This is a genomic window from Nonomuraea sp. LPB2021202275-12-8 (assembly GCF_037044575.1).
Lineage (GTDB): Bacteria > Actinomycetota > Actinomycetes > Streptosporangiales > Streptosporangiaceae > Nonomuraea.
Map to the genome: position 1 here is coordinate 286,260 of NZ_JBAHWD010000003.1, position 56,535 is coordinate 342,794.

The window sequence follows — 56,535 nt, forward strand, 5'->3', positions numbered from 1 at the left end:
CGCCGGCCGCGGCCCAGCAGCCATCCCACGGCCGCGCCGGTCAGCGCCACGCCGGCGCCCATGCCGAACGCGGCGAGCATCACCCACGGGCGCGTCTCGGTGTGACGCTTCGGCGGACGCTCGTAGACGGCGGGGCCGGCCGTGGCGGGGACCGTCACGGCCGGGCCGCCTGCCGGCCGGCCAGGCTCCTCGCCGGCGACGGGTGCGACGGCCCCGGCCTCGGCCTCGGGCGCCTGGAGATGTTCCTCGACCGCCGCGAAGAACTCTCCGGCCGTCTTTCTGGCCACCGACCCGAGCATGCGCTGCCCCACCCCGCCGATCATGCCGCCGATCACCGCGTCGGCGTCGTAGTCCACCCGGGTGCCGCCGTCGGTCTCGCTCAGCCGTACCTGCACGGTGGCGTTCACCGTCCCCGGCGCGCCCTGGCCCCGCGCCCTGAGCACGAAGCTCTCCGGCGCCGACGGCTCGGCCAGCGCCACCTCCCCCTGGTAGACGCCCTTCAAGGACGCGACCCCGGCGTTGACGGTCATCCGGTAGGTGTCCGGCCCGCACTCCTCAAGGCGCTCGCAGCCGGGGATGGTGCGTACCAGCACCGCCGGATCCTGCAGCGCGGCCCATACGCGGTCTCTTTCGACGCCGATCACGGCACTGCCTGCGACTTTCACACCGACCACTCTAGGAAACGATCTCGCTCCCGGATAAGGGCAACACCTGCCCAACGTGCGGGCTCCGATTCCGTGCCCGCGATCAAGGGCTGGCAGGATGGGGCGGCATCGTATCGGGGGCGACGGGAGCATCGAGGGTGAGCGGGGCGAGGTCGGCCGGGAGATCAGCGCGAGCGACCGCGTCCTTCCGCGCTGTCACGGCGTTGGTGGCGGGGCTGGCCACCGCCTGCTCCGCGAGCCCACCGTCGCAGGTCACGGCCACCGCGCCCGCCGCGACGGCGACCCCCGCGCCCGCCTCCGAGCCCACCTCCGAGCCCACCCCGCAGGGACCGCCTGGTGCGATGCCGCGCGAGGGCGAGGTGCGCAGGGTGCGCGCCTCGGGCGGCCTGCCGCCGGTGATCAGCTCGATCCCCACCGGCCGCAAGGTGGTCTTCCTCACCATCGACGACGGCTGGGAGCAGGACCCGGGCTTCGTCCGGCAGATCCGTGACGAGCGCATCCCGATCACGGCGTTCGCGATGCGGGACGCGGTGGAAGCCAAGGGCATCCCGGACCAGGCGGGCGGGCAGGGGCGCTACATAGGCGCCGGCAAGTGGGGATATTTCCGGTCACTCAGGGACGCGGGCGTACCGATCGAGAACCACACCCTCACCCACCCCGACCTCCGCCTGCTCGGTCACGCCGCTCAGCGGCGGGAGATCTGCGGCGCTTCCAGGCTCATCGCCCAGCGGACCGGCGCCCGGCCCACCCTCTTCAGACCGCCGTTCGGCTCGTACAACACCGACACCCTCCGCGCGGCCAAGAGCTGCGGCCTGACCTCGGTGCTGCTCTGGACGGCCACCGTCCAGCCCGGCGGCAAGATCGCCTACCAGGTGCCGGACAAGAAGCTGCGCCCGGGCGACATCCTGCTCCTGCACTTCCGCCCCAACCTGGCCAGAGACTTCCGCATCCTGGTCGACAAGATCAAGCGCCGGGGCTTCGAGCTGGGCAACCTCCAGGCATACCTGGAAGCCGCGACCACCCCCGCGCAGTAGGCCGCGGAGAGCCCGGTCCGCCGCGGGGCGTAGGCGCCGGTCAGCCGTGCGGGTGACGCGCCGGAGGGCCCGCGAGCGGCATCGTTGAGTGACCGATGGAGGCCTGTGTGACCAAGGTCGCATCGCATTACTCTACAAGCTGTAGTACTACTTCAAGTAGACGTACTACAGCCTGTAGAGCTCAAAGTCCGGTGAGGGGAAATGGACGCACTTGATCTTGCAAGGTGGCAGTTCGGGGTGACCACCGTCTATCACTTCCTGTTCGTGCCGCTGACGATCGGCCTGGGCGTCTTCGTGGCCGGACTGCAGACCGCCTGGCACCGCACCGGGAAGGAGCACTACCTGCGGCTGACGAAGTTCTTCGGCAAGCTCTTCCTGATCAACTTCGCGATGGGCGTGGTCACCGGCATCGTGCAGGAGTTCCAGTTCGGGATGAACTGGTCTGAATACTCCACGTTCGTGGGTGACGTCTTCGGTGCGCCGCTGGCCCTGGAGGCGCTGCTGGCGTTCTTCATGGAGTCCACGTTCCTCGGGTTGTGGATCTTCGGCTGGGACCGCCTGCCGAAAAGGGTGCACCTGGCGTGCATCTGGGCCGCGGCGATCGGCTCCAACATCTCCGCGTACTTCATCCTGGCGGCCAACGCGTGGATGAAGCACCCCGTCGGCTACGAGGTCGTCGACGGCAAGGCCCGGATGACCGACCTGTGGGCGGTGCTCACCAACTCGACCGCCCTGGCCCAGGTGCCGCACGTGGTCGGCGCGGCGTTCGTGGTGGCGGGCGGGTTCATCCTGGCGGTGTGCGGCTACTGGCTGCTGCGGACGCGCGCGGACATGTGGCGCGGCGCCGCGCGGGCGGCGCTGGTCATGACGGCGATCGCGGGGGCGGTCGTCGCCGGCACGGGCGACACGTCGGCCAAGCTGATGTACGAGCAGCAGCCGATGAAGCTGGCCGCGGCCGAAGGACTCGAACGCGACACCGCGGGCGCGGCGTTCACCGTGGCGCCGGGCATCGAGATCCCCAAGGTGCTCAGCTTCCTGTCCACCAACGACTTCGACGCCACCGTGCAGGGCACCGAGGATCTGCAGGCGCGGTTCGAGGAGCGGTTCGGCCCCGGCGACTACCGGCCTGACCAGACGGTCGTGTTCTGGTCGTTCCGGGTCATGATCTACTTCGGGATGGCCACGGTCGGCCTGTCGGTGCTCGGCCTGTGGCTGACCCGGCGCAGGCGGCCGATGCCCGGCTGGATGGCGCGGCTGCTGGTGCTGGCACTGCCGCTGCCGCTGCTCGCGGTGACCGCCGGCTGGCTGCTGAGCGAGGTGGGCCGCCAGCCGTGGACGGTGGCGGGCGAGTTGCTGACCGCCTCCAGCGTCTCCCCCGGCGTGAGCCTGGCCGAGGTCGCCATCTCGCTGACCGTCTTCACCCTGCTGTACGGCGCGCTCGCGGTGGCGGAGGCCGTACTGCTGACCAGGCATGTCCGCAAGGGCCCCGAGGAGTCCGAGCCCGTCCCCGCGGCCGAGAAGCTCGAGCCGTCGCTCATGTATTGAGGTGCAGACAGTGATCGACCTGTGGTTCGTCATCATCGCCTTCCTCTGGACCGGCTATTTCGTCCTGGAGGGCTTCGACTTCGGCGTGGGGCTGCTGGCGCCGTTCGTCAGCGCGAACGGCGAGGAGCAGCGGCAGAGCCTGCAGACGATCGGCCCGGTCTGGGACGGCAACGAGGTCTGGCTGATCACCGCCGTCGGCGCCATGTTCGCCGCCTTCCCCGCCTGGTACGCCGGCATGTTCAGCGGCTTCTACCTGCCCGTCGTGCTGGTCCTGGTGGGCCTGATCGTGCGCGGCGTCAGCCTGGAGTGGCGCGGGAAGGTGGCCAACCCGGTCTGGTGCGACCTGGGGATCGTGATCGGCAGCGCGCTGCCGGCGTTCGTCTGGGGCACGGTCTTCGCCGACCTGCTGTACGGGAGCGCCGGGGCGGCCCTGCTCGGCGGGGCGTTCACGCTCGCCGTGTGCCTGCTGCACGGCGCGGTGTTCCTGGCGCTGCGGACCGAGGGACCGGTCCGGCGGCGCGCCCGGACCGCCGCGCTGGCCGCGAGCGTCGTGGTGCTCCCGGTGGCCGTGGTAGCACTGTCCAGCATGGGCTCGCTGCCGGCGCTGGTCGCCATGGCGGCGCTGGCGGCGGCCACGGCGCTGGTCTGGCGGCGCAGGGAGGGCTGGGCGTTCACCGCCATGGCCACGGCCATCGCGCTGGTCTCCGCGGCGGTCTTCATCGAGCTCAGGGGCGCCCCGCTGCCCGGCCTGACGCTGGCCGAGGCGGCCTCGGGCCCCTACACGCTGACGATGCTGAGCTGGATCGGGCTGATCGCGCTGCCGTTCGTGCTCGGCTATCAGGGCTGGACGTACTGGGTGTTCAGGAAGCGGGTGACGCTCGTCTCCTGAATGCCATCTCCTACGATCCGCGTGACCGCAGTCGTAATCCTGGGAAAACCAACTGTGAGCGTTACGCCGCGGGAGGTGCTCCTTGACCATCGAGATGGTCACATCGGACAGGAGAAAGCTCGCAGTCGAACAGAGGGGGAATCCGGACGGCTCGCCCATCTTACTGCTGCACGGCACTCCGGGCAGCAGGTTTGGACCGTCTCCCAGAGCCGGGGTTCTGTATCGGTTGGGCATCCGGTTGATAAGCTACGATCGCCCAGGATACGGCTACTCGGATCGGATGCCCGGCCGCTCCGTGTCAGATGTGGCATCGGACGTGGAAGCTATTGCGAAGGCGCTCTGCCTCGACAGGCTCGCTGTAGTCGGGCGCTCAGGAGGGGCACCGCACGCGCTTGCCTGTGCGGCGCTACTCCCACACCTGATTACTAGGGCCGCCGCTCTGGTAGGGCTCGCCCCGCCAGAGGCGGAGGGGTTGCGGTGGTTCGACGGTATGCACGAGTCGAATGTTGTGGAGTACAGCGTGGCACGAGCGGGCCAGACTGCCGTGGCGGCCCGGCTGGCTGTGGCCGCCGAACAGATCCGTGCCGATCCGTTCAGCAAGGTCCTCCGGCTCTACCAGCAGGTACCCGAGTCAGACCGCAGGGTGGTGGCCGACGACGGCATCCGACGGATGCTGGTACGCAACTTCGCCGAGGGCCTGCGCCACTCCGCGGATGGTTGGGTGGACGATGTGCTCGCGCTCAATAACGCGTGGGGATTCGACCCCGCCATCATCTCCGTACCGACCCTCCTCTGGCACGGTGAGGACGACGTGTTCTCCCCTGTCGGCCACACAAACTGGCTCGGCAGCCGCATTCCCGGGGCGCTTGTTCGGATTCAGCGAGACGCTGCGCACTTCGGCGCATTGGACGTGCTGCCGGAGGTGCTGCTGTGGCTCAGGTCGGCTGAGGCTCCAGATCTCGATTGAGCCGCTCCCACTCGCGCACAGCCGTGACGCTAGGGTGGCTCTCCCCCAGCACGATGCACAGCGCCGCCAAGGCTTCCCCATGCAATCGTTCGGCCTCGACCTGGTCGCCAGCATCACGTAAGGTGATCGCCATGTTGGCCTGGCATGCCACGGTGTCGGGGTGGCCGGGACGGAAGCACTGACGCAGCCCGTCGAGTGCATGCCGCTCGAGTGATGCTGCCCGTTCGATGTCACCCAGATGGCCAGCACAGTTGGCCAGGTTCACCGTGCACGCCAAGGTGAAGGGATGGGTCTCGCCGAGCCGGTGGCGGAATGCGGTGAGTACCTGCCCGCCCTCTCTGTAGGCCAGGTCCACGTCGCCGACAGCCCGGCGGAGGACCATCAAATTGTTCCCAGCCACTAGCGTGTAGGGGTGGTCGGCCCCGAGCAACTCCGTGTACTCCTCGACCACTTTTGCTGTCATGTCGCGGGCGCTCTCCTTGTGGCCTATAACGGACATGCAGGCGGCCACCTCCAGGGCGGCGGCCTTTGTCTCTGGGGCGGAGGGGTGCAGCCGCTGATAACGCTGGTAGGTGTCCTGCACCAGGGCCAGCGCCTCTTTGTATTGACCGATCTTGCGCAACGAGACGGCCAGGCTCTTGGCGGCCCGCAAGGTGTGGAGGTAGTTCTCTCCCAGAACATCCCGGTACAGCGCCAGCGCTCCCTTGAGTAACTCGATCGACGAATGGTACTCACCCGCCTCCCGCATGTCGCGGGCCAGATTCTGCGTGGTGTTGAGGGTGTCTGGGTGCGACGGTCCCATCACGGAGCTGGCTTGCATCCGCCGGCGAGTCTCCTGGTCCAGTTCCATGGCGCTGTAGCAGTCACCAACCAGGCGGTAGGAGACGGCCAGGTTGTTGGCGGCGGTGAGCGAACGAGGGTAGTCCTCGCCGTAGGTGTCCTTCCATCGGTCGTAGGTCTCCCTGTCCATCCGCAGCGCCTCGTCGAACCGGCCGAGGGCACGTAGATCGGCTGCCAATGAACCAGAGGTCAGCATCGTGTAGTAGTGACTGTCCCCGTACAGGTCTAGCTGAGCCTCGCGCACCGCCTCATCCAGTTCACGGGCCTGCTCGAAGCGCCCTAAGGAGCGCAACACGTTGGCGATCTGGAACTGCAGGTGCAGCCGCTGCCCATCCGTGGGGCCAAACTCCACTGCCCAGATCTCAGCCAGTTCCTGACCACGAGCTAGCGCGTTCTCGAAGTCGCCGCGCTTGTACAGGTAGCGCACGTACTCCGTGAGTAGCAGGCGCACCTGGTCCTCGGTGCACGTAATAGCACCGGACGGGCTCAGATGAGGCCAAATGAGCTCATACCTGGGCCAGTTCTCTGGGTCATCCACTTCTCCTTGCCGCGGCCGGGCTCCGACCAGGATGCCGTGCACTTCGTGCCCTGCCTTGAGCGCCTCCTCCACTGGCATGCGCGAGCGGATGACCTTCTGTACCAGGCGGTGCACTTGGATGGTGTTGTTGCCCTGGTCCACCTTGGCCAGCGCGTATCTGCCGATATCCCTGATGATCCGGCCCAGCACGAGCTTGTCACGTAGAGAGCTGTCGAACGCCCTCAACAGTTCCAGCATCTCATCGCTGTAAATCAGCGACTGGGAGATCGACTCGGGCGCGAAGAACGCGCAGAGTTGGAGCAGACGCCCGGCAGCGGGGGAACGCACGTTGAGCTGATTGAAGGAAATCTCCCAAGTAGCCGCTACCGAGTGCGGATAGTCGTCAGGCGGATTGAGGTCGAGCGTGCTGAGAGTCTGTGTCTCCAGCTCTATCACGTACATCGGGGCCGGCATGCGGGTCTCTTGCAGCCAGGCGGCCGCCTGCTCGATCGCCAGGGGCAGGTAACCCAGAGCGTCCGCGATGCGCAAGGCGTCAGCAGGATCCAGGCTGCGCACCCGTCGCCGCAGGTGCTCAACGCTTTCCTCGCGGCTGAACACGTCGATCTCCAGCGTGACCGCCACGCTGGACCACGCCTGACTGCGAGAGGTGATCAGCACGTGGCCCGTGCCACCAGGCAGAAACGGACGCAACATGTCGGCGTCATCCGAGTTGTCGAAGACGAGCAGCCAGCGAGTGTACGGCTCACCGCGCCGCAATGCCTCGAGCGCCGCCTTGGCGCCATCCGCGATGCTGTCACCAAACCGAATGCCCAGTCGCACGGCCAGCGCAGCGAGTGAGCGGTTGATCTCGCCTGCGTCGTCGCTGGGTACCCACCACACCAGGTCGTAGTCCGCCTTGAACCGGTGCGTGTATTCGAGGGCGATCTGTGTCTTGCCGACTCCGCCCAGGCCGAACAGAGCCTGCGGTCGGACGCCCGTGTGGTCGCCGTCGACCAGCCGGTCGCGCAGAAGCTCAAGGAGGGTGCTCCGGCCGGTGAACGCGGCATTCCTGGTCGGCACGCTCCAGACATCCGGCGCGTTCAGGGGAAACCTTGACGCCGGCGACACTGCTGGCACGTCGTAACCGGACACCTGGTCCGGCTTGCCCACCGCACGTAATAGGGTTTCGGCTGCCTGCTCGGCGCCCAGAGAAGTCAGGTCGATCGCCGGAGCCTCGGTAAAGGGGACCGCCCCCCGGTACTCGCTGACTAGAAACGGAACCACTGGCCGGACGCCGAAGGCATCCGTGCCGACGAGCGGATGTGGGACCTGAGTGGAACGGGCGACGCGGGCGTACGCACCGGACAAGAGCAGAAGGACACGGCTTTCTCCCTCAGGGAGACTCATACCGGCGACTTGGGGAACCACCCTGAAGCCAGCGCGGGTGAGGAGCCCGGACACCCAATCCGCCCACATCCGATCCTCGGGCACGTAGCTGAGCAGGATGTCGACCTGCTGCGCAGGCTGTTTCCTGGTGTATACCTCCAAGAACCTGGAACGCAGGCCCTCGTCCATGCCCGGGAAGGAGGTCACCCGGCCCTTAGTGATCGCCCCTGTGAGCCGCTCGAACGCCGCGAGCAGAGATGTAGGTGACCCTGGTAGATCACCGAAGACCGCCAGCGTCTCCTCGAATGCGTAAAATCGTTTGTACGGGATTTCCACCATGCCCCAGTACTGGCTCGTCTCCTCCGAGCTCATGCCTTTGGGCAGATTTTCGAACTTGCTGCGTGCGAGTGCACGGCCCGCGTCGAGTTTCTCTTTCTCACCGTCGTCGATTCTAGTCGGGACGGGGAGGATGCGGATATTGCGGTCGGCGTACCGTTCGTCGATGTAACGGGCGACCTTGGCCGCTCCTTCGATGCTCTGGTCAGCCATCGTGAAGCAATCCACGAGGACGTCGGGCATCTGCATCGTACAGATGTCGGCGATGTCACTCAGCCCAGTCCGGCTGTCGATCAGGGTGTAGTCGTACTTGGCCTTCATGTCGGCGCGTAAAGCGTCCAGGAAGGACCCTCCGCCGACCCGGCCATAGAAGTTGTCCCAGTCGAAAGTGGTGACGATCGAAGAGTAATCGCGATTCTGCTGGCCCGCGGAAAGGAAGTACAGCACACCCTCACCGGGGAAATCCCACTCGATCGGCACGGCGTGTGGCGAAACGCGGGCGTAGTCGCGGTACCAATCGTCACTCTCGTGTTCGCGCGTGGCAGCCCATGAGTAGTTGCTGACAATGTCAATGACACCTTGGCTCGACCCGACCAGACGGCTGTCGAGGAACGGATGAAAGTACTTGTACAGGCCGGGCGACTCCAAGTCCCAGTCGACTACCAGCACACGCAGGCCGCTGCTCGCGAGCAGCCACGCCGTGTTGGCCAGAGCCATCGTCCGGCCCGCGCCACCCTTGTAGGAGTAGAACGTGATGACCTGGCCCTCGTACTCACTGTCCGTCATGGATCCTCCATCAACCTCGGCTTACGCCCTGTCTGCCCGCTCGGGGGGAACGTTCTGACTGTCCTGAAGAAGTGGCCAGCTGCCCTGGCGACGGTTTCGGGAAAGGCAAGACGGAACGCCTCCATTGACGCGACGTCCCAGGACTCCGGGCTGCCGTACTTGGTCGGCAGCGCCTCACGCAAGCCGTCCTTGAGTCTCTCCTTGGCGTGCTCAGTCTGCAGGTCCGCGCTGTTCCAAGGAACGATGACGCTGATCCACTGGCGGCCGCGCTGGTCGAGGCGGAGGAGTTCCTCTCGTCGACGAGCGTGCGCCGTCTCCCAGGCGTCCAAGAGCATCACGGCCGGCCCTTCCGGCTGCTCGGTGCCGAGCAGCTGCTCCGAGTGCTGCTCGAAGCTGACGATCTCGGCCTGGTATCCCTGCGCCTCCGCCAATTCGCGGGCGCATTCCGCAAGCGGCTTGGTATTGCCCGGGACACGGAAGGGATTCCACTCAGCGGGCACATGTCCGTAGTAATACGAGTCACGACCTCCGGGAAGCGTCTCGGTGACGGAGGCAACGACAGTCACCTTGAGAGGGTGCCGCATCCCATAGTCGTCGAAGACGCTGGCGAGACTGTCATACGGCAGCGGATCGCATGGGGCGACGTTTGTGGCCGCGGCGACTGACACGATGCGCTTGGCGAGATCGAAGGTCGCCTGCCGAAGGTGGCTCCGGAGCCCGGGTAACTCAGTGAATCCGTAGAAGCCGTCACGCAGGTAGCGCTCGTTCATATTCTTCAGCGAGTACTGGATCGGTTTGGCCACGGTGGGCAACTCGTCGGGAGGAACGGGATGCCAGACCAGGGGAACGATCGCCTGAGGTTCCCTGCCTTCGCTGTCGCGCTGCATGTGGACACGATGCAGGAAGGCCGCCCATTCTTTTCCGCACTCCTCACTGCTGAAATACCGGGGAGAATACACCGGCACGAATATCTGGCACGTGGCCAAGGCCTCCGCGAGCTGGTCCGTCCAGCGGTCCCCCGAATCCAGTTTCTGGTCCATGAAACCGGCCTCCACATCGGTGCAGCTGGTCATGTGAAGGATGTGCTTGCAGAGGTTTCGGAACAGCTTGAAGATCGGTTCGTTCAGGTTGACGTCTGGGTTGAAGCGCTGCTGAGGCAGCCGCGCGTAGCTCAGGAAGAAGTATGGACCCCTACGGCCGACTGACATCTGCCCCCCTTCGCTGTGGTACTTACTACACCTTTCTCCATTGCGCGTACCAGAGGGTGGCAAAATCAACCGCACTCCGCATAGAGATCATTCGGCATCGAGCCTGGCCAACCCGACCGATAGCGACATTTTGGGATATTTCATAATCCGCGCCGAGTCGGACCATATCACCGGAATCGAGGTCAACATCCTCGTATTCCCACCATTGCCGCCCGTGGCCGAAATCAACCACGCAGCGGTAGCGACGGCGAGGAGGGCTGGCACAGTAGCGGTATTCGGCTAGATGCAAGGCGGTGCACCGATCGTAACCAACCCCGAGGAGCAGGATGTCGGCGTTCACTTCGTACAGCTTGGCCAGTGGAGAGCTTTCGCCCAGGTGACATTGGGGATCGTGTCCATCCATGAGTCGAGCCGCGAGCGGTCCCACAGCGGCGAACGACGTCTGCGGATGAGCACTCCGAACCGCTTCTGGCAAGGTACGCACAGTCTCAGCGAGACATCCCATCCCCTGGGAAGGTGACGTCGCGGGGTCGAAAGCAGGCATCTGCTCTCTGTAGCCGAGAATTTCAGCCGGAGTCATACCGTCGATGGCCTGGTGATAGAGCGGAGAGGTGTCGGAGTTGCCCGCTGTACCCGCGGGTACCACCAGCGTGCCCCTAGGCCCCAGTAGCTCGCGTAGCTCAGCCACTACGGCGGCGGCCGCACAACCTAACGCCAACTGCCGCATGGACGCGTGTACCAGCAACACCTGACCTGTTCGCACCCCCAGTGCGCGCAGTTCGTCCGCGAGTCGGCTCACGTGAGGTCTGTTTCGGTGAGCATCGGGCCGACACCCTCACGCATACGAGCCACGAACCGGTAGCCGAGTGGCGTGAGCGAGCCGGACTCTGCAAGCACCTCGATCGCCCGCGCGGTGTGGCGCCCCCAGCGCAGGAACCGCTCACCGTCCGGCTCGTATACACGCCAGAAGTCTGTGACCGCCAAGTGGGCGTATGTACCTTGCAGCAGGCCTTCGAGAGGGCGCGGATCATCACGCCACGGCGCCGGGAAGAGCCGCTGGTCGCTCTCGTCGTATAGATCGAACAGATCCAGCACGCCACCCAGCTTGACGTGCTGGAACTCGTGCATCAGCAGCAGGGCCAATGTCGCGGGGTCATCCGGCAAGGCCGCGGCCACCGCCCCGAAGGCCTGTCTGGCGGTCGAACTGGCCTCACGTCCCGAGGGTGCCGGAGCAAGGACCGTCACCGTAGACAGGCCGGCACGGATGCCTTCGGCATATCGGGGATACTCGCGCTCAATTAGCCGCCATGCGGCGTCAAACGCCGTCTGCCAAACAACGGCTTGCACGTCGGACAAGGGGGGAGCCGCAGGCCATTGATGACAATCGCGGTACGGGTCTGAGTCTTCTAGCAAGATCTCAAAACCGCCCGATTGCATGGTGCGGGCCGGGCGGGGGACCACCTCGCGCCCGTTGATAAGCACACCGTCTGGGGCCGCGGTCAGCGTGGCCGTGTCACCTTGAACCGGCCCAAACGTTGCCACGGTCGGTAGGTAGACCGCGCCACCATGTACGTGGACTTCCAACTCGACCTCGACCCGGGCGCGCACCGCAGCGGCAGCGGCGATGTTCGCCAGGTAGCGGGCCGGCGCCTCCCCCCGCACGCAAAGCACGGCCCAGACGCGGATGTAAGGATGGGCAAGCACCCGGCGTGTCGCCTCCGGCGCGCGAGACTCCAGCCCGACGAGCACGTCCCAGCCCGCTCGGGCGTCTTCTTGATTGCGCACACTGGTCATCAGGACACGCTGCACGCTTCGCTGGGACGCAGCGAGCCATTGGACATCGCGGTCGCGGCCCAGCCCACGTGCAAGTTCGTCAAGGGTGCGTTCAGGAAGGACATGCCGATGCACCTTGATCGTTCCCTGGACCTCGGTGATTAGCTTGTACAGGTCTGCACAATAAACACTAGGGTTGGCGAACCCCGTCCCACTCCGGTACCGATGCGGGTAGAGACCGCCTCCGCAGCTCTTGACTACGGCGCACTCCCGACAGGTCTGACTAAGCCCGGCCAAGCCTGTCTGGCGCGTGATCACCCCAGGGTGCCGAGCAACCGCGTCCAAATTATGGCGGAAAACATCCATTCCGGTCTCAGGGGCGCCCTCATAGGCGACCTTCAGCGAGTCCACCTGCTCATACGCGCCGTCGGTTTCGATGACCACCAGTGTGCTGGGCTCCAGTCCGATCGCTTCGGTCAGGCTGGACAATCCCAATGTTGTGCGGATGATCGACTCGAAGATGCGGATGCCCACTGGCCGCCCGTCCGCCTCCCAACAGCGAAAGATTGACAGGAGCCAGTCGGCATATGCCGTCGGCTGACTTTCCAGGCGCTCGGGCGGGGAATCCCAAGTCGCGTGTGGGAGCAAGAAATCAATGCGCGGCGGGTCGAGTGGCAGAAGTGCACGGTAGACGGCCACGGGATCATTATCCAGGTCAATGGTGCACAAGATGCCGCCGTAGAGCTCCGGTCTACGCCGCAGCAACTGCACCGCCCGAACGACCTGATCGTAGCTGCTACGCCCATCGGCGTACCTCCTGTGGAGATCATTCGCCTGCCGGTCACCGTCGAGCGACACGCCCACGCTCACGTCATGCTCGACGAACAGATCACAAAACCGCTGATCCAAGAGGATGCCATTGGTGTGAATCCGAATGTCCAGCGCGGAAATCGGCGCGAGAGTGGACCGCAGGATGCTTAGAATCCGACCAAGCCGCGCAGGGCCGGCAAGTAGCGGCTCGCCGCCGTGCAACACGAGGTGAACCTTCTCCAAGGCGTGCGACCGAGCATGCTCGGCGATGCGACCGGCCGCTTGACGGACGGTCGCGTCAGAGATCACCCTTGGGCGCGCCCTCCATGTCTGATCGGCCTTTTTGTACACGTAACAGTGGTCACAAGCGAGATCACAGCGACTGTGGACTTTGATAACAAATTGAGAAAAAGGGGCGATTTTATCACTCATGGCCCGCCCTGTCCGTTTTAGATGGACGAGCTGAAGGCAGCAACAGGCACTCGACGACTCTTCCCGGATTCGGGCATGATACGGCTCAGAGCGAGAGCCAACTCGCCTGCACCGACAGCCTCCATCTCAGAAAGCGGCAGATCAGCGAAATCCGCTAGGTCCGAGATGAAACCATCTCGCAACTGGCCGGTCGTCGCCATGATTCCCCATCCTTCTTGGTGTAAAATGAGAGCTAAGGGGACAGCCAGCCGCCGACCAAGACCAGCAAAGGCTGCCGTCCGCCGTCGAGTCTAATGGCTGCGTGCTGCGGACAGGCCTATCACCGTCAGTCCTGGTCGACGAATTGCAAAGCAGTTGTCGCCCGAAAAAGGTGACAGAAAACTATCGGTGAGGTCAAGGGCCCGTCACCTCGAGACTGTGTGAAGCGGCCCACAGCATGTGCTCCTTCGATATGGTCTCTTCGGTTTCGTCCACGAAATGCGCCCATTCTGGCTCGGATGTCGGCCAACGTTCTTCGACGGCGATCGTCCCAAGCTCGAAGGCAGTCACCGCGTACGACTGTGCGACCTGGCGATACTGCTTAGTCTGAGTCCACGCGATCCCTGCCACTGCCAACGCCCCCACGATGCCCGGGACGTCAAGCTCGATGATCTGAGCGGCCCCGAGTACGGCCGCGATCAGGCCGACCGCCTCGATTGACGCCAGCAGGACGGACCAGCCGACCGCCGACCGCTCGTTCCTCAGCGTCCTGCTCCGATACCACCCTCGCTGATCCTGGATGCGTCCGCGGCGGTAGAAAGCCTGCCTGTCCTTCAGGGAGAGCCCGCGAATCCTCCGCATCTCCGCAGTCACCGCCTCGCCGTCCTCGGGGGGCGGCACAGGCGTAAATCCTCGCAGGTGAGCGACAATATGCATCATCCTTTTCAGCAGCAGCGAATCGGCGTCGCCCGGCCCACCTTCCAAGGCGAACGGCTGCCCGCCGACGATGTAACGCCAGGCCAGCGATTTGGTGGACTCCGCAGCCGCCCTGGCCTCGTACCAGTGCCTGTCGGGCCGGGCCGTGAGCAGGTAGACCTCTACCACCAGCGCCACCGCCAACGCCGAGCCGGTGATCAGGGCGGCGATGTTCACCTGCCCGTGGTCAATACTGAAAGTGCCGAACACCGCGGCTGTCACGAGGGAAGCCAGGCGCAATATCGTCGAGACAAGGAACTTGCGTTGTCCGACAGCCGCGTTGCCGTCTGCGGTACGGAACAGCTCAGGATAGTGGGCGTCATCCATGATTCCGAGAGGACCTTGACTCCACCGGCACGTCAAGCCTCGCGGTGGGCACCTAGGGGCCAGATTATCTGCACCTCGATGGCCCGCGATCTGGCTTCTCGGACCACGTCGGCCGTACCTCCCACCCCCTTGGCCGGCCGACCGTCCCAGACGGCGAGCAGCACGTCAGCGCCTTTCAGCAGTAGTCCGTTGGCCGATGCGTACGCCTCCGGCGACGGTAGCTCGAATGGCAGCTCGCGCACAATCGTGGCGAGTCCGAGCCATCGGTCGTAGGCACGCCGGAGTGATTCCGACAGCTCGACCCCGTACTGCCTCGCCGGCACAACCACCTCGAGGCGACCGCCCTGTTCCAGCACCACATCGGCGAAGATCTGGTCGGCGCCTGGGGCTAGACACGACACTCCAACCAGGCAATCGGCGAGGGGCCGCAGGATTTCTCGAATCGCCGACCGGACCATTTCCGCAGTCTCCCTGCTGAGATCGCGGTGTCCGCTGATCGCAATGCGCACGCGCCCTCCTGCCCGGCATGGCTTTCCAAGAGATGTCCCTCATCCGATGCGCGGACACACCATCGGGTTCAGGTGGCGACGGTGCCGCCGAGGTAGAGCCTGCCGAGCCGCGGGTCGGCAGCGAGCTCGCGCGCGGGACCGGAGATGTGCACCCGGCCGAGGTCGAGCACGCAGCCGACGTCTGCGGTCTCCAGCGCCCTGCGCGCGTTCTGCTCCACCAGCAGCACGGCGACGCCGGCGCGGCGCATCAGGTCGATCTGGTCGAAGACGGTCTGGGTGGTGCGCGGGTCGAGCCCCATCGACGGCTCGTCGAGCAGCACCACGGCGGGTTCGAGCATGAGCGCGCGGGCGAACTCGACCTGCTTCTGCTGCCCGCCCGACAGCAGCCCTGCCATGCTCCCCCACCGCTCGGCGACGACCGGGAACAGCTCCTTGACCGCCTCGATCCGGCGGTCCAGCCTGGCCGCGTCGCGGACGGTGTAGCCGCCGAGGCGCACGTTCTCGGCCACCGTCATCTCGCGGAAGACGCTGTGCCCCTGCAGCACGTGGGCCAGCCCCAGGCCGAGCAGCTTCTGCGGCGAGTGGCCGGTGACGTCGCGGCCCGCCAGCGTCACCCGGCCCGACCTGGGCGCGAGCAGCCCGCTGGCGACCCTGAGCGCGGTGGACTTGCCCGCGCCGTTGGGGCCGACCAGGCAGACGACCTCGCCGGCTCTGACCGTCACGGACAGGCCGCGCAGCACCGGCGCCGCGGCGCCGTAGCCGGCCACGACCTCTTCCAGGGACAGCACGACCTCAGACACCTAGGTACGCCTCCAGCACGCGGGGGTCGTTACGCACCGTCGCGGGCGGCCCTGCCGCGATCGGCCTGCCCCGGTCGAAGACGATCACGTGGTCGCTCATGCCCATGACCATGTCCATGTTGTGCTCGACCACCAGGAACGTGCGGCCCTCGGCGTTGAGGTCGCGCACCAGGGTGACGATGCGGTCGATGAGCGCCGGGTTGACGCCGCCCGCCGGCTCGTCGAGCAGCACCAGGTCCGGCTCGGCCATGAGGACGGCGGCCAGCTCCAGCAGCTTCTGCTGGCCGTAGGACAGGTGGCGGGCCTCGGCCCGCTCCAGGTGGTCGATGCCCATCCGGCCCAGCCAGTGGCGGGCCCGCTCCACCTCGCCCTTGTCGTGCAGCCCGGCCAGCAGCTCGCGCAGGCGGGTGCGGCGGACGGCGACGAGCATGTTCTCCAGCACGGTCAGGCGGGGGAAGACCCGGCAGAGCTGGAAGGTGCGGCCGATGCCGGCGTGCGCGACGCGGTGCGGCGAATGGCCGGTGATGTCGCGCCCGCGGTAGGTCACGCGGCCGGAGTCGGGCCTGATCATTCCGGTGATCAGGTTGAAGAAGGTGGTCTTGCCGCAGCCGTTCGGGCCGATCAGGGCGTTGATCTCGCCGTCGCGGAGCTCGACGCCGGCCCCGTCCACGGCCAGCACCCCGCCGAAGGCCTTGGTCAGCCCGTGCGTGCGCAGCGAGGTCATCGGGCCGCCCCTTCCAGCCGCTGCCCGGCGCTCTGCTCCGGGATGGAGGCCGTGTCCCTGTTCCCGGCGAACCTGGCGATGATGCCCTCCGGCATGAAGAGGACGACCAGGATGAGCAGCAGCCCGGTCGCGGTCAGGTGGATCTGCGTCTCGCCCAGCGCGACCAGGAAGTACTCGCCCGCCGGGGCCACGATGAGCGCGCCGAGCAGCGGCCCGAGCAGGTGCCTGGCCCCGCCGAGCAGGCTCATCAGCACCATGGAGGAGCCGATCAGGATGGAGAAGACGAAGATCGGGTCGAGGCTGCCGAACCAGAGCGCGTACAGGCCTCCGGCCAGGGCCACGAACAGCGCGGACAGGGCGAAGGCTGCGACCTTGTAGGCGGCGGTCGGCACGCCGAGGGACTCGGCCTTGTCCTCGTCCTCCCTGATCGCCCGCAGCCCCGCGCCGAAGCGGGAGCGGCCGATGAACCACCAGCTCGCCAGCGCCAGGGCGAGCAGCAGCAGGAAGAGGTAGAAGAACACCAGATGCGTCTCGCCCCGGTGCAGGCCCGGGAAGGGCGAGGGCACCTGCAGGCCGGTCGAACCGCCGGTGAGCGAGCGCCACCCCTGCACGAGCAGGTTCATCATCGACACCAGCGCGATCGAGACGATCACGAACGACGCGCCGCGCACCCGGACGGCCGCGATCCCCACCAGCACGGCGAACACCGTGACCAGCAGCGCCGAGGCGAGCAGGGCGGCTACCCACGGCACGTCCAGCCGGGTCACCAGCAGGCCGGTGCCGTACGCGCCGAGCCCGAAGAACGCCGAGTGGCCGAGCGAGACGTAGCCGGTGAAGCCGCCGAGGAGGTTCCACGAGGTGGCCATCGCCGCGTACATCACGGTGAGCACCCCGGCGTAGACCAGGTAGTAGTTCGGCACCAGCCACGGGTAGCCGATCGCCAGCGCGGCGCCGAGCAGCAGGAGCCCTCTAGAAGCGATGCGCAAGGCGGCCTCCGAAGAACCCCTGGGGGCGCACCAGCAGGGTGAGGAAGAGGAAGACGTAGAACATCATCGTCGCCCAGGTCGCGTCGACCGTCACCAGCACGACGCCTTCGACCACGCCGAGCATCACCGCCGCGAGCGCCGCGCCGAGGACGCTGCCGAGGCCGCCGACCACGATGATGGCCATTAGCTTGCCGATCCACACCCAGTGCGAGGCGGGGAAGAACGGCGTGATCAGCGCCAGCACCGTGCCGCCGACGGCGGCGGTCGCCAGCCCCAGCCCGAAGCCATAGCCGGCGACCCGCTCGGTGTGGATGCCGACCAGCCTGGCCGCCTCCCGGTGCTGGATGGTGGCGCGCAGCGACCGGCCGAACCTGCTCCTGATCAGCACGGCGAACAGCACGCCGAGCGTGACGGCCGCGACCCCGAAAGCGATGATCTTGTCGTACGGCAGGTGCACCCCGCCGACCGACAGCGACCTGGTGGCGTACTCCATGCTGATCGACTTGTAGGACCCGCTGTAGACGGTGCCGAGGAGCCCTTCGATGGTGAGCGCGAGGCCGAAGGTGAGCAGGACCGACATCATGGCCACGTTGCCGGGGTCCAGCCTGGCGATGAGCAGCCGCTGCACCGCGACGCCGAGCGCGAAGAAGACCGGGACGGTCAGCGGCAGCGTCAGGAACGGGTCCACGCCGAGCGCGGTGTGCAGCGTGTAGGCCAGGTAGGCGGCCAGGAACAGGAAGGCCGGATGCGCCACCATCACCACCCGCATGACGCCGAAGTACAGCGACAGCCCCGAGGCGAGCAGGGCGTAGAGCCCGCCCGTCAGCACGCCCAGGGCCAGCCCCTGCAGGAGCAGGCTCACCACTGCTTCTTCGGGTAGACCAGCTTGGTCGTCTGGGCCTGCGAGCCCTCGGGCAGCACGATCTCGACCTTGCCGTCCACGTACTGCTGGATCATGTGCGCCTGCTCGGGCCTGCCCTGGTCGTCGAAGGAGAGCGGGCCGACGACGGTGTCGAAGGTGGACCGGCGCAGGTGCCCGGTCAGCTTGTCCTGGCACTCCTTGGTGGGGGCGACGCACTTGACGGCGTTGACGGCCGCCTCGACGACCTGGCCGACGGTGTAGCCGTTGGCCGCGTCCTCGTTGGCCTCGCCGTCGAACATCTCCTGGTAGCGCTTGACCAACTCGTCGTTGCCGGTGAAGCCGGAGCGGGCCGACCAGCCGACAGGCGACAGGATGTGCTCGGCGGCGCCCTTCACCGCGGCGGGGAACTCCGACAGGGTCGGCCCGGTGGAGAAGGCTGCCAGCTTGGGCTGCACCTTCAGCTCCTGCAGGGCGCGCACCAGGCCCACGGAGTCCTCGAACTGCGTGCCGCCCACCACGATGTCCGGCTTGGCTGCGGCGATCTTCGCGGCGATGGGGGCGAAGTCGGTGGTCTCCGGCGGGTAGACCTCGTCCACCACCGTCTCGATGCCGGCCGCGGCCAGCTTGTCCCTGAGCCCGTAGGCGGTGCCCTGCGCGAACGGGTCGTCCAGGCTGGCGTACGCCGCGGTCTTGGGCCGCTCGCCGGCGGGTAACTTGACGAGGTAGTCGGCCAGGTAGTCGTAGTGGTCGTCGGCGATGGCGGGTGCGGCGTAGAACAACCGCTTGAAGCCCTGCTCGAAGACCTCCTTGGCGGCGCCGGCGGGCTCGACGAACAGCATGTCGTAGGACTCGGCGACCTTGGCGGCCGGGATCACCAGGCGGGAGGAGAACGGCCCGAAGACCAGGTCGACCTTGTCCTGGGTGATCAGGGACTCGTAGTCGGAGCTGACCCTGTTGGGGTCGGAGGCGTCGTCGCGGAAGATCAGCTCGACCTTCCTGCCGAGCAGGCCGCCCCTGGCGTTCACCCGGTCGGCCCAGACCTGGTAGCCCTCCTGGATGCCCTTGCCGGGCTCGGAGAAGTCGCCGGTCAGCGGGAGTGAGATGCCGATCCTGACTGGTCCCTGCCCGGGGGACGCCGCCGCCCCGGGCTCGTCGGTCTTGGCGCAGGCCGCCAGTCCCAAGCTCACTATCGTGGTCATCGCCAGGACCTTGAGAACTCTTGCCATGGGGGGCGCCTCCGTGAGAAGAGGTAGTGCGTAAGCGCTTTCGCAAGCGCTTTCGGTCACGATTACACGCGATTCACCGCCAGACAAGGGGGAGAGTGCGATGGCTGGAGTGCCTTCCCCGCCCCGGCTGATCGATGTGGCCAGGGCCGCCGGGGTCTCGCTCGCGACGGCCTCACGCGCCATGACCGGCAGCGCCGGCGTCAGCTCCGAGGTCGCCGCGCACGTGCAGGCGGTCGCGTCCCAGGTCGGGTACGTGCCCAACAGCCATGCCAGGGCGCTGGCCGGCGGTCAGGCGTCGATGGTCGGGCTGATCGTGCACGACGTGGGCGATCCGTACTTCGGGGAGATCGCCAGGGGCGTGCTGCGCGAGACCGACCGCCGCGGCTATCTCGCGCTCATCAGCCAGACCGAGCGCGACCCCGGAGCCGAGCTGGCCAGGATCCGGGCGCTGCGCGCGCACCGGGTGACCTCGATCGTGCTGGCCGGCTCGGGTTACGTCGAGGCGAGCGGCGAAGCGGGCACCGCCGCCGAGGTGCGCTCGTTCACCGCCGCGGGCGGCCGGGTGACCGTGATCGGCCGCCATCACCTGCCGGTCGACGCGGTGCTGCCCGACAACGTCAACGGCGGCGTCACCCTCATGCGGCACCTGCTGGAGCTGGGCCACCGCCGCGTCGGCGTGGTCGGCGGGCCGGCGAACCTCACCACCGTCGAGGACCGGCTCGCGGGGCTGCGCGCGGCCGTCGAGGCCGCCGGGCTGGACTGGGCGGCGATCCCGGTGGCGCACGGCGACTTCACCCGCGAGGGCGGCGCCGCGGCGGCCGCCCGGCTCGTCGGCGCCCACCCTCAGCTGACCGCCGTGGTCGCGCTGAACGACCCGATGGCGGTCGGCGCGCTGTCCTGGCTGCTCACCAGCGGGCGCCGGGTGCCGGCGGAGATCTCCGTCGCCGGGTTCGACGACGTGCCGGTGGCGGCCGATGTCTTCCCGGCGCTCACCACGATCAGGTTGCCCATGATCGAGATGGGCCGGCAGGCGCTGGAGCTGGCGCTCAAACCGCCCGCCTCCCGGCCACGCCGCCGCCGCACCACGCACGAGCTGGTGGTCAGGGCGTCCACCGCTCCGGCGCCCTGACCGCCTCGCCGGCCTGGCGTCAGCCGCTGACCGGAGTCGGGCTGACGCGGTGGTCCTTCAGGTGCAGGTCGCCCTTGAGCGGCCCCTGCAGCGCCTTGAGCGTCTTGAGGTCGCCCAGCACCGTCCACAGCGGCCCCACCAGGTGCGGCTTGTACTCGGGCGCCTGGTCCATCCAGGCGTTCTTGCCGTCCTCGCTGATGAAGGTGCTCACGAAGAACTCTCCGGCGTCGGTCTTGCAGTAGCCGGTGCGGATGTCGCTCGCGTCGACCTGCATGCGGGGCTCGCAGTCCACCTGGGCGGAGAGCTCCTCCACGGTGAGAGGCACGACGGTGTCCTGGTTCCCGGCCGCGACGTAGCCGCCGCCGCTCCCGCCGTCTTCGCCTCCGGGCGAGCACGCTGCGACGAGCCCGACCAGCAGCGCGAAAGCGGTCAGACGTGAATAAGTCGTCATGTGCGGAGATACGCAGCCTTCTCTGCCCGGGTTCAGCTCATGCCCAGGTCTTCTGAGAACGGCGCTGACGTCAGCGCAGGATGACGCAGCCGCGTTCGGCCAGGCGGCGCAGGACCGGCGGGTCGCCGTCGAGCTTGGTCCAGCGCAGGTCGAGCTTCTCCAGCGCGGGCAGCTCGGCGGGCAGCTCCCGCAGGCGGTTGTTGCGCAGGTCGAGGTGGGTCAGCCGGGGCAGCCGCGCCAGCGACTCCGGCAGCGCGCGGAGCCGGTTGTCGCGCAGGTCCAGCACGCGCAGCTCGCCCAGCGCGGCCACGGAGGCGGGCAGCCCGGTCAGCGCGTTGCCCCGCAGATGCAGCTCGCGCAGGGCGCCCAGGCCGCCGATCGGCCATGCCGCCGATCCTGCCACAGCGAGATCCGCCCGCGTGCCGGGCGGCCCCTCCGGTCAGCCCCGGAGGTCGAACAGCTCCGACGGGGAGATCGGCATCCGGTCGATCTCGATGCCCTCCGCGTCCTCGATGGCCGAGGCGATCACCGCGGAGACCGGGATCACCCCGGCCTCCCCCGCGCCCTTGATCCCCAGCGGGTTCAGCGGTGACGGCGTCTCCAGATGGCCGGTCTCGATGTGCGGGACCTCGGTGGCGTACGGCATGAGGAAGTCCATGAAGGAGGCGTTGAGCAGCTGCCCGTCCGCGTCGTAGACCATCCGCTCGTAGAGTGCGCCGCCGATGCCCTGCGCCACTCCCCCGTGGATCTGCCCCTCCACGATCATCGGGTTGATCAGCCTGCCGCAGTCGTGCACGACGGCGTAGCGCACCACCTTGATCTCGGCGGTCAGCGGGTCGGTCTCCACGATCGCCGCGTGCATGCCGGCGGCGAACGTGGACCTGATCGGCGAGTAGTAGTCGCGCCCCTCCAGCCCCGGCTCCTCCCCCTCGACGACGGGCGGCCGGTCGGTCGCGGCGGCGCCGGAGAACTGGGTGGCCCTGGCCGTCTCCTCGTCGAAGGCGTAGCGCAGCGGGTTGGCCAGCACCGCGACCGTGGACAGCGGGATGGAGGCGGACGGCGCGCCCACCACGTGCACCAGCCCCTCGCTGATGGTCAGATCGGCCGGGTCGGCCTCGAGCGCGCCGGCGGCGATCCGCAACGCCTTCTCGCGCACCTTGGCGCAGGCCAGCGCGATCGCGTTCCCGCTCATCACGGCCGCGCGGGAGGCGAACGTGCCCACGGCGTAGCCGAAGCGCCGCGTGTCGCCGGTGACGACGGAGATCCGCTCGATGGGCACGCCGAGCTCGGTCGCGGCGATCTGGGCGAACACGGTCTCGTGGCCCTGCCCCTGCGAGGTGAGCCCGGTCGAGACGTGCACCCGGCCGTCGGAGGTGATCTGCACGTGCCCGCCCTCGTAGGGCCCGACGCCGGTCCCCTCGACGTAGCAGCCGATGCCGATGCCCCTGCCGGGCTCGGGCCGGAAGTCGTCCCAACCGATCAGTTCCTTCACCATGCGCAGCATCCGCGGGTAGTCGCCGCTGTCGTAGATGAGCGGCCGCCCGTCCTGGAAGATCATTCCCTGGTCGTACGGGAACTCGTCCGGCCGGATGAAGTTGACCTCCCGCACCTCGGTACGGTCCTTGCCCAGATGGCGGGCGATCTTGTCCATGGTCCGTTCCATGCAGAAGACGCCCTGCGGCCGTCCCGCCCCCCTGTAGGGCGTGACCTGCACGGTGTTGGTGTAGACGGCGGTGAACTCGACCCGGTAGGCACCGATCCGGTACGGCCCGAGCAACTGCGTCGAGGTGACGATCGGCACGATGATCCCGTACGGCGTGTAGGCGCCGTGGTCGTGCAGGATCGACACGTCCAGCCCGAGCACCCGTCCATCGTCGTCGAAGCCGACCCGCACGTGCTGCACCTGGCCGCGCTCGTGCGCGGAGGAGATGAAGTGCTCGCGCCGGTCTTCGGTCCACTTGATCTCGCGGCCGAGCAGCATGGCCGCCCACGGCACCAGCACCTCCTCCGGCCACGGGTGCACGATCTTCACGCCGAACCCGCCGCCCACGTCGGGGGCGATCACCTCGACGTGCGGCAGCGGCAGGCCGAGCGCGGCGGCGATGGCCATGCGGACGCTGGTGGAGGTCTGGGTGCTGGAGTAGACGCGCAGGTCGGTGCCGTCCCAGCGGGCGTACACGCCGCGGCCTTCGAGCGGCATGCTGGCGCTGCGCTCGATGTCGAGCCTGAAGGCCAGCGTGTGGGGGGCCGCCTCGATGGCCTCGGCCGCGCCGCGCCCGGTGGTCGAGGGCACCTCCTGGACCAGGTGCGCGCCCACGTTCCCTGGCACGTCCTCGTGCACCAGCGCGGCCCCGTGCGCCGCCTCCTCCAGCCCGACGACCGGCTTGAGCGGCTCGTAGTCCACCTCGATCAGCGCGCAGGCGTCCTCAGCCAGATAGCGGTCGGTGGCCACCACCATGACCACGGGCTCGCCCACGTGCCTGACGACGTCCCTGGCCAGGGGGTAGGCGGTGCGGCCGTGGGTGAGCGCCGGGTGCGGGATCAGCAGCGGCAGCGGGCGGCCGACCCGCTCGGGCAGGTCCTCCCAGGTGTAGATCGCCACCAGCCCGTCGACGTCCAGGGCGGCCGTCACGTCGATGTCGCGGATGCGGGCGTGCGCGTGCGGCGAGCGCACGAACGCGGCGGCGAGCGCACCGGAGCCCAGGTCGTCGAGGTAGCGGCCGAGGCCGGCGAGCAGCCTGGGATCCTCCCGGCGCTGCACCGGCTCCCCGAACAGCCTGGTGGTCACGGGCCTCGCCTCCTCGCGGTCACGACTCTTCGGCCAGCAGCTCGGCCGCGCGGTGGACGGCCTTGGCGATGTTCTGGTAGCCGGTGCAGCGGCACAGGTTGCCGGAGATGCCCTCCAGCACCTGCTCGTCCGTGGGCGCCGGATTCTCCTTCAGCAGCGCGGTCACCGTGCACAGGAAGCCCGGCGTGCAGAAGCCGCACTGCAGGGCGTGGCACTCGGCGAACGCCCGCTGCACCGGCGAGAGCCCGTCCGGCCCGGCCAGCCCCTCCACCGTGGTGATCTCGCGGCCGTCCACGGTGACCGCGAACGTCAGGCACGAGCGCACCGGCCGCCCGTCCAGCAGCACCGTGCAGCAGCCGCACACGCCGTGCTCGCAGCCCACGTGCGTGCCGGTCAGGCCGAGCTCGTGGCGCAGGCAGTCCGACAGCAGCAGGCGCCCGGGCACCCGCACCCGGCGGGCGGTGCCGTTCACCACCAGGGTGATCTCGTGCTCGGCCGTCATGCCGCCGCCTCTCTCGCCGCTTCCCGCAGGGCCCGCTCGGCCAGCACGCCCACCAGGTGCAGGCGGTAGGCGGCCGAGGCGTGCACGTCGCCCTCCGGGTCGGTGCGCTCCCGCACCGCCGCGGCCACCGCGGGCCAGTCGACGCTCACGGCGGGACGGCGCTCGCACGCGCCGCTCACGTCCACCACCACCGGCACCGGCCCGACGCCGACGCAGGCCACCCTGGCCGACTCGATGTGCAAATCCTCGTCCAGTCCCACCACGGCGCAGACCCCGGCCAGCGCGTAGTCGCCGTGTCTCCTCGCCACCTCCACGAACGCCGTCCCCGACCTCTCGCCCAGCGCGGGGAAGTGCGCGGACACGGCCAGCTCGCCCGGTTCGATCGCCGACTCCATCGGCCCGGCGAAGAACTCCCGCGCCGGCACCTCCCGCTCCGCCGTCCCGGCGGGCAGCGTCACCACCTGGCCGCCGCGCGCCGGCTCGCCGCCGTCACCCCGGCGGGCCAGCCGTACGGAGCCGCCCAGGACGGCCAGCACCGCGGGCAGCTCGGCGGCCGGGTCGGCGTGCACGAGGCTGCCGACGACCGTGCCCCGGTTGCGGATCACCGGATGGGCGACCAGCCTGAGCGCCTTGCCGATCAGCGGGTGCGCGCCGGCCCGCTCCACCTCGGCGTGCCTGGCCAGCGCGCCCACGGTGACGCCCGCGGGCGTCACGTCGATCACGGCCAGGGACTCCAGCCGGTTGATGTCGATCAGGTGCGCGGGCGCCGCCAGCCGCATGTTGAGCATGGGGATCAGGCTCTGCCCGCCGGCGAGCACCTTGCCGTGCGCCCCCGCGGTGGCCAGGACCTCCAGGGTCTCGCCGAGGTCGCGGGGAGCGTGGTACTCGAACGGCGGCGGCTTCACCCGGCGTCGCTCCTGATCGGCTCGGGGGTCCGCCCGGCGATGACGCGCAGCAGATGCCAGCCGCCCACCACCACGATGGTGCCGAGCGCGATGCCCTCAAGCCTGAAGTCCCCGCTGATCAAGTGCTTCACCGGTCCGATCGCCAGGATGATGCCCGCGCCGATCGGGACCATGTTCACCGGGTCCGCGAAATCCACCCGGTTCTCGATCCAGATCTTCGCTCCGAGAAGACCGATCATGCCGTACAGGATGACGGTGACGCCGCCGAGCACGCCGGACGGCGTGGCGGACACCAGCGCGCCGAACTTGGGCACCAGCCCGAACGCGATCGCGATGACGCCGGCGATGTAGTAGGCGGCGGTGGAGTAGACCTTGGTGGCGGCCATGACGCCGATGTTCTCGGCGTAGGTGGTGGTGGGCGAGCCGCCGACCGCGCTGGTGACCACGGTGGCGACGCCGTCGGCGGCGATCGCGCGGCCCACGTACGGGTCGACGTCGGTCTCCGTCATCTCGCCCACGGCCTTGACATGGCCGATGTTCTCGGCGACCAGCGCGATGACGGCGGGTAGCACGAGCAGCACGGCGGAGGTCTCGAAGTCCGGCAGGTGCATGCTCGGCCAGCCGAACCATTCGGCCTCGCCGACGGGGGCGAGGTCCACCCGGAAGTGGGCGGCGATGTTCGTGACGCCGTCGCTGTAGGCGGGCACCATGCCGAAGATCCGGTCGGCGGCCAGGGAGAGCAGGAAGCCGACGACCAGCCCGACGAGGATGCCGATCCGGCCGATGAACCCCTTGAACGCCACCACGATCACGAACGTCACCAGCATCGTGACCAGCGCCATCCACTGGTCCTGCGGCCAGTAGACGTCCGCCACCACGTACGCCAGCCCGAACCCGATCAGCATGACCACGGCGCCGGTGACCACCGGCGGGAAGATCCGGTTGATCACCTGTACGCCGAGGAAGTGCACGGCCACGCCCGCCAGCGCCAGCACCAGCCCGGCGACCAGGATCGCCCCGGTCACGATCGCGTCGGCGCCCGCCGTGTCGCCGCCGAACAGCGCCCTGATGGCCAGCACGCCGCCCACGAACGAGGCGCTGGTGCCCAGATAGCTGGGCACCTTCCCCTTGACGATGAGCAGGAACAGGATGGTCGCGACGCCCGACATCATGATCGCGACATTGGGGTCGAGCCCCATCACCAGCGGGAAGACGAACGTCGCCCCGAACATCGCCACCACGTGCTGTGCGCCGAACCCGAACATCCGGGGCCAGGTCAGCCGCTCGTCCGGCCTGACCACCTCGCCGGGGGCCAGGTGCTTGCCGTCTCCGTGTTTGGTCCACCCCAGAGCCATGTGCGCCCCTTTTCGCCCGGCTTGCGTTGCGGGCACATTAGGCCCGCTGGCGTGCTCGTACACGGGCATGATCTGCCAAATCTGACCCCCTGACCAGAGGTCGCCTTGCGCACGCCCTTCCGCTGGGCCCGGTGATCACTCGTGCGCGGGGCGCTCCCGGCGGGCCAGGCGCAGCAGGTGGTAGCCGAGCAGCAGCACGATGGTGCCGAGCGCGATGCCGCTGAGCGCGAAGGTGTCGGTGATCGGGAAGGCGACCGGCCCGATGGCGCAGATGATGCCCGCGCCGGTGGGCAGCAGGTTGACCGGGTTGGCGAGGTCGACCCTGTTCTCCAGCCAGATCTTCGCGCCGAGCAGCCCGATCATGCCGTAGAGGATGGTGGTGACCCCGCCCAGCACGCCGCCGGGCGTGGCCGCGATCAGCGCGCCGAACTTCGGGCAGAGCCCGAACAGGATCGCGATGACGGCCGCGATGTAGTAGGCGGCCGTGGAGTAGACGCGGGTCGCGGCCATGACGCCGATGTTCTCGGCGTAGGTGGTGGTCGCCGGCCCGCCGACGGACGTGGCGACCACGGTGCCGACGCCGTCGGCCAGGACGGCCTTGCCCATGTACGCGTCGACGTCGGCGCCCGTCATCTCGCCGACGGCCTTCACGTGCCCGACGTTCTCGGCGATCAGCGCGATCACCACGGGCAGCACCAGGACCACGGCCGAGGCCTCGAACACCGGGCCGTGCAGCGCCGGCAGCCCGATCCAGTCCGCCTGCGCCACGGCGTCCAGGTTGACGCGGAAGTGCTCGCTCACCTTGCCGCCGGCGTCGGGCGCGGTGATCATCCCGCCGACCGCGTCCCACCCCCACGAGAGCAGGAACCCGAAGACCAGCCCCAGCAGCACCCCGATCCGGCCGAGGAAGCCGCGGAGCACCCCGATGAACACCAGCGTCGCGGCCATCGTCAGCAGCGCCACCCACGGGTCCTGCGGCCAGTAGACGTCCGCCGCCACGTACGCCATCCCGAACCCGATCAGCATCACCACCCCGCCGGTGACCACGGGCGGGAACACCCGGTGCAGGATCCGCACCCCCAGCAGGTGGATCGCCAGTCCGACCACGGCCAGCACCACGCCCACGGCGAGCAGCGCCCCGGTGACGGTCGCGCTGTCTCCGCCGCCGGCCCTGATCGCCACGACGGCTCCCACGAACGAGGCGCTGGACCCGACGTAGCTGGGCACCTTGCCCTGCACGATGAGCAGGAAGATGATCGTCGCGACCCCGGACATCATCACGGCCAGGTTCGCGTCCAACCCCATGACCAGCGGGAACACGAAGGTCGCGCCGAACATCGCGATCACGTGCTGGGCGCCGAACCCCACCATCCGCGGCCACGACAGCCGCTCGTCCGGCTTGACCACCTCACCCGGCGTCAGGCTCTTCCCGTCGCCGTGCAGCTTCCACCCGAGCGCCATCCGCCCATCCCATCCACCATCACCCGCATGACCAGCGGGTATGCCTCCGACATCGTGTCGGAGAGCACAATAAGGGGTGGGCCGGCACTTCCGGTGCGCCGGGTGACGGACGGCGCCGCCGGGGGCTAGGCGACGTTGATGGTGAAGCCGTCGCCGCTGACGACCTGGCCGGCGCGGATCTTGCAGGTCTTCCTGAGCTCCACCTGGCCGTCCACCAGCACCATGCCCTCGGCTATCAGGTGCTTGGCCATGCCGCCCGTCTCGGTGACGCCGCAGTATTTCAGCAGGTCGCACAGCGGGATGTAGTCGGAGCGCAGTTCGAAGTCCACGGGTGACAAGACTAGATGCCGCGCATCCGCAGCACGTGCAGGGCCAGCGTCAGGTTGAGGCGCAGGTGCGGGTCGTCGGTGAAGTTGCCGAGGAGGCGCTCCAGCTTGCCGATCCGGTAGCGGAGCGTGTTGTAGTGGAAGTGCAGGCGCCTGGCCGTCTCGGCGACGTTCAGGTTCGTCTCCAGCAGCACCTGCAGGGTGCGCCTCAGGTCGGGGTTCTCGGCGTCGGCGTCGGAGGCCAGCGGGCCCAGGGTCTCGCGGACGAAGGCGTGCAGCTCTTCGGTGTCGTTGACCAGGGAGAGCAGGCGGTAGACGCCGAGCTGGTCGAAGTGGGCGACCGCGCCTGGGCCGTGCAGCTGCCGGCCGACCCTGGCCGCCTTGAGCGCCTGCGAGTACGCCTCCGGCAGGGTCTCCGCGCCGCGGCTGGGCCGGGAGGTGCCGGTCGAGAACGTTGCAGGGGGCGGGTCGGCGAAGGCGAAGGCGGCGTCCTTGGCCACCCTGGCCGCGTCCACGGCGGCGTCCACCACGGCCACCACCTCGTGGGAGAAGCCGGCGACCGCGCCTCTGGGGTCGTGGCGGCGCATCGCGGCGGTCCAGCAGGTGACGAGGCGGTCCTGGGCGGTGCGCTCGTCGCCTTCGGGGTCGAGCTCGGCCACCAGCACGGTGACCGGCCGCTCCAGGTCCCACCCGAAGGCCCGCGCCCTGGTGGTGACCCGCTCGGCCGTGCCCGCCCTGCCGGTGAGCACGTCGCGCAGGAAATCGGCGCGGTATTTGCTCTCTACGGCGTTGACCGCCTCCTGCCGGGTGACGGCGAGCGCGGCGACGGTGGCGGCGCGTTCCAGGATGCCGACGTCGCTGTCGCGGATCGTTCCCGCGGGGCTGTAGGCGACGATGCGCCCGTGGTGGTGCCCGCCCGCGATCACCGGCACCGAGGCCAGCGTGCGGTCGCGCGCGGGCACCGGGCCCGTCGTGCCGGCCGAGGTGGAGGTGGGCGGCAGGCTGACCGCGGAGCCGGTCGCGCCGGCGGGCGGCGCCGGCGGGCCCTCGCGGACGATCGACTCGCGCAGGACCGAGACGTGGGCGGGCGGCCCGGCGACGGCCAGCACCCTGCCGCCGCCGTCCACCGCCGCCACCGACACGTCGAGCAGGGTGGCGACCTCGGCCGTGACCTCGTCGAGCCCGCCTCCGGCCAGCACCACCTGGACCAGCGCCCGGTGCGCCTCCTCGGCGCGGACGAGCACGGCCGCCTGGCGGTTGAGTATGTCCGTCAGCACCTGGTTGAGGATGTCGTCGAAGCCGACGTCGTTCGGCAGCAGGATGAGCGGGAAGCCGAGCCTGTCGGCCTGCTCGACCATCTCGTCGGGCAGCTCGTCGACGTAGCGGCCGAGCTTGATGGCCAGTGCCGCCAGCCCGCGCTCGTCCAGGTCCGCGACCAGGCGGCCCAGCGACTGCGGGGTGTTGCGCAGCGGGTAGCCGGTGGTGAGCAGCAGCTCGTGCGGCTTCACCCAGGCCAGGACGTCGGGCACCTCCATGACGTTGAGGCGCTGCACGATGCGGCCCAGCCCGCTCTCCCCGGCTATCAGCCGGGCGTCGGCGAGCGTCGACACTCCCAGCACCTCCCCCACGGACACGCCGTGAATGATCGTTCCGGTGCTGGCGAGACGGACCGGGGGCTCCATGTGGTGATTGTGACCCCACAAGCGTCTGTCAGGAAGAGCCAACCTTCCCGCTGACTGTTGGCAAATTTCTCCGTACGGAGGGTTGCCGGGCCGTTCTACGGTCAGGTCCAGGGTCGGTAGGGAGGTCAGGTGACCGTCGGTACTCACGCTCGGCGAGTACGTGTCCATGTCACGGGCGCCGCCAGCGCGGCCGTACGCCCGGTTCTTGAGGCGTCCCGGCGCCCGGCCAGGGTGCTGGCCGCGTTCCCGGCCGGGATCTATCTGGAGGTCAGGACGGATCTGGAGCCCTCGGTGATCGCGGTGATCACCGGCGAGGCGACCCGGCTGCCCAACTCGATGCTGCTGGCGACCGAGCTGCCGCACGTCACGGTGGGTGACGAGGCGTTCGTCGGCGACGGGTCGGTGGAGCTGGGGCGGCTGAGCCTGCGTGCCCGCCGCTGGTGGGATCCGGCGCCGCCGCTGGGCGAGGTGGATCCGGCGCTGCTGGCGCGGGCGTCCATGGGTAGGCCCCCGCCCTGCGCGGATCCGGGCTTCCACGCCGAGCAGGGGACTCCGGGGCTGGCGGGGAACGACATGGTCGAGCTCCTGGCCACCAGTTGCGCCTCCGGCTGGCTGCTGGGGGCGGTGACGGCGGCGGAGCGGCTGGTGGGCCTCGGCCCCGGTCTCACTCCGAGCGGGGACGACGTGCTGGCCGGGCTGCTGGTGACGCTGAGGCACCTGGGCGTCGCGACCGGGGTCGAGCCGGCGGTGCGGCTCGCCGGCTGGCTGGCGGCGACCGTCACCTACGACGCCCGCACCCGGACGACGCCCATCTCGGCGACGCTGCTGCACTGCGCCGCCAGGGGGGAGGCGTGCCCCGAGGTGATCGCCGTGCTGCGCGGGCTCGCCGGGTGCCAGGCGCTCGAACCGGCGCTGCAACGGCTGCACGGCCTCGGCCACACCTCCGGCGCCGACCTGGCGCAGGGGATCGCCATCGGCCTCGGAGCGGTCCTCGCACTGGGCGGTCACCGTTGAGCGACGCGGTGTTCGTGCGTCAGGGCGCCTACCACGACTCGGTGACGCTCATGCGGGTCAGCGGCGCGCTGGCGGAGCTGCCCGGCGTCGAGGTGGCCATCGTCGCGATGGCGACCGAGCTCAACCTCGACCTCGCCCGCGAGCTGGGCTTCGAGCTGCCCGACGCGGAGCCGGGAGACCTGCTCGTGGCGCTGCGCGGGCCGGACACCGAACCGGCGGTCGCGGAGCTGGATCGCCGGCTCGCCTCGCTGTCGACCACGCGGGCGGCGCAAGCGGCCGACCAGCCGCCGCTCACCACCCGCTCGGCGGCCAGGTCACCGGCGGATCTGGTCCTGGTGTCGGTGCCGGGCGAGCACGCCTTCTGCGAGGCGCTCGACGCCGTCGAGGCCGGACTCCCAGTGATGATCTTCAGTGACGGGGTGCCCGTCGCGCGGGAGCGCCTGCTGAAGGAGCTGGCCGACGAGCGCGGCGTCCTGGTCATGGGCCCCGACTGCGGCACTGCCGTCATCGGCGGCGTCGGCCTCGGGTTCGCCAACGTGCTCAGGCCCGGTCCCGTCGGCGTGGTGGCCGCCTCCGGCACCGGCGCGCAGCAGGTCACCTGCCTGCTCGACCTGGCCGAGGTGGGCGTCAGCCACGTGCTCGGCGTCGGCGGCAGGGACCTGTCGGGGCCGATCGGCGGCCGTTCCACCCTGCGGGCGCTGCGCATGCTCGACGACGACCCCGCCACCGAACTCATCATGCTGATCTCCAAACCGCCCTCCCCCGAAGTGGCGGACGCCGTACGACAAGCGGTGGCGGCGCTGCGCACGCCGGTCGTGACGGCGCTGCTCGGTCAGGGCGAGGACCTGACGAGCGCGACGGAGAAGGCCCTGCGGGCCCTCGGCCGGCCGGTGCCGCAGTGGCCGTGCCGCCCCGGCGAGCCGGCGGCGCCCCAGCCACGTGACCGCCCGGACGAGCCCGGCACGCTGGTCGGCATCTATTCGGGCGGCACCCTGTGCGCGGAAGCGGCGCTGATCGCCGGGGAGGGGGAGTTCACCGACTACGGCGACGACGCCTACACCCGGGGCCGCGCCCACCCCATGATCGACCCGACGCTCCGGCTGGAGGCGCTGCGACGGGTGCGGCCAGGGGACGTGGTGCTCATGGACGTCGTGCTTGGCCACGCCGCGGACCCCGATCCGGCCGCCACCTTGGCACCCGCCGTCGCGAGCGCCCGGGCCACCGTCGTGGTCGCGCTCATCGGCACCGAGGCCGACCCGCAGGGCCTGCGCCGGCAAGCCGACGCGTTCCGCCGGGCGGGCGCCACCGTCTTCGCCTCCAACGCCCAGGCCGCCCGCCACGCCAGGGGCCTGCTGTGACCGCCACCCCTCGCGAGGGTCGCCGTCCCACCGCCGGTCGCCGCCCGGAACGCCCTCGCCGTGCGGGCGGCACAGCTCTTGCCGGGCCTTCCAAGGAGATTCGATGACACTGCTCGACGGCCCGCCCCGGGTGATCACGGCCGGCGCGGACCTCCTGGCGGAGTCGCTGCGCGAGCAGGCCGCCGCCATCACGCCGGTGGCCTGGCGCCCGCCTCTCGCCGGCACGTCCGGCGCCCTGGCCAGGGTGCTGGCCGATCCGCGCACGAAGGCCGCCAACGAGCTGGCCGTGCGCAGGCTCACCAGCGCCCGCCCGTACCTGGTGGGGGTGCGGCGGGCGTCGGAGCTGCTGCGGCTGCCCGGGCGGATGTTCCTGCACGCGGGCCCGCCCATCACCTGGCAGCGGGCTTCCGGCCCGATGCGGGGGGCGCTGATCGGCGCGATGCTGCTGGAGGGGTACGCCCGCGACGAGGACGCGGCCACGACCGCCCTGGCCGCGGGGGACGTCACGCTGGAGCCGTGCCACCAGCACGCGACCGTGGGTCCGATGGCGGGCGTGGTGAGCCCGTCGATGTGGATGTTCGAGGTGCGTGACGCCGAGCACGGCGGCACCGCCTACTGCTCGCTCAACGAGGGCCTGGGCAAGGTGCTGCGCTACGGCGCGTTCGGGCACGAGGTGCTCGAACGGCTGAGCTGGATGGACAGCGTGCTCGGGCCGGTGCTGTCGGCGGCGGTGGAGCTGGCCGGGCCGATCGACCTGCGGGCGCTGATCGCGCAGGCACTGCAGATGGGCGACGAGCTGCACAACCGCAACCGGGCGGCGACCTCGCTGCTGCTGCGCGAGCTCGCCCCGGCCGTGGCCGACGCCGCCCCGGGCAGCGCCTCGGACGTGCTGCGCTTCATCGCCGGCAACGACCACTTCTTCCTCAACGCGGGCATGGCCGCGGCCAAGGTGAGCACCGACGCCGCCCGCGACGTCCCCGGCTCGTCGCTGGTGGTGGCCATGGCGCGCAACGGCACCGACTTCGGCGTGCAGGTCTCGGGGCTCGGGCGGCGCTGGTTCACCGGGCCCGCGGGCGTGCCGGACGGGCTCTATCTGGGCGCGTACGGTCCCGCCGACGCCAATCCGGACATCGGCGACTCCACGATCACCGAGACGTCGGGCCTGGGCGGGTTCGCGATGGCGGCGGCCCCCGCCATCGTGCGGTTCGTGGGCGGCGAGGTGGCGGACGCGGTGGCGGCGACCCGGTCCATGTACGAGATCACGCTGGCCGAGCATCCCGTCTATCAGATTCCGGGGCTGGGCTTCCGTGGCACGCCGGTGGGGATCGACGTCACGCTGGTGGCCAGGACCGGGGTGCTGCCCGTCGTCAACACCGGGATCGCCGGGCGGGTGGCGGGCACCGGGCAGGTCGGGGCCGGGCTGGTGAGCCCGCCGGCGGAGGCGTTCACCAGCGCGCTCACGGCTCTGGCGGATTCCGCTAATGATCCATCTTTCAACGGACATATCAGCACGTCAGATGCCTTGTAATGACGTTTCGGCTTTCGCTCTGATTGACGTGCCTATATCGTGGCGAACCTCATAACTTGGAACCATCACGCGATGCGTGTGGCGGATGAGGCTGAAGATGGGGGCTGGACATGGCAGCGGACCGCGTGCTCAGCGGCCCCGGCGCTGAAGGAGGCGCTCCGCAGAGCCAGGGCCGCCTGATCGGCAGGCGATACCGGCTGATGTCACCGGTCGGCAGGGGCGGCATGGGCATGGTGTGGCACGCCCACGACGTGCTCCTCGCCCGTGACGTGGCGGTCAAGGAACTCATCCTGCCCTTCGGGCTCGACCACGCGGGCAAGCAGGTGGCCCACCGGCGGATGCTGCGCGAGGCCAGGTCGGCCGCGCGGCTGACCCACCCGGGCATCGTCACCGTGCACGACGTGGTCGAGGAGGACGGCCGGCCCTGGATCGTCATGGAGCTGGTCCGGGCCTGGTCCCTGGAGCAGGCAGTGCGGCAGAGCGGCCCGCTCCCGGTGATCCAGGCGGCCGAGATCGGCATCCGGGTGCTCGACGCGCTCAGGCACGCGCACGCCGCCGGGATCCTGCACCGCGACATCAAGCCCGGCAACGTGCTGCTCACCTCGGACCGGGTGGTGCTGACGGACTTCGGCATCGCCGCGATCGAGGGCGATGTGACGATCACGCAGACCGGGCTGCTCATGGGCTCGCCCGCCTACATCCCGCCGGAGCGGCTGTCCGGGCAGCACATCACCCAGGCGGCCGACCTGTGGTCGTTCGGGGCGACGCTGTACGCGGCCGTCGAGGGGCGGCCGCCGTACGAGGGGCCCGACGCGATCGCGGTGCTCGGCGCGGTGCTCACGCAGGAGCCGAACCCGGCCCAGCGGTCCGGCGCGCTGGGGCCCGTCATCGAGGGGCTGCTGCGCAAGAACCCGGCTGAGCGGCTCACCGCCGCGCAGGTCGAGGAGCTGCTGGAGCGGGTGCTGGGCGCCCACGGCGCGGTGCGGCCGCGCGCCCCCGAGCCGCCGCCACCGCTGCCGCCGCAGGCCGAGCCCATCGGGCTGGACTCGTCGTCGGGCCCGCTGCCCTCACGGATCGTGGAGACGCCCTCCGGTCCTGTACGGGTGCCGTACGACCCGCTGAACAGCCCCTCCGGCGGCTACTCGATGCCGTTCGAGGGGATGTCGAGCCCGTCGGGCAGCCACCGCACCGACCAGTTGCCGTCACCGCCGCGGCCGGACAGGTTCGACGCGTTCACCAGCCACTCGGGCCCGCAGCGGATGCCGGAGAACGCGGCCCGCCCCATGCCGCCGGGCGCGTCGGGCGCGCACCCCATGCCGCCGGGCGCGTCGGGCGCGCACCCCATGCCGCCGGGCAGCGCGCCGGGCGGGTCGGGCGCGTACCCCATGCCGGGGACCGGCCCGCGCCGCACGCCGGACGCGCCGGACGCGCCGTTCGTGTCGCGCGGCCTGCTGGACAGCCCGTCGAGCCCGCAGCCGCCCTTCGGCGCCCCGGAGCCCTATTCGAGCCTGCGCGGGCAGTTGCCGGATCCCGACGAGCCGTCGGCGCCGCCGATACTCCCTCTGACCAGCGACAGCCGGACCGGCGGCCGCCCCGCCCCCTGGCCGCTGGCCTCCGCCGACGACCTGCGCGACCAGTCCAGGGGCTTGTCGCGGGAGGTCCCGCACAGCCGCCTGGCGACCCTGCCCGGCGTGGCGCACCGCAACACCAAGAGCAGGCGCAGGCCCGAGGAGACGGGCAACGCCTGGGTGCGGGACGGCCGGCCGACGCCGGTCCTGATCATCACGGCCGTCGCGTCCGTGCTCGCCGTGGTGGCGGCGCTGATGTTCATCGCCTCCGGCAGCGGCGCGCCGGCGCCCGTGGCGAGCAGCGCGCCCGCGGCCGACGCCGCCGATCCCGATCCGGGCACCAAGGCAGACACCGAGGCGGACACCAAGGCGGACACCAAGGCGGAGGCCTCGCCGGTGCCCGAGGGTTACGAGGAGCAGACGCCGGCCGGGTTCAGCGTCGCGGTGCCGCCGACCTGGAAGCTGGCGGCGTCTGGCGGCGAGGCCACGTTCACGGGCCCGAAGGACTCGAACATGCGGATCGTGGTCGAGGACGTGACGCCACAGCCCGACGGCGGCCTGTCGGAGCTGAGCCGCCAGGAGGCCGACGGCGGCGTGGACGGCTACATCCAGGTGCAGCTCCAGGCGGTGCGCTACCGCGGCTGGAAGGCGGCCGACTGGGAGTACACCTACACCACCGAGAACGGCGTCCCGATGCACGCCCTGACCAGGTTCGTCACGATCGACGACAGCGCCGCCTTCAAGATCACGTTCGACCTGCCGGAGCTGACCTGGGACGACCAGGCGGAGACGCGCAAGGTCTTCCTGGACACCTTCCGCCAGAGCACCTGACGCTCCTGCGGGACCCTAGCGAGGCGCGCCGCCGATCGCGCGGTCGAGGAAGTCGCGGACCGTGCCGGCCAGCTCGGCCCGGTGGTCGGACAGGGCATGGTCGGTGGGCCATTCGCGATGCTCCAGCCTGGCCGAGGCGTAGGCGCCGACCAGCGGCCGGTGGTGCACCTCGGCCGGCGTGACCGGGTCGAGCCCGGTGCCGATGAGCAGCACGTTGCGCCCGGCGAACCGCGGCGCCAGCACCGCCAGGCTCCACCGCTCCCCCGCCGCCTCCATCTCGGCGACCAGCGCCTCGCCGCTGGTGCCCCGCAGCGGGAGCAGCTCTCCGTCGAACGCCTCCACGGTCGCGCGCCGCCCGGCGGGGTCGAGCCCGCGCGTGACCGTACCGAAGTCGAAGCCGGACACCGACACGGTGGCGGCGATGCCCGGATCGTCCGCGGCGCTCATCAGCGCCACGAACCCGCCGAAACTATGCCCGACGACCGCAACCCGTCCGGGGTCGAGGCGGTGGGCCGCCGCGAACTCCTCGTCCCGCACCGCGCGCAGCACGCGCGCGGCGTCGTCCAGCCCGTTCGCCCATGACCAGTCCCCGCCCACGCCCCAGGACCCGCGGTAGTGGAAGACCAGGCTCGCGTATCCGGCCTGGCGCAGCGACTGCGCGAGGTCGAAGTTGCGCTCGTTGCCCGGGAAGCCGTGGAACAGGACGGCGACGGGATGCGGCCCCGCTCCCTCCGGCACGTGCAGGACCCCGAGCAACTGGACACCGTCGCTGTCGAACGTCACCGCGGGCGTGGCGGCTCTCATACCCATCACCTCATCGAACCGATCAGTACCATGTGTGTGCGAACCGCACGGTACCATCTCTGGCATGCCGGTAGCCAAGGGAACCTCGCTCGACCCCGCCCGCACCCGCGCCGCGATCCTGGAGGCCGCCACGGCCGCCTTCTACGACCACGGCCTCGACGGCGTGGGCGTCGCGAACCTGTGCTCCCGCACCGGTGTGTCGAAGGAGACCCTCTACCGGCATTTCGGCTCCAAGCAGGGCCTCATCGAGGCCGTGCTGGAGGCGCGCAGCGACAAGGTCACCCGGTGGCTCCGGGCGGCGGCCGACTCAGCGGGCCCGGACCCGGCCGACCGGCTCGCCGCCGTCTTCGACGCGCTCGCCGGCTGGCACGGCGAGCCGGGCTTCCGCGGCTGCGCGCTGGTCAACGCCGCCACCCAGCACCACGAGGGGCCGGCCCGCGCCGTGGCCGCCCGGCATCTCGACCGCCGGCTGGCCCTGCTGGAGGACATCGCCACCCTGGCCGGCGCCCGCGATCCCGGCGTGCTGGCCCGCCAGCTCCTGATGCTCGTCTCCGGCAGCACCACCGCGGCCGACCTGCACCCCGGCAGCGAGCCCGCCGCCCGCCACGCCCGCGAGGCCGCCCTCACCCTGCTCGCGGCCGCCGTCCCCGCGCGTTGATCTCCTGCTGTACGGTCGGCCGCATGGAGCTGGCGAGTATCCACTTCTACCCGGTGAAGTCCACGGGCGGGCACGAGGTGCGCGAGTGCGAGGTGCAGCCGTGGGGGCTGGCCGGTGACCGGCGCTACCTGGTAGTCGACGAGCACGGCGAGCCGCTGACCGCCCGGGATCGCCCCGTCATGCTGGCCTGTGTGGCCGAGCCCGACGGCGACACCATCACGCTCACCGGCCCGCACGCCGCGCCGCTGCGCGTCACCCCCTCCTCCCGCCGGTTCACGGCCGACGTCTGGGGCACGCCGGTGGAGGTCACCGACTGCGGCGACGACGCCGCCGCCTGGATGTCCGCGCTGATCGGACGGCCGGGCAGGCTCGCCTGGCTGGACGATCCGACCCGGCGTCCCGTCGATCCCGCCTACGGCAGGCCGGACGACCGGGTCAGCCTGGCCGACGCCTACCCGCTCCTGCTGACCTCGACGGCCTCGCTGGCGCAGCTCGACGAGTGGACGGCGCGGACGGCTGCCGAGCTCGGCGAGGAGGCGCCGGAACCGCTGTCGATGCGCAGGTTCCGGCCGAGCGTCGTGGTGGACGGCGTGGACGTCCCGTTCGCCGAGGACAAGTGGGAGCGCGTACGGATCGGCGAGGTGGACTTCCGGGCGACCAAGCTCTGCGACCGGTGCGCGCTGACCACTGTCGATCCGGAGACCTTCACCAAGGGCAGGGAGCCCCTCCGCACGCTGGCCAGGCACCGCAAATGGGACGGCAAGACCTGGTTCGGCCTGAACCTCATCCCCGACACCACCGGCCGGATCGCCAAGGGCGACCCGGTCACCGTGCTCTGAGAGGTCTCACCTCCCCCCATCGGGAAGGACAACTGTCCTCTTTGGGGGGATCTCGTGGGCTATGCGAGACTTCACAGGTGACCAGCGCCCCCACAAAGCCCGCTAAATCACCTTCCGACCAGATCCGTCACATTCAGCGCCGTACCTTGATGGTCCTGTCGGGCGCCCAGATCGTGGGCGGGGTGGGAGTCGCCGTCGGGCTTGCCCTCAGCTCGGTGGTCGTGGACGAGCTGTCGGGCTCGACGGTGATCAGCGGGTTCGCCGGGACCGCCACCGTGCTCGGCGCCGCGCTCCTCGCCCTGCCGATCGCCAAGGCCGCCGGGCGGGGCGGGCGCCGGGCCGGGCTGGCCCTGGCCTACCTGGCGGCGCTGCTGGGCTGCGCGATCTCGGTCGCGGCCATCGGCATGGGGAACTGGCCGCTGCTGCTGGCCGGACTGGTGCTGGTGGGCGGTGGCAGCGCCGGCAACCTCGCCGCCCGCTACTCCGCCACCGACCTGTCACCGCCGGGCCACGCCGCCAGGCACCTGTCGCTGGTCGTCTGGGCGGCCACGATCGGCTCGGTCGCCGGGCCCAACCTGGCCGAGCCCGCCGACCGGATCGGCATGGACGCCGGGCTGGTGGAGAAGGCCGGGCCGTTCGCCTTCGCCGCGCTGGCGTTCGCGGGGGCGCTGCTGATCGTCCTGGCAGGCCTGCGTCCCGATCCGCTCAAGCTGGCCCGCGAGCTCGACGGCACCCCGCCCACCGCCAGGGGCAGGACCCGGACGGTCAGGACCGCCTGGCTCACCCTGCGCACCACCCCGATGGCACGCAGCGCGCTGGTGATGATCGCGGTCAGCCACACCGCGATGGTGTCGATCATGTCGATGACCCCGGTTAAGCTCCACCACGACGGCTCGACCCTGGACGTCATCGGCATCGTGATCAGCCTGCACATCGCCGGCATGTACGTGATGTCACCGGTGGTGGGCTGGCTGGCGGACAAGGCCGGCCGGGTGCCGGTGCTGCTGCTCGGCATGGCGCTGCTGCTCGGCGCGGCCATCCTGGCGGGCACGGCCGATCACCGTGTCTGGCAGGTCACCGTGGCGCTGTTCCTGCTCGGCCTGGGCTGGTCGTGCGGCCTGGTGGCCGGCTCGGCACTGGTCAGCGAGTCGGTGGCGATCGAGGAGCGGCCCGCGGTCCAGGGCCTGTCGGACCTGCTGATGAACGTCTGCGGCGCCACCGGCACGATCATCGCGGGCGCGATCGTGGGCGGCCTGTCCTACGGCGTGCTCGGCCTGGTCGTCGGCGTCATGGTGACGGCGGCAGGGCTCTGGCTGGCCGCCACGTGGCGACGCTCGGGCACCTGACCCTCACGTGGCGTCGGCGTAGGACCTGACCCTCACTGTGGCGCCGGCGTAGCGGCTGCCCCTCACTTGGCGTCGGCGTAGCAGCTGACCGCGACCGCCTCCATCGGGAAGCGGACCGGCGTCCGCCCGAACAGCAGCCTGCTGGCCTCGGCCGCCGCCGCGGAGACGCCGGCCATCACCTCCTCGGCCTGCTCCAGCGGGCAGTGCACCATGACCTCGTCGTGCTGGAAGAACACCAGCCTGGCGGGATCGGGCAGCATCCCGCGCAGGACCGCCATGAGGGACAGCGCCCATTCGGCGGCCGTGGCCTGCACCACGAAGTTGCGGGTGAACCTGCCCCGGTCACGCGCCGCCCTGCCGCCCTCGGGGCCGGACACCAGCTCCTTCCACCGCTCCGACGGCGGCGGGCTGGTGCGGCCGAGCCACGAGCGCACCAGCCGCCCCTCCTCGCCCGCCTTGGCCGCGTCCTCGACGAACCGGTAGGCCTCGGGGAAGCGCTGGCGCATCACCGCGAGCAGCTTGGCGGCGTCGCCGCTGGTGCCGCCGTACATGGCGGACAGCATCGCGATCTTGGCGTTGTCACGCTCGCCGCCGAAGGACTTGGCCAGCGCCGAGTAGAGGTCGATCTCGCCGGCCGCGGCGGCCAGCCCCGCGTCACCGGCCATCGCGGCCAGCACCCGCGGCTCCAGCTGGGCGGCGTCGGCGACGATCAGGGTCCACCCGTCGTCGGCCATCACCACCCGCCGCATCACCTTGGGGATCTGCAGCGCGCCGCCGCCGCTGGTGGCCCAGCGCCCCGACACCACGCCGCCGACCACGTACTCGGCTCGGAACCGCCCCCCGCGCACCCACTGGTCGGCCCAGGTCCAGCCGTGGAAGCTGAAGAGCCTGGCCAGCTCCTTGTAGGCGAGCAACGGCGCGACCGCGGGGTGGTCGATCCTCTTGAGCTCCCAGGAGCGCGTGGACTTCAGCGCCACGCCGGCGCCCTTGAACGCCTTGACGAGCTGCTGCACCGAGTCGGGGTTGACCGGGTGGCCGAAGGCGGCCGACACCTCGTCGGCCAGCGCCTGCAGCTTGGCCGGTCGCATGCCGTGCACCGGGCGCGGCCCGAGCAGCTCGGTGAGCAGCGTGTCATGCAGGTCCCTGCGCCAGGGCATGCCGTCGTGCCCCATCTCGGCGGCGATCAGAGCGCCTGCCGACTCGGCCGCCACCAGCAGCCGGAACCGCCCGGGATCGGGCAGGGCCTCGATCCTGCGGAGCTGCCCGGCCAGCACCTCGGCCACCGCCTCGGCGCCCAGCGGCTCGGGCGCGAACAGGGTGCCGGGCGCGCTGGGCTGCTCGTCCGGCACGGGCAGCCCGTGCAGCCGGGCGTGGGCGGCCCTGGCCGAGCGGGGCTCGCCGTAGCGACCCTCGTGCGCCAGCAGCAGCCCCTCGGTGAGCGTGACGTCGTGGCAGCGTCCCACCCGGACGCCGGCCCGCAGCAGATCGGGGTAGGTCTCGCGGGTGTCGGCCCACACCCACCGCGTCGGCCCGGCGTCGAGCCCGCGCACGGCCTGCGCCAAGCCCGCCGGGCCGGCCTCGCGGGCGGCCGCCCGCGGGGCGCCGGCAAGCCGGGCCGTCCCCCCGAGAGGGAGGATCGTCTCTCCTGCCAGCACCGTGTACACGTCTCCAAGGGTGCCAGGCGGCTACGACAAACCGATGACGACCTCGTCCTCGACGGGCGGCTCCAGCTCCTGCTGCAGGCATCCGGTCGCGGCGAAGCAGCGCAGGGTGAGCCGGTCGGGGGTGACCGACACGCGCAGGAACTGCTTGAAGAACGGCGGGGTGTCCCAGTCCGACAGTTCGGACAGATAGCGGTGGAAGACCTTGTCCACCGGCAGCCGGAACGGCCACGGCCACGATCCGAGCAGCCGGGCCGCCCACCTCATCCGCGCCGTCACCGTCACCGGCCCGTCCATGGGCCTGACCGGGGTGTTCTTGATCTGCTCCGACATGATGCAGGCCGCCTCGTCGGGAGTGAGGCAGATCCACTTCATCCGCAGCCGCTTGGCGTAGAGCTGGCTGTAGAACGACAGCGAGTCGCCGCGCAGCGGGTAGCACCGGTAGTCGTCCTCGTGCACCCCGGCCACGTCCACGCGGCGGATGGTGTGGGTGGCGTGCATGAAGGCGCCGCCGCCGCCCGAGACGATGTACTGGATCACCCGGTCGCCGACCTGGACCGGGTAGCGCTGGTAGTTGTGCACGTCGCCGCCGATGGCCGCCACGTAGTTGTGCCGGGGGTCGGTGACGATGTCGTCGATGGTGCCGCCGTCCTCCAGCTTGGACGGTTTGTACTCGTTGCGGGTGTAGATCGGCTTGCCGGTGACGAGGATCTTCGGGCGGGGGTCGAGCGAGACGCGGCGCAGCCACTCGGTCTGCTTGCGGTCGATCGTCCCCCTGATGCCGGTGTCGACGCCGACGACGAGCAGGCTCGGGCTCTCGATCACCCAGTACGGTCCCGGCTGCGCGGCCTGTCCCGCCAGCTGCTGCGACGGCCTGCTCCGCAGCTCGCGGGCGTCGGCGAGGACCCGCTCGTCGATGGTCTCCGGCTTGCGCCACAGCAGCCCGCGCAGCCCCCGGTCCGGCTTGGGCTTCAGCGGCGGCGCGTCGCAGAACACCCGCATGAAACCGCCCAGCCCGTCGTACCAGTCATGGTTGCCGGGGATGGCGTAGATCGGCGCGTCGTACTCCTGGTACGGCCGGAAGAACTTGTCGCCGTACTCGTTTCCCGATCCGGCCGGATAGATCACGTCGCTGGCGATCACGGCGAAGGCGGTCCCCTCGCCCGCCTTCAGCATCCCCGGCACCACGGCGTACTGGGAGGCGTCGCCCTCACCGGTGTCGCCGAGCAGCAGGAAGTCGAAGCTGTCCCCGAGGCCGGGCCTGATCCGGAACTCTCCGTCAACCCCCCGCGCCTCCTGCGTGGCGACCCATCTGCCGCGCACCTCCCCCGAAGGGTCCCCGAGCAGGCCCGCGAGGATCTCGTTCCTGGAGCGCCACAGCGTCCGTAAGTTCAGCCAGCTGAAGCCGTGCCCGTTGGGCCGCAGCCCGGCGAACGTGCCGATCTGCTGGCAGGACCAGCCGGCGCCCTCCTCCGACACCCGGGACGACGCCCGCTTCCCCCGCTCCGCCGCAATATCCACCATGAACACATCTTTGCCAATGTCGCCCCGGAAGCGCATCCGGAACGGAGAGTGTCGTTGCCGACACAGATGGTTCATGATGGTGTAACCTCGACGCCCCAAGCAAGCGGTTGTCGTCGCCAAGGAGGGCTTCCATGGCGCGGAACGGTTCCGATGACGCGCTCCGGCGGAGCTCCACGGCGGTGCAGGCCGTCGAGGGTCTGCTCGCCTACGCGCAGACCCAGCGCCGCTGGGGGCGGGGCGCGATCAGGAGCGCTGACCGGGCGATCGCCATGAGCCGGGCCCTGGCGGCGGAGGCTCCCGAGCACCTGCCCCTCCTGGCCCGCGCGCTCCGCACCGGGGCCCGCGTCCACCTCGGGCGCAGGCGCCCCGCCGACGCCCTCCCGCTCGCCGAGGAGGCCGTCGACCTGGCCAGGAAGCCGGGCGGCGGCCTGCTGCTGGCGTCCCTTCGCACGCTGGCCGAGACCTACGAGGCGCTCCAGCGCTACGGCGACGCCGCGGCCCTGCTGTCCGAGGTGGACGAACTGCTCCCGCCACCGGACTGACAGGTGCGCCGGGCACGGCACGTCAGGGGATGAGGACGCCCGGGTTCAGGATGCCCGCCGGGTCCACTTCCCGCTTCACGGCGCGCAGGATCGCCGCGCCCAGGGGACCGATCTCGGCGGCGTAGGCGTCGCGGTGGTCGCGGCCCACCCCGTGGTGGTGCGAGATGGTGCCGCCGCCCCGCACGATGGCCTCGCTCGCCGCGGCCTTCGCCCGGTCCCACTGCGCCACCGGGTCGGCCTCCTGGGCCGTCACGACGGTGAAGTACAGCGACGCGCCGGTCTCGTACACGTGCGAGATGTGGCACATGACCAGCGGCGATCCCAGGGAGCCCAGCATCGCCAGCCGGACCGCGTCGTACAGGCGCGGCAGGCCGGCCCAGAAGCCCGCGGTCTCCAGCGTCTCGACGGTGGCCCCGGCGGCGAGCAGGGAGTCGCGCAGGTACGGGGCGGAGTAACGGCCGTGCGCCCACGCCTCCCCCGGCTCGGTGCCGAGCGGCTCGCCGCCGAGGCCGGTCAGGACGGCGGCGGCGGCCGAGCGGCGCTCGCTCACCTGCGAGCCCTCGTAGCCGGCGATCACCAGGCAGCCGGAGTCGCCGCCGCCGATGGCGTCCGGCCGGGCCAGGCCGATCATGGTCTCGGTCTCGTCGGACAGGCGCAGGACGGTGGGGAGCGGGCCGTCCTGGGCGAGGGCGCGCAGTGCCGCGGCGCCCCCCTGGAAGTCGGGGAAGCGCCAGCCCTCGTAGAGGCGCTCGGCGGGCAACCGGCGCACGCGCAGGCGGAGCCGGGTGATGACGCCGAAGGCTCCTTCGGAGCCGAGGACGAGCTGGCGCAGGTCGGGGCCGGCGGCGGACCTGGGCGCCCGGCCGAGGTCCAGGGAGCCGGCCGGGGTGGCCACGGTGAGGCCGACGACCATGTCGTCGAAGCGGCCGTAGCCCGCCGAGGCCTGGCCGCTGGAGCGGGCCGCCGCGAAGCCGCCCAGCGTGGCGTACTCGAAGGACTGCGGGAAGTGGCCGAGCGTGAGGCCATGCGCGGCGAGCAGGCGTTCGGCTTCTGGCGCGCGCACGCCCGGCTCGAAGGTGGCGATCATCGACTCGGTGTCCACGTCGAGCAGCCGGTCCAGCCGGCTCAGGTCCAGGCAGACCACCGCGGCGAAGCCGGCGCGGGAGGCCGCCAGGCCGCCGACGACCGAGGTACCGCCGCCGAACGGGACGGCGGCCACGCGCTCGGCGGCGCACAGGCGCAGCACCTCCAGCACCTCGTCGTGGGTGCCGGGCAGCACGACGGCGTCCGGCGCGTCCGTGCCGTCGCCGGCGCGCATCCGGAGCAGGTCGGGCGTGGACTTGCCGCGGGTGTGCCGGACCCGCGCCTCATCGGAGGTCAGGACATGCCGGGCGCCGACCAGGTCCGCGAACGCCCGGACCTGCCCGGGCTCCAGCGCGACCGGCGGCAGGCGTACCGACTCCAGGGCTGCGGCGGGAGCCGTCGGCTCGCGCACGCCCAGGAGGTCGTGCAGGAGGCGGCGGACCTGTTCGGGGAGCTCGCGGGCCTTGGCGGGGTCGCCCCAGCCCGACCAGAGCATCGGTTCGGAAGGCACGCATACACTGTGACATATGCCGTCGATTCGTCACAATGAGGGTGTGCTGGACGCCGCCCGGGACTGCGTGCTCGCCTACGGGGTGCGGCGCACCACGCTCACCGACGTGGCACGCCGGGCAGGGGTGTCGCGGATGACGATCTACCGCCACTGGCCGGACGTGCGCACGCTGGTCGCCGACCTCATGACCCGCGAGTTCGTGGCGGTCCTCACCGATCTCGACCTGTCCGACCCGGTGCGGGCTGTGGTGGCGGGAGTGCGCACGATGCGGGAGCACCCGCTCTGGCGCAAGATCGTGGACGCGGACCCGGAGCTGCTGCTGCCCTACCTGCTGGATCGGCGGGGAGCGAGCCAGGAGGCCGTGCTGGGCCTGCTGGAGCCCGCTCTCGGAGGCGCCCGCAAGGCCAGGGCCGTGCTCCTGGTCGCCCAGTCGTTCCTGCTGTCGGGACCGACCATGCTCGGCCCGATGACGCTCGACGACCTCGACACCGAACTCGCCACGTTGCTGGAGGCCTACCTTGGATAGCTCGCTCAACGCCGACAGGAGGGCCGGGGAGCTGGCACAGGCCGCCGAGGAGACGGTCGACGTGCTGGTCGTGGGGCTGGGCGCGACCGGCGCGGGAGCGGCGCTGGACGCGGCCTCCCGCGGCCTGAGCGTGGCCGCGATCGACGCCCACGACCTGGCGTTCGGCACGTCGAGGTGGAGCTCCAAGATGATCCACGGCGGCCTGCGCTACCTCGCCAAGGGGCAGGTGGACGTGGCCTACGAGAGCGCGGTCGAACGCGGCATCCTGCTCACCCGCACCGCCCCGCACCTGGTCAAGGCCTTTCCCTACCTGCTGCCGCTCACGCCGGGCGTCTCCCGGGGACAGGCGGCGCTGGTGATGTCCGGCTACCGGCTCGGCGACGGCCTGCGGGCCGCCGCGCGCACCCCGCGCCGCCTGCTGCCCGGCCCCTCACGGCTCGGGGCGTCCCGGGCGCGCTCGCTGGCGCCCGCTCTGAGCGGGTACGGCCTCCGCGGCGCGCTGCTGTCCTGGGACGGGCGACTGCTGGACGACGCCCGGCTGGTCGTGGCCCTGGCCAGGACGGCGGCCGGGCACGGCGCGAAGATCCTGACCCGATGCCGCGCCCTGGAGCTGTCGGAGACGGGCGCCAGGGTGCGTGACGAGATGACCGGCACGGAGTTCGCGATCCGGGCCAGAGCGGTGATCAACGCGGCCGGCGTGTGGGCGGGCACGCTGGACCCCCGGGTACGGCTGCGCCCCTCCCGCGGCACGCACCTCGTCCTGCGGGCGGACGCGCTGCCGGGGTTGCGGACCGGGCTGCACGTGCCCATTCCCGGAGAGAGCAACCGGTTCGCGCTCGTACTGCCTCAATCCGGCGGGCTCGTCCACGTGGGGCTGACGGACGTCGCCGTGGACGGTCCCGTCTCTGACGTCCCCGAGGCGCCGGAGGAGGACATCAGGACCCTCCTGAGCGTGCTGAACACGGTGCTGGAGACCGAGCTGACACGCGGGGACGTCGCGGGCGCCTACGCGGGTCTCAGGCCGCTCCTGGCCGCCGAGGGCCGGACCGCGGACCTGTCGCGCAGGCACGCGGTGCTGACGCGCGGCGGGGTCGTCACGGTGGTGGGCGGCAAGCTGACGACCTACCGGCGGATGGCCGAGGACGCCGTCGACCGGGCGGTCGCCGTCCGCGGCCTGCGCGCCGGCCCGAGCCGTACGGCCGCCCTCCCGCTGGTGGGAGCCGGACCCGCGCCTGCCGGGGCTCCCCCGAGGCTGGTCCGCCGCTACGGCGCCGAGGCGGGCGCCGTCCAGCGGCTGGTCCAGGCCCACCCTGAGGAGGCCGGGCTCGGGCTGACCGCGGGCGACCTCATCTGGTCGGTCAGGCACGAGGGCGCGCTCGACGTGGCCGATCTGCTCGACCGCAGGACCCGGATCGGCCTGGTCGCCGGGGACCGCGAGCGGGCGGCCCGGGTGGCGGAGTCGGCGTTCCGCTGAGATCAAACCTTTCCGTTAGGTTAGTCTTACCTAATTAACGGAAAGAGGGGACTGTGGCGAAAGGCTGTGAACACGCGGAGGGCTGCCACACAGGTGGCATACCCACCCTGGCCAGCGCCACGGTGGGTGCACGGCTCTGGCTGCTCATCGAACACGAGGGCCCGTGGCCGTCACACCTGGAAAACTCCAAGCTTCCTGACAACATCGCCAAACTGGTCGCGCGGGCGCTCGAACGCGGCATCCGGCCCCAGCTGATCCGCCGCCCCGGAAAGCGCACCCGCCCGCGACAGCAGGGCATCCGTGTGCTACTGGGCTACGCCGTGGGCGACGCTCCCTGGCTGGCCGGGGGTGTCGTCGCAGGTCCTGACGATCTTGACCTGGACGCGCTGGTGGCCGGAGTGGTCCCCGAGTCCTGCATACTTGAAGACGAGCCGGTATTTCTGGTCTGCACGCACGCCAAGCGCAATGCGTGCTGCGCCCGCATTGGATTGCCCCTCGCTCGTACGCTGGCAAATTTTCTGCCGGACAGAGTGTGGGAAACGTCACACGTTGGCGGCGATCGGTACGCCGCCAACCTCGTGTGCTTGCCACACGGAATTTTCTACGGCAGCATGTCTCAGGCTGCTGCGATCGCAGCGGCTAACGCGTACCGGTTGGGCGAGGTCATTCTCGACCGTTACCGGGGGCGCGCAGGCATCCCTGAGCCATTGCAAGCCGTCGAACACTTTGCCCGAGCCCATACGGGAGAGTGCTCCGTCGGCGCGGTGGCCGTGGAATCCTCAAGGTCGGACGGCGACGTCACCGAAGCCATCGTGCGCTGCGGAGACGTCCGGTTCCAGGTTGTGGTTGAGCCATCGGCGTTCCAAGCGCCGTGTGGCACGGTTTGCGCCGAGAAGATCACCACCTACCGGCTGGTTTCGCTGGACAGGCTCGCGCCTGTGCTGTACACCACGCCGGCCCTCAGCTGACCAAGGGAACATCACGGTCCTGGATTGCGTTGGAACAGTGACGCCAAAACGTCCAATGCGGCTCAATTACCGAAATACCTCTCACGAAGGTGGTTTTCTCATGTCTCAGGTACGTCGGCAGCTCGCCCGCCCGCGCCCCAGCTGGGGTTGGCAGGATGATGCCGCGTGCCGGGGTGAGGACCTCGTGCTCTTCTTCGGCCCTGACGGAGAGCGGCAGCCCGAGCGCGATGTACGCGAGCGCAAGGCCAAGGCGATCTGCGGCGGGTGTCCTGTCCGCAACGAGTGCCTTGACTACGCTCTGTCCCGTCCGGAGAAGTACGGCACGTGGGGCGGCCTCAACGAGGACGAGCGCGCCTCCGAGCGTCGCCGTCGCATGCGCCGCGCGGCCAGCGCCGGCATCTCCGCCGCCTGACCCGCCCGGCAGCAATCGCAGAGCATCGCGTGATCCCGTAGTTGTCCCGATGAACCGGAGCCTGGCCAGCCAAGCCCAGGCCCCGGCGAACCCGGTCGGGACAACTGCCTGATCAGGCGAACCTCAGCCCGCGCACCAAAAAGCCGCCGTCCATTCGGACGGCGGCTTTCGCATGCCCGCGCACTAGTTGAGCAGGTCGTCGAACTCCCCGTCCTTGGCTCCCAGCACGAACGCGGTGATCTCGGCTTGCGTGTAGACCAGGGCTGGGCCGTCGGGAAAGCGTGAGTTGCGCATCGCCACCTCGCCTGTCGGCAGGGGTGCCACCTCGACGCAGTTGCCGTTGGGATTGCTCCGCGCACTTTTGCGCCAGACGACGGGAAGGCGGCGGGCGGGCGTTCCGTTCCGGAACTCAGGCATGGGTGCGACTCCTTGGCCTTACAGATGCACGTGCATCTGTGCTTACGGCCAGAGGATACGGTGACGCGCCGATCGCCATATACGGGATGACCAAAAATCCCCCTATGCCGTGGGTCACAGGAGTTCGGGCGACATTTCAGCCGTTGAGGAGCCGTTCCAGGAATCGCCTGGTCTGCTGGGGCTGCTCCGCCTGGATGCTCAGCCGGTCCATGACCCTGATGTAGTGCTCGGATTCGGCGGTCTTGTCCAGATAGAGGGCGCTGGTGAGTTGCTCCATGTAGACCACGTCGGGCAGTTCGCGCTCGGGGAAGCGCAGGATGCTGAACGGCCCGCCGGCCGCCGCGTGACCGCCCCGCTCGAACGGCATGACCTGCAGGGTGATGTTCGGCTCGGACGTCATCGCCAGCAGGTGCTCGATCTGCTCCCGCATGATCTCGGGGCCGCCGAGCAGGCGCCGCACCACCGCCTCGTCGATCACCGCCCAGAGCGTGAGCGCGTTCTCCCCCGACAGCCTCCCCTGCCGCGTCATGCGCAGGCGGACCCGGCGGTCGATCTCGGCCCCGGGGGCCCGCTCGTGGGCCAGCTGGATCACCGCCCTGGCGTAGCCGGGCGTCTGCAGCAGGCCGGGCACGAACTGGTTCTCGTAGGTGCGGATGATCGAGGCGGCGCCCTCCAGCCCGATGTAGACCTCGAACCAGCCGGGCAGCAGGTCACCGTACTTGTGCCACCAGCCGGGGGCGTTGGCCTGCTTGGCCAGGGCGAGCAGCGGGGCCCGCTCGACGGGGTCGGTGACGCCGTAGAGGGTCAACAGGTCGGCCACGTCACGCTCCTTGAAGCTGACCTGGCCCAGCTCCAGCCTGCTGATCTTCGCGTGGGAGGCCCGGATGGAGTAACCGGCGTCCTCGCGCGTGATGCCCCGCTCGGTGCGGAGCCTGCGCAGCTGCGTGCCGAGCAGGATCCGCAGCACGGTCGGGCTTCCCGGCGCGTGCTTCAGGATGGTGCTCCCCACGCTCTCCGCGCTCTGTGCGCTCAACGTCATCTCTCCCAGGTCATCTGCACGTGCAGATGCGATTTGCATCGGTAAACCACGAAAAGTCTTGCATCGGTAAGCACTCCCCGTAAAGATGGGCTTTGGATCACCTAGACCGCGCTTCGGGGGCCAGAATGACGACTTTCGACGCCCGGCCGCAAGCCGCCAGCGGCACCCGGCCGCCAGGATGGCTGTCCGCCGTCCTGATCGACGGCGGCCCGAGCGACCGCGACGCGATCTTCCTGTTCCCCGATCTCGGCACGTCCGACCCTGGCTGCGTGGCCATGGCCAGGCGGTTCGTCGACCAGACGCTCGGCTCGTGGGGGGCCGAGCGCGCGGCGTTCGACGCGTCGCTGGTGGCCTCGGAGCTGGTGACCAACGCGATGCGGCACGGCGGCGGGGCGACCCAGCTGCGGCTGCTGCGCCAGGACGCCGAGCTCGCCTGCGTGGTCGCCGACCACAACCGGCAGGCTCCGATCGCCACGGTGGTGGACGTCTTCGCCGAGTACGGCCGCGGGCTCCGGCTGGTGGACGCGCTCTGCACCGGCTGGGGCTGGCTCACCCCCAATGGCCCGCGCAAGCTCGTCTGGGCCGTGCTGCCGGGCTAGTGCCTGGCCAGCACGTCGAGCACGTCGCGGTCGGTGAGCTGGTCGAAGCGCTCGTACCACTGGCCCACGGCCCTGAAGTCCGCCGGGGCGCACAGCACCACCACCTCGTCGGCCTCCCGGCTCATGGCCTCGACGGTGTCCCTGGCCCCGACCGGCGCCGCCAGCGTCACCCGGGCGGGCTTGGCGGCGGCGACCGCCCGCAGCGCCGCCCGCGCGGTCGCGCCGGTGGCGAGCCCGTCGTCGGCCACGATCACCTGGCGCCCCTCCAGGTCGGGCAGCGGCCGTTCGCCCCGGTAGACCCGCACCCTGCGGGCCAGCTCCCGCCGCTCCGCGGCCACCACCCCCACCAGGGACTCGGGTGTGAGGCCGAGCCTGGCCAGCAGCGCCAGGTCGAACACCGGCTCGCCGCCTTCGGCTATCGCGCCGACGCCCAGCTCGGGCGACGGCGGATAGCCGATCTTCCTGGTGACGAGCACGTCGAGCACGCCGCCCAGCCTGGTGACGATGGGCTCGGCCACCTCCACCCCGCCACGCGGCAGCGCGAGCACCACCGGGTCGCGGATGTCGAGCAGCCGCTCGGCGAGCAGCGCTCCGGCCTCTGAACGGTCGACGAACACGCGCTCCATGCACCTGGACGTACCCGCTCGCTCCGGCTTCGCACGGACAGCCGGAGCGGACGGAGCGTCTCCCCTGGTGCGGGCTACGGGCGGTTCCGGCCTGAGCGGCGCATCTCCTTGTGGATGATCTTCCACTTGCTCTGCAGGTCCTTGCGGAGCCGCGCGTCCGTGCGCGCGGCCATCCACGTAGCCTCGCGCTGGAGCTTGCGCCAGCTCTGCAGCCGCCGCTCCGGCAGCTCGCCGCTCTCCACCGCCGCGCGTACGGCACAGCCCGGCTCGCTGTCGTGCCCGCAGTCGTGGAATCGGCAGCTGCCCGCCAGCGTCTCGATGTCGGCGAACACCATGTCGACGCCCTGGCTCATCTCGTAGAGCCCGACCCTGCGGATGCCGGGCGTGTCGATGACGAGCCCGCCGCCGGGCAGCGGGATGAGCTCCCTGTGCACGGTGGTGTGGCGGCCCCGCCCGTCACCGGCGCGCACGTGCTGGGTCTCCATCACGGCGTCGCCCGCCAGCGCGTTGACGAGGGTGGACTTGCCGGCGCCCGACGGGCCGAGCACCACGGCCGTCCGGGCGCCCTCCAGATAGCCCCGTGCCAGCTCGACGCCCTCGCCGAGCACCGAGGACACCGCGTGCACGGCCACCCCGGGCGCCGCGGTGCGCACGTCGGCGAGCAGCTCGTCCAGGCCCTGCTCGAACAGGTCGGACTTGGTGATGAGGACGACCGGCGTGCCGCCGGACTCCCAGGCCAGCGCCACCAGCCGCTCGATGCGGCCCAGGTCGGCGTAGTCGGTGGAGTGCATGGACGGCTCGGCGACGAAGACGATGTCGACGTTGGCGGCGAGCACCTGGCCCTGGCCGTCGCCCGACAGCCCGCCGCGGGAGTCGCGGCTCACGCCGCCCCGGACGAACGCCGTGTGCCTGGGCAGCACCTCGTCGAGCTCGTAGCGGCCCTCGGGCAGCTCTTTCAGCGCGGCCCAGTCGCCCACGCAGGGCAGTGCGACCGGATCGTCCGCCGACGCCCGGCGCACCCTGGCGCCGTACTTCACGCGGTGCTGGCCGTCCTCGGTGATGACTTCGGCCGCCCCGCGGTCGACGCGGGAGACCCGGGCCGGGATGGTGCCGTCAGGCAGCTCGGCGGCGCGAGAAGCGGTCCAGCCGAGTAGAGAGAGATCGTAAAGCAACGGAGTTACACCCTTGGGTTGAGAAGGAACCCGGGTGGTCTAGGTGAGCACCCGGAGGTTGATGGACGGCACGCCGAACACGACAGTCCGCATGGTCCCCACCTCCTCGATCCGTTCGCTTCCGCGACTCTACGCACCTGTCCGGGGGGACGCAATCCGGTTTTTCGGTCCTCTTCCGCCCGGCCGGTTGAACCCTGACGGGGACGCCGGCCGTACTTCCTGCCGACGGACTCGAGAAAGGGGAATGATGCGACTGAGCACGTATCCCCCACCCTCGGCCGAGGGAGCAGCCCCCATGGGCAAGCCGCGGTTACGGCACTGGATGAGGCGCGTACGACCCGACCCCGAAGTGGTCGTGTCGGCGCTCTACCGGCAGTACCACCGGCCCCTGCTCTCCTTCGTGATCCGCCTCACCGCGGGTGATCGGCAGTGGGCGGAAGACGTCGTACAGGAGACCATGATCCGGGCCTGGCGCAGCGCCGAGCGGCTCGACCCGGACGCGAACTCGCTCATGCCCTGGCTCGCGACGGTCGCCAGACGTATCGTGATCGATGACCGGCGGCGACGGGAAGCCCGCCCTCAGGAGCTGGGTGACGGGCCGCTGGAGAGCCTGCCCGTGCCCGACGAGATGGAGGGGCTCCTGCACCAGGTGGTCGTGTCCGAGGCGCTCAAGGCGCTGTCACCGGCCCACCGCGAGATCCTCAACGAGACGATCCTGCGGGACCGGTCGGTCAACGACGCCGCCGAGGCGCTGGGCATTCCCGTGGGCACCGTGAAGTCCCGGGTCTACTACGCGGTCCGCGCCCTGCGGGTCGCGCTGGAGGAGAGGGGGGTGACGGCGTGACCTCGAGAGTGGAACACACCGACGTGGGCGCCTACGCCCTGGGCCTGCTGGAGGACGACGACAGGCGAGCCTTCGAGGCGCATCTCTCCCACTGCCGGTCCTGCGCGGTGGAGCTGTCGGAGCTGGCGGGGGTCGCCAGCGCGCTGACCGGGATCGGGCCCGTGGAGGACGATCCCCCTCTTCACGAGGAGCCGGCCGAGGTGATCGATCTGCTTCGCCGCAAGCAGGCCGTCGACCGGCGCACGCGAAGGAACACGTTCCTGATCGGCGTCGCGGCCGCGGTCACGCTGGTGGCGGGCGGGCTCACGATCGGCACCCAGCTCGGCGGCCAGAGCGCGGCGCCGCCGGCGATGGCGCACGGCACGCAGCTCGGACCCGCCGAGCAGTTCTACGAGATGGGCACGCCCGTGGCCGGCGTCGGCGCCGACGGGGTGAGCGGCGGGCTGGTGCTGGAGTCGAAGGCCTGGGGCACCCACGCGGCGCTCAAACTGTCGGGTGTCGCGGGCCCGCTCGAGTGCGAGCTGGTGGCGGTCGGCAGGAACGGCGAGCGCCGCGTCATGATGGGCTGGGCCGTCCCGACCCCGGGCTACGGCGTCCCCGGCTCCCCCGGCCCGCTCTACATGCACGGCGCGGCGGCCCTGCCGATCGACCGGATCGACCGCTTCGAGGTCCTCACCACGGCGGGCCGCAACCTGCTCACCGTCGACGTGTGACGTCGAGTCCTCCCACCCGGTGGTGGGAGGACCACCGGGTCAGCCATGGGGTCTGCCACCGGATCCGCCACCGGCCCGGCGTCCACCTGCCACCGCAGGCAGGTCTCGGGCGCCGGCAGATGGACTCCTTGCAGGCGCCCCCGAACGACCTGCCGCGCGCGGCGCTCCCGTCCGGCTCTCCGTCGGGCGGCGGTGACCTCGTACCCGTCATCAGCCGTCAGCCGTCAGCCGTCAGCCGGGCCAACGCTCCCGCCTTTCACGCGTAGTCGAAGCCCCAGGCATCGTCGGCACCTGCGGGTGTGACGCGCGGGCGTCGGCGGCCTCGAACGACAAAGGCGATCACGGCACCTCGTACGGCCTCGGAGCTGGGCGACAAAGAATCTTGGCCGCGGATTGAACCCCGCGCGACCCGGCCCCCGTACGGCTTGCTAGAACCCCTCCGGTACGTGACCGGCATGGCAGGGGACATGCCGGTCACCGTCGCCCCGGGGTATCCGGCCCACTCCGGACGCGACGACGCCCCGCCGCACATAGAGCCCGTGCGGCGGGGCGTAGCGTTGAGGATCGCGCGACGGGTGCTTACAGACCCGGCGCCGGGAACTGCGCGGTCAGCTCGCTGACCTCGTGGTGGACGCGCGCGATGACGTCCTCGGCGTCGCCCTTGGACAGGGCCGTGACGACCTCGTCCATCCAGGCGCCGATCTGCCGCATCTCCGCCTCCCGCATGCCGCGCGAGGTGACGGACGGGGTGCCGATGCGGATGCCCGACGGGTCGAACGGCTTGCGGGTGTCGAACGGGACGGTGTTGTAGTTGGTCTCCAGGCCGGCCCGGTCGAGCGCCTTGGCGGCGGGCTTGCCGCCGATGCCCTTGGGCGTGAGGTCGAGCAGGATCAGGTGGTTGTCGGTGCCGCCGGAGACCAGGTCGAAGCCGCGCGAGGAGAGCTCCTCGGCCAGCGCCTTGGCGTTGGCCACCACCTGGTGGGCGTAGGCCTTGAACTCCTCGGTCGAGGCCTCGCGCAGCGCCACGGCGATGGCCGCGGTGGTGTGGTTGTGCGGGCCGCCCTGCAGGCCGGGGAAGACGGCCTTGTTGAGCGCTGTGGCGTGCTCGTCGCTGGTGGCCATGAGCATCGCGCCGCGCGGGCCGCGCAGCGTCTTGTGGGTGGTGGTGGAGATGACGTCGGCGTGCCCCACGGGCGAGGGGTGCGCGCCCCCGGCGACGAGGCCGGCGATGTGCGCGATGTCGGCGGCCAGGACGGCGCCCACCTCGCGGGCGATGGCGGCGAAGCCCTCGAAGTCGATGGTCCGCGGGATGGCGGTGCCGCCGCAGAAGATGAGCTTCGGCCGGTGCTCCAGGGCGAGCTCCCTGACCTGGTCGAGGTCGATCCGGCCGGTGTCCTGGCGGACGCCGTAGCGGACCGGGTTGAACCACTTGCCGGTGGCCGAGACCGACCAGCCGTGCGTGAGGTGGCCGCCGAACGGCAGGCCCATGCCCAGCACGGTGTCGCCGGGCTGCAGGAACGCCATGTAGATGGCCAGGTTGGCGGGCGAGCCGGAGTAGGGCTGCACGTTGGCGTGGTTGACGCCGAACAGCGCCTTGGCCCGGTCGATGGCGACGGTCTCGATCTGGTCGATGACCTGCTGGCCCTCGTAGTAGCGCTTGCCGGCGTAGCCCTCGGAGTATTTGTTGGTCAGGACGGTGCCGGTGGCTTCGAGCACGGCCTTGGAGACGTAGTTCTCCGAGGCGATCAGCTTGACGGTGTCGGCCTGGCGGCGCTCCTCCGCCTGGATGAGCTCGGCGATCTGCGGGTCGACGCTAGCGAGAGAACTCATGACTCTCCTGTCATCATTGACGTCCTGCGAAGACCCAGGCGCACGGCCTCCGCTCCTTTCGCTCCCCGGTGGTCGATCCCACCCAATGCGCCAGTCGCGACGTCATTGACGATATCGGAAGTGCGGCCCCGCTCCGCTCGGCGACGGCCATGCGGGACGGCTAGAGTTGCGCACGCCCCACGCCGCCCCAGAGCCGGTCGACCTCGGCGTTGAGTATCGCGCCGATGAGCACGGCCAGGGCGGTGATGTAGAGCCACAGGAGCACCGCGATGGGCGCGGCCAGCGAGCCGTAGACCGAGACGGGCGAGAACCAGGCGGCCAGCACGGCCCGCAGCACGGCGGCGCAGAGGATCCACAGGAACAGGGCCAGGACGGCGCCGGGCAGCTCCCGCCACCACTTGGTCCGCAGCGGCACGCTCACGTGGTAGAGCACGGTCAGGAAGAGCACCGAGCCGACGATCACGACCGGCCAG

The 56,535-nt window shown here is 70.4% G+C and carries 54 protein-coding genes and 1 riboswitch (2 of these 55 running past the window's edge); of the genes, 21 read left to right on the plus strand and 33 right to left on the minus strand.

Annotated features, from left to right (window positions below; all coding sequences use genetic code 11):
- A protein-coding gene (locus tag V5E28_RS07595; RefSeq protein WP_336205681.1) for an SRPBCC family protein crosses the window boundary here: on the minus strand, positions 1-665 show its 5' portion. The gene continues 4 nt to the left of window position 1, outside the view; 665 of the gene's 669 nt are visible here — the first part of the coding sequence; it begins with the start codon at positions 663-665; its stop codon lies beyond the left edge, outside the window.
- An 82-nt stretch (positions 666-747) separates the two neighbouring features.
- Positions 748-1,080 carry a hypothetical protein gene (locus V5E28_RS07600; RefSeq protein ID WP_336205682.1) on the minus strand — a complete coding sequence of 111 codons (333 nt, stop codon included), beginning with the start codon at positions 1,078-1,080 and terminating at the stop codon, positions 748-750.
- On the opposite strand from V5E28_RS07600, the gene V5E28_RS07605 reads away from it, so the two are divergent.
- The 4 genes from V5E28_RS07605 to V5E28_RS07620 all read left to right on the plus strand — a co-directional run bounded on the left by V5E28_RS07605 (position 1,061) and on the right by V5E28_RS07620 (position 5,100).
- The gene (locus V5E28_RS07605; protein WP_336205683.1) at positions 1,061-1,699 is read left to right on the plus strand and encodes a polysaccharide deacetylase family protein; all 639 of its coding nucleotides are present in this window, start codon (positions 1,061-1,063) and stop codon (positions 1,697-1,699) included. The two genes, V5E28_RS07600 and V5E28_RS07605, sit on opposite strands and share 20 nt — an antisense overlap.
- A 201-nt stretch (positions 1,700-1,900) precedes the next feature.
- The gene (locus tag V5E28_RS07610) at positions 1,901-3,244 is read left to right on the plus strand and encodes a cytochrome ubiquinol oxidase subunit I (RefSeq protein WP_336205684.1); all 1,344 of its coding nucleotides are present in this window, start codon (positions 1,901-1,903) and stop codon (positions 3,242-3,244) included.
- A 10-nt stretch (positions 3,245-3,254) separates the two neighbouring features.
- Positions 3,255-4,133 (plus strand): cytochrome d ubiquinol oxidase subunit II, encoded by an 879-nt coding sequence (cydB, locus tag V5E28_RS07615; RefSeq protein ID WP_336205685.1) that lies wholly within the window; start codon positions 3,255-3,257, stop codon positions 4,131-4,133.
- 82 nt (positions 4,134-4,215) lie between these two features.
- Positions 4,216-5,100 carry an alpha/beta fold hydrolase gene (locus V5E28_RS07620; protein ID WP_336205686.1) on the plus strand — a complete coding sequence of 295 codons (885 nt, stop codon included), beginning with the start codon at positions 4,216-4,218 and terminating at the stop codon, positions 5,098-5,100.
- On the opposite strand, the gene fxsT is transcribed toward V5E28_RS07620, so the two are convergent.
- From fxsT to V5E28_RS07675, 12 genes are all read right to left on the minus strand, one after another.
- Positions 5,069-8,965: an FxSxx-COOH system tetratricopeptide repeat protein gene (fxsT, locus tag V5E28_RS07625; protein WP_336205687.1), complete on the minus strand. Its 3,897-nt coding sequence runs from the start codon at positions 8,963-8,965 to the stop codon at positions 5,069-5,071. The genes V5E28_RS07620 and fxsT overlap by 32 nt on opposite strands.
- Complete coding sequence (locus V5E28_RS07630; protein WP_336205688.1) at positions 8,962-10,173, minus strand: TIR-like protein FxsC; 1,212 nt, start codon at positions 10,171-10,173, stop codon at positions 8,962-8,964. The genes fxsT and V5E28_RS07630 overlap by 4 nt, the downstream gene beginning before the upstream one ends.
- A 25-nt stretch (positions 10,174-10,198) precedes the next feature.
- Positions 10,199-10,972, minus strand: a complete 774-nt coding sequence (locus V5E28_RS07635; RefSeq protein ID WP_336205689.1) for an aminoglycoside N(3)-acetyltransferase — start codon at positions 10,970-10,972, stop codon at positions 10,199-10,201.
- A complete protein-coding gene (locus tag V5E28_RS07640; RefSeq protein ID WP_336205690.1) occupies positions 10,969-13,188 on the minus strand; it encodes an FxsB family cyclophane-forming radical SAM/SPASM peptide maturase in 2,220 nt (739 codons plus the stop codon). The genes V5E28_RS07635 and V5E28_RS07640 overlap by 4 nt, the downstream gene beginning before the upstream one ends.
- A gap of 17 nt (positions 13,189-13,205) precedes the next feature.
- Entirely contained in the window at positions 13,206-13,388 is a 183-nt protein-coding gene (fxsA, locus tag V5E28_RS49460; protein WP_442945785.1) for an FxSxx-COOH cyclophane-containing RiPP peptide, read from the minus strand.
- A 193-nt stretch (positions 13,389-13,581) separates the two neighbouring features.
- Positions 13,582-14,469: a DUF4231 domain-containing protein gene (locus tag V5E28_RS07645; RefSeq protein ID WP_336205691.1), complete on the minus strand. Its 888-nt coding sequence runs from the start codon at positions 14,467-14,469 to the stop codon at positions 13,582-13,584.
- A 32-nt stretch (positions 14,470-14,501) separates the two neighbouring features.
- Positions 14,502-14,978, minus strand: coding sequence for a hypothetical protein (locus tag V5E28_RS07650; protein ID WP_336205692.1), 477 nt, complete (start codon positions 14,976-14,978; stop codon positions 14,502-14,504).
- Between the two features lie 68 nt (positions 14,979-15,046).
- Positions 15,047-15,778 (minus strand): ABC transporter ATP-binding protein, encoded by a 732-nt coding sequence (locus V5E28_RS07655; RefSeq protein ID WP_336205693.1) that lies wholly within the window; start codon positions 15,776-15,778, stop codon positions 15,047-15,049.
- The gene (locus tag V5E28_RS07660; RefSeq protein ID WP_336205694.1) at positions 15,771-16,502 is read right to left on the minus strand and encodes an ABC transporter ATP-binding protein; all 732 of its coding nucleotides are present in this window, start codon (positions 16,500-16,502) and stop codon (positions 15,771-15,773) included. Before V5E28_RS07660 ends, V5E28_RS07655 begins: the two co-directional genes overlap by 8 nt.
- Positions 16,499-17,488, minus strand: a complete 990-nt coding sequence (locus V5E28_RS07665; protein WP_336205695.1) for a branched-chain amino acid ABC transporter permease — start codon at positions 17,486-17,488, stop codon at positions 16,499-16,501. Before V5E28_RS07665 ends, V5E28_RS07660 begins: the two co-directional genes overlap by 4 nt.
- Positions 17,472-18,350, minus strand: coding sequence for a branched-chain amino acid ABC transporter permease (locus V5E28_RS07670; protein ID WP_336205696.1), 879 nt, complete (start codon positions 18,348-18,350; stop codon positions 17,472-17,474). The genes V5E28_RS07665 and V5E28_RS07670 overlap by 17 nt, the downstream gene beginning before the upstream one ends.
- Entirely contained in the window at positions 18,347-19,576 is a 1,230-nt protein-coding gene (locus tag V5E28_RS07675; RefSeq protein ID WP_336205697.1) for an amino acid ABC transporter substrate-binding protein, read from the minus strand. Before V5E28_RS07675 ends, V5E28_RS07670 begins: the two co-directional genes overlap by 4 nt.
- A 100-nt stretch (positions 19,577-19,676) precedes the next feature.
- Here V5E28_RS07675 and V5E28_RS07680 point away from each other — a divergent pair, with 100 nt between their 5' ends.
- Complete coding sequence (locus tag V5E28_RS07680; protein ID WP_336205698.1) at positions 19,677-20,705, plus strand: LacI family DNA-binding transcriptional regulator; 1,029 nt, start codon at positions 19,677-19,679, stop codon at positions 20,703-20,705.
- Between the two features lie 19 nt (positions 20,706-20,724).
- Here the strand turns inward: V5E28_RS07680 and V5E28_RS07685 are convergent, their stop codons facing one another.
- From V5E28_RS07685 to V5E28_RS07725, 9 genes are all read right to left on the minus strand, one after another.
- Positions 20,725-21,156: a hypothetical protein gene (locus V5E28_RS07685; RefSeq protein WP_336205699.1), complete on the minus strand. Its 432-nt coding sequence runs from the start codon at positions 21,154-21,156 to the stop codon at positions 20,725-20,727.
- Positions 21,157-21,226: 70 nt separating this feature from the next.
- Complete coding sequence (locus tag V5E28_RS07690; protein ID WP_336205700.1) at positions 21,227-21,559, minus strand: leucine-rich repeat domain-containing protein; 333 nt, start codon at positions 21,557-21,559, stop codon at positions 21,227-21,229.
- A 36-nt stretch (positions 21,560-21,595) separates the two neighbouring features.
- Positions 21,596-23,944, minus strand: coding sequence for an aerobic carbon-monoxide dehydrogenase large subunit (gene cutA, locus V5E28_RS07695; protein WP_336205701.1), 2,349 nt, complete (start codon positions 23,942-23,944; stop codon positions 21,596-21,598).
- A gap of 19 nt (positions 23,945-23,963) precedes the next feature.
- Complete coding sequence (locus tag V5E28_RS07700; RefSeq protein ID WP_336205702.1) at positions 23,964-24,446, minus strand: (2Fe-2S)-binding protein; 483 nt, start codon at positions 24,444-24,446, stop codon at positions 23,964-23,966.
- Positions 24,443-25,351, minus strand: a complete 909-nt coding sequence (locus tag V5E28_RS07705) for an FAD binding domain-containing protein (RefSeq protein ID WP_336205703.1) — start codon at positions 25,349-25,351, stop codon at positions 24,443-24,445. Before V5E28_RS07705 ends, V5E28_RS07700 begins: the two co-directional genes overlap by 4 nt.
- On the minus strand, positions 25,348-26,706 hold the full coding sequence (locus tag V5E28_RS07710) for a uracil-xanthine permease family protein (RefSeq protein ID WP_336205704.1): 1,359 nt from the start codon (positions 26,704-26,706) through the stop codon (positions 25,348-25,350). The genes V5E28_RS07705 and V5E28_RS07710 overlap by 4 nt, the downstream gene beginning before the upstream one ends.
- Positions 26,707-26,841: 135 nt before the next feature.
- Positions 26,842-28,167 carry a uracil-xanthine permease family protein gene (locus V5E28_RS07715; RefSeq protein ID WP_336205705.1) on the minus strand — a complete coding sequence of 442 codons (1,326 nt, stop codon included), beginning with the start codon at positions 28,165-28,167 and terminating at the stop codon, positions 26,842-26,844.
- Positions 28,168-28,292: 125 nt separating this feature from the next.
- Positions 28,293-28,496: an RNA-binding S4 domain-containing protein gene (locus V5E28_RS07720; RefSeq protein ID WP_336205706.1), complete on the minus strand. Its 204-nt coding sequence runs from the start codon at positions 28,494-28,496 to the stop codon at positions 28,293-28,295.
- Between the two features lie 11 nt (positions 28,497-28,507).
- Positions 28,508-30,175: a PucR family transcriptional regulator gene (locus V5E28_RS07725; RefSeq protein WP_336205707.1), complete on the minus strand. Its 1,668-nt coding sequence runs from the start codon at positions 30,173-30,175 to the stop codon at positions 28,508-28,510.
- A 129-nt stretch (positions 30,176-30,304) separates the two neighbouring features.
- On the opposite strand from V5E28_RS07725, the gene V5E28_RS07730 reads away from it, so the two are divergent.
- The 4 genes from V5E28_RS07730 (at position 30,305) to V5E28_RS07745 (ending at position 36,474) form a co-directional block, all read left to right on the plus strand.
- Positions 30,305-31,189, plus strand: a complete 885-nt coding sequence (locus V5E28_RS07730) for a DUF2877 domain-containing protein (RefSeq protein ID WP_336205708.1) — start codon at positions 30,305-30,307, stop codon at positions 31,187-31,189.
- Positions 31,186-32,547: an FdrA family protein gene (locus tag V5E28_RS07735; RefSeq protein WP_336205709.1), complete on the plus strand. Its 1,362-nt coding sequence runs from the start codon at positions 31,186-31,188 to the stop codon at positions 32,545-32,547. Before V5E28_RS07730 ends, V5E28_RS07735 begins: the two co-directional genes overlap by 4 nt.
- A 103-nt stretch (positions 32,548-32,650) precedes the next feature.
- The gene (locus V5E28_RS07740) at positions 32,651-34,075 is read left to right on the plus strand and encodes a DUF1116 domain-containing protein (RefSeq protein WP_336205710.1); all 1,425 of its coding nucleotides are present in this window, start codon (positions 32,651-32,653) and stop codon (positions 34,073-34,075) included.
- 110 nt (positions 34,076-34,185) lie between these two features.
- On the plus strand, positions 34,186-36,474 hold the full coding sequence (locus V5E28_RS07745; protein ID WP_336205711.1) for a serine/threonine-protein kinase: 2,289 nt from the start codon (positions 34,186-34,188) through the stop codon (positions 36,472-36,474).
- Positions 36,475-36,489: 15 nt separating this feature from the next.
- Here the strand turns inward: V5E28_RS07745 and V5E28_RS07750 are convergent, their stop codons facing one another.
- Positions 36,490-37,278, minus strand: a complete 789-nt coding sequence (locus V5E28_RS07750; RefSeq protein ID WP_336205712.1) for an alpha/beta hydrolase family protein — start codon at positions 37,276-37,278, stop codon at positions 36,490-36,492.
- A gap of 64 nt (positions 37,279-37,342) precedes the next feature.
- Here V5E28_RS07750 and V5E28_RS07755 point away from each other — a divergent pair, with 64 nt between their 5' ends.
- The 3 genes from V5E28_RS07755 (at position 37,343) to V5E28_RS07765 (ending at position 40,121) form a co-directional block, all read left to right on the plus strand.
- Complete coding sequence (locus V5E28_RS07755; RefSeq protein ID WP_336205713.1) at positions 37,343-37,936, plus strand: TetR/AcrR family transcriptional regulator; 594 nt, start codon at positions 37,343-37,345, stop codon at positions 37,934-37,936.
- Positions 37,937-37,959: 23 nt separating this feature from the next.
- Positions 37,960-38,775: an MOSC domain-containing protein gene (locus tag V5E28_RS07760; protein ID WP_336205714.1), complete on the plus strand. Its 816-nt coding sequence runs from the start codon at positions 37,960-37,962 to the stop codon at positions 38,773-38,775.
- A 149-nt stretch (positions 38,776-38,924) separates the two neighbouring features.
- Positions 38,925-40,121 (plus strand): MFS transporter, encoded by a 1,197-nt coding sequence (locus V5E28_RS07765; protein WP_336205715.1) that lies wholly within the window; start codon positions 38,925-38,927, stop codon positions 40,119-40,121.
- A 62-nt stretch (positions 40,122-40,183) separates the two neighbouring features.
- Here V5E28_RS07765 and V5E28_RS07770 read toward each other — a convergent pair whose 3' ends face one another.
- Entirely contained in the window at positions 40,184-41,785 is a 1,602-nt protein-coding gene (locus V5E28_RS07770; protein WP_336205716.1) for a bifunctional 3'-5' exonuclease/DNA polymerase, read from the minus strand.
- Between the two features lie 21 nt (positions 41,786-41,806).
- Positions 41,807-43,306, minus strand: coding sequence for a metallophosphoesterase family protein (locus V5E28_RS07775; RefSeq protein ID WP_336205717.1), 1,500 nt, complete (start codon positions 43,304-43,306; stop codon positions 41,807-41,809).
- A 131-nt stretch (positions 43,307-43,437) separates the two neighbouring features.
- Between V5E28_RS07775 and V5E28_RS07780 the strand changes: the two genes are divergently transcribed.
- Positions 43,438-43,848, plus strand: coding sequence for a hypothetical protein (locus V5E28_RS07780; protein WP_336205718.1), 411 nt, complete (start codon positions 43,438-43,440; stop codon positions 43,846-43,848).
- A 22-nt stretch (positions 43,849-43,870) separates the two neighbouring features.
- Here the strand turns inward: V5E28_RS07780 and V5E28_RS07785 are convergent, their stop codons facing one another.
- Complete coding sequence (locus V5E28_RS07785; protein WP_336205870.1) at positions 43,871-45,427, minus strand: FAD-binding oxidoreductase; 1,557 nt, start codon at positions 45,425-45,427, stop codon at positions 43,871-43,873.
- Between the two features lie 31 nt (positions 45,428-45,458).
- Here V5E28_RS07785 and V5E28_RS07790 point away from each other — a divergent pair, with 31 nt between their 5' ends.
- From V5E28_RS07790 to V5E28_RS07805, 4 genes are all read left to right on the plus strand, one after another.
- Complete coding sequence (locus V5E28_RS07790) at positions 45,459-45,968, plus strand: TetR/AcrR family transcriptional regulator (RefSeq protein WP_336205719.1); 510 nt, start codon at positions 45,459-45,461, stop codon at positions 45,966-45,968.
- Positions 45,961-47,442, plus strand: a complete 1,482-nt coding sequence (locus V5E28_RS07795; RefSeq protein ID WP_336205720.1) for a glycerol-3-phosphate dehydrogenase/oxidase — start codon at positions 45,961-45,963, stop codon at positions 47,440-47,442. The genes V5E28_RS07790 and V5E28_RS07795 overlap by 8 nt, the downstream gene beginning before the upstream one ends.
- 122 nt (positions 47,443-47,564) lie before the next feature.
- Complete coding sequence (locus V5E28_RS07800) at positions 47,565-48,410, plus strand: sucrase ferredoxin (protein WP_336205722.1); 846 nt, start codon at positions 47,565-47,567, stop codon at positions 48,408-48,410.
- Between the two features lie 100 nt (positions 48,411-48,510).
- Positions 48,511-48,822 carry a WhiB family transcriptional regulator gene (locus V5E28_RS07805; protein ID WP_157245964.1) on the plus strand — a complete coding sequence of 104 codons (312 nt, stop codon included), beginning with the start codon at positions 48,511-48,513 and terminating at the stop codon, positions 48,820-48,822.
- Positions 48,823-49,005: 183 nt separating this feature from the next.
- Here V5E28_RS07805 and V5E28_RS07810 read toward each other — a convergent pair whose 3' ends face one another.
- Positions 49,006-49,239 carry a DUF397 domain-containing protein gene (locus V5E28_RS07810; RefSeq protein WP_336205723.1) on the minus strand — a complete coding sequence of 78 codons (234 nt, stop codon included), beginning with the start codon at positions 49,237-49,239 and terminating at the stop codon, positions 49,006-49,008.
- Positions 49,240-49,375: 136 nt separating this feature from the next.
- Entirely contained in the window at positions 49,376-50,278 is a 903-nt protein-coding gene (locus tag V5E28_RS07815) for a helix-turn-helix domain-containing protein (RefSeq protein ID WP_336205724.1), read from the minus strand.
- 125 nt (positions 50,279-50,403) lie between these two features.
- Here V5E28_RS07815 and V5E28_RS07820 point away from each other — a divergent pair, with 125 nt between their 5' ends.
- Positions 50,404-50,877, plus strand: coding sequence for an ATP-binding protein (locus V5E28_RS07820; protein WP_336205725.1), 474 nt, complete (start codon positions 50,404-50,406; stop codon positions 50,875-50,877).
- Here V5E28_RS07820 and V5E28_RS07825 read toward each other — a convergent pair.
- A complete protein-coding gene (locus V5E28_RS07825; protein ID WP_336205726.1) occupies positions 50,874-51,503 on the minus strand; it encodes a phosphoribosyltransferase in 630 nt (209 codons plus the stop codon). The genes V5E28_RS07820 and V5E28_RS07825 overlap by 4 nt on opposite strands.
- 74 nt (positions 51,504-51,577) lie before the next feature.
- Positions 51,578-52,675, minus strand: coding sequence for a ribosome small subunit-dependent GTPase A (gene rsgA / locus V5E28_RS07830; protein ID WP_336205727.1), 1,098 nt, complete (start codon positions 52,673-52,675; stop codon positions 51,578-51,580).
- Positions 52,676-52,970: 295 nt separating this feature from the next.
- On the opposite strand from rsgA, the gene V5E28_RS07835 reads away from it, so the two are divergent.
- Genes V5E28_RS07835 through V5E28_RS07845 form a run of 3 tightly spaced genes read left to right on the plus strand, consistent with a single transcriptional unit; the run spans position 52,971 to position 54,498 of the window.
- Complete coding sequence (locus V5E28_RS07835) at positions 52,971-53,519, plus strand: sigma-70 family RNA polymerase sigma factor (protein ID WP_336205728.1); 549 nt, start codon at positions 52,971-52,973, stop codon at positions 53,517-53,519.
- The gene (locus V5E28_RS07840; RefSeq protein ID WP_336205729.1) at positions 53,516-54,232 is read left to right on the plus strand and encodes an anti-sigma factor family protein; all 717 of its coding nucleotides are present in this window, start codon (positions 53,516-53,518) and stop codon (positions 54,230-54,232) included. The genes V5E28_RS07835 and V5E28_RS07840 overlap by 4 nt, the downstream gene beginning before the upstream one ends.
- Complete coding sequence (locus tag V5E28_RS07845) at positions 54,229-54,498, plus strand: hypothetical protein (protein ID WP_336205730.1); 270 nt, start codon at positions 54,229-54,231, stop codon at positions 54,496-54,498. The genes V5E28_RS07840 and V5E28_RS07845 overlap by 4 nt, the downstream gene beginning before the upstream one ends.
- Positions 54,499-54,811: 313 nt before the next feature.
- On the opposite strand, the gene glyA is transcribed toward V5E28_RS07845, so the two are convergent.
- The gene (gene glyA / locus V5E28_RS07850) at positions 54,812-56,062 is read right to left on the minus strand and encodes a serine hydroxymethyltransferase (protein WP_336205731.1); all 1,251 of its coding nucleotides are present in this window, start codon (positions 56,060-56,062) and stop codon (positions 54,812-54,814) included.
- A 25-nt stretch (positions 56,063-56,087) separates the two neighbouring features.
- A riboswitch (ZMP/ZTP riboswitch) is annotated at positions 56,088-56,170 on the minus strand.
- Positions 56,171-56,222: 52 nt separating this feature from the next.
- Positions 56,223-56,535: the 3' portion of a YihY/virulence factor BrkB family protein gene (locus V5E28_RS07855; protein ID WP_336205732.1), read on the minus strand. The gene runs 551 nt beyond the window's last position; the window shows 313 of its 864 coding nt (coding positions 552-864); its start codon lies beyond the right edge, outside the window; its stop codon occupies positions 56,223-56,225.

Excerpts from the sequence above, each read along its gene's own strand:
- V5E28_RS07805 (WP_157245964.1), top strand. The coding sequence starts at position 48,511 with ATGTCTCAGGTACGTCGGCAGCTCGCCCGCCCGCGCCCCAGCTGGGGT.
- V5E28_RS07815 (WP_336205724.1), bottom strand. The coding sequence starts at position 50,278 with ATGACGTTGAGCGCACAGAGCGCGGAGAGCGTGGGGAGCACCATCCTG.
- V5E28_RS07610 (WP_336205684.1), top strand. The coding sequence starts at position 1,901 with ATGGACGCACTTGATCTTGCAAGGTGGCAGTTCGGGGTGACCACCGTC.
- V5E28_RS07755 (WP_336205713.1), top strand. The coding sequence starts at position 37,343 with ATGCCGGTAGCCAAGGGAACCTCGCTCGACCCCGCCCGCACCCGCGCC.
- V5E28_RS07775 (WP_336205717.1), bottom strand. The coding sequence starts at position 43,306 with ATGGTGGATATTGCGGCGGAGCGGGGGAAGCGGGCGTCGTCCCGGGTG.
- V5E28_RS07790 (WP_336205719.1), top strand. The coding sequence starts at position 45,459 with ATGCCGTCGATTCGTCACAATGAGGGTGTGCTGGACGCCGCCCGGGAC.
- V5E28_RS07660 (WP_336205694.1), bottom strand. The coding sequence starts at position 16,502 with ATGACCTCGCTGCGCACGCACGGGCTGACCAAGGCCTTCGGCGGGGTG.
- V5E28_RS07740 (WP_336205710.1), top strand. The coding sequence starts at position 32,651 with ATGACACTGCTCGACGGCCCGCCCCGGGTGATCACGGCCGGCGCGGAC.
- V5E28_RS07820 (WP_336205725.1), top strand. The coding sequence starts at position 50,404 with ATGACGACTTTCGACGCCCGGCCGCAAGCCGCCAGCGGCACCCGGCCG.
- V5E28_RS07750 (WP_336205712.1), bottom strand. The coding sequence starts at position 37,278 with ATGAGAGCCGCCACGCCCGCGGTGACGTTCGACAGCGACGGTGTCCAG.
- fxsT (WP_336205687.1), bottom strand. The coding sequence starts at position 8,965 with ATGACGGACAGTGAGTACGAGGGCCAGGTCATCACGTTCTACTCCTAC.
- glyA (WP_336205731.1), bottom strand. The coding sequence starts at position 56,062 with ATGAGTTCTCTCGCTAGCGTCGACCCGCAGATCGCCGAGCTCATCCAG.
- V5E28_RS07765 (WP_336205715.1), top strand. The coding sequence starts at position 38,925 with ATGGTCCTGTCGGGCGCCCAGATCGTGGGCGGGGTGGGAGTCGCCGTC.
- V5E28_RS07825 (WP_336205726.1), bottom strand. The coding sequence starts at position 51,503 with ATGGAGCGCGTGTTCGTCGACCGTTCAGAGGCCGGAGCGCTGCTCGCC.
- V5E28_RS07785 (WP_336205870.1), bottom strand. The coding sequence starts at position 45,427 with ATGCTCTGGTCGGGCTGGGGCGACCCCGCCAAGGCCCGCGAGCTCCCC.
- fxsA (WP_442945785.1), bottom strand. The coding sequence starts at position 13,388 with ATGGCGACGACCGGCCAGTTGCGAGATGGTTTCATCTCGGACCTAGCG.
- V5E28_RS07675 (WP_336205697.1), bottom strand. The coding sequence starts at position 19,576 with ATGGCAAGAGTTCTCAAGGTCCTGGCGATGACCACGATAGTGAGCTTG.
- V5E28_RS07630 (WP_336205688.1), bottom strand. The coding sequence starts at position 10,173 with ATGTCAGTCGGCCGTAGGGGTCCATACTTCTTCCTGAGCTACGCGCGG.
- V5E28_RS07810 (WP_336205723.1), bottom strand. The coding sequence starts at position 49,239 with ATGCCTGAGTTCCGGAACGGAACGCCCGCCCGCCGCCTTCCCGTCGTC.
- V5E28_RS07645 (WP_336205691.1), bottom strand. The coding sequence starts at position 14,469 with ATGGATGACGCCCACTATCCTGAGCTGTTCCGTACCGCAGACGGCAAC.
- V5E28_RS07715 (WP_336205705.1), bottom strand. The coding sequence starts at position 28,167 with ATGGCGCTCGGGTGGAAGCTGCACGGCGACGGGAAGAGCCTGACGCCG.
- V5E28_RS07710 (WP_336205704.1), bottom strand. The coding sequence starts at position 26,706 with ATGGCTCTGGGGTGGACCAAACACGGAGACGGCAAGCACCTGGCCCCC.
- V5E28_RS07780 (WP_336205718.1), top strand. The coding sequence starts at position 43,438 with ATGGCGCGGAACGGTTCCGATGACGCGCTCCGGCGGAGCTCCACGGCG.
- V5E28_RS07640 (WP_336205690.1), bottom strand. The coding sequence starts at position 13,188 with ATGAGTGATAAAATCGCCCCTTTTTCTCAATTTGTTATCAAAGTCCAC.
- V5E28_RS07680 (WP_336205698.1), top strand. The coding sequence starts at position 19,677 with ATGGCTGGAGTGCCTTCCCCGCCCCGGCTGATCGATGTGGCCAGGGCC.
- V5E28_RS07760 (WP_336205714.1), top strand. The coding sequence starts at position 37,960 with ATGGAGCTGGCGAGTATCCACTTCTACCCGGTGAAGTCCACGGGCGGG.
- V5E28_RS07745 (WP_336205711.1), top strand. The coding sequence starts at position 34,186 with ATGGCAGCGGACCGCGTGCTCAGCGGCCCCGGCGCTGAAGGAGGCGCT.
- V5E28_RS07725 (WP_336205707.1), bottom strand. The coding sequence starts at position 30,175 with ATGGAGCCCCCGGTCCGTCTCGCCAGCACCGGAACGATCATTCACGGC.
- V5E28_RS07700 (WP_336205702.1), bottom strand. The coding sequence starts at position 24,446 with ATGACGGCCGAGCACGAGATCACCCTGGTGGTGAACGGCACCGCCCGC.
- V5E28_RS07685 (WP_336205699.1), bottom strand. The coding sequence starts at position 21,156 with ATGACGACTTATTCACGTCTGACCGCTTTCGCGCTGCTGGTCGGGCTC.
- V5E28_RS07835 (WP_336205728.1), top strand. The coding sequence starts at position 52,971 with ATGGGCAAGCCGCGGTTACGGCACTGGATGAGGCGCGTACGACCCGAC.